This window comes from Nonomuraea ferruginea (genome assembly GCF_039540635.1).
In the GTDB taxonomy this organism is placed as follows: Bacteria; Actinomycetota; Actinomycetes; order Streptosporangiales; family Streptosporangiaceae; genus Nonomuraea; species Nonomuraea ferruginea.
Map to the genome: position 1 here is coordinate 167,990 of NZ_BAABFD010000017.1, position 55,004 is coordinate 222,993.

Annotated in this window: 57 protein-coding genes and 1 pseudogene (2 of these 58 running past the window's edge); 25 read left to right on the top strand and 33 right to left on the bottom strand. The window is 72.0% G+C overall.

What is annotated here, in order from left to right; all coding sequences use genetic code 11:
* Positions 1–123 carry the 3' portion of a hypothetical protein gene (locus tag ABD999_RS30000; RefSeq protein WP_219543003.1) on the top strand. The gene continues 87 nt to the left of window position 1, outside the view, so 123 of the gene's 210 nt are visible here — the last part of the coding sequence; the start codon falls outside the window, past its left edge; it ends in the stop codon at positions 121–123.
* A 54-nt stretch (positions 124–177) separates the two neighbouring features.
* Here ABD999_RS30000 and ABD999_RS30005 read toward each other — a convergent pair whose 3' ends face one another.
* Entirely contained in the window at positions 178–837 is a 660-nt protein-coding gene (locus tag ABD999_RS30005) for a response regulator (RefSeq protein WP_271277394.1), read from the bottom strand.
* A complete protein-coding gene (locus ABD999_RS30010; protein WP_271277393.1) occupies positions 834–1,997 on the bottom strand; it encodes a sensor histidine kinase in 1,164 nt (387 codons plus the stop codon). Before ABD999_RS30010 ends, ABD999_RS30005 begins: the two co-directional genes overlap by 4 nt.
* A 157-nt stretch (positions 1,998–2,154) precedes the next feature.
* On the opposite strand from ABD999_RS30010, the gene ABD999_RS30015 reads away from it, so the two are divergent.
* The gene (locus tag ABD999_RS30015) at positions 2,155–2,790 is read left to right on the top strand and encodes a hypothetical protein (RefSeq protein WP_271277392.1); all 636 of its coding nucleotides are present in this window, start codon (positions 2,155–2,157) and stop codon (positions 2,788–2,790) included.
* Positions 2,791–2,804: 14 nt separating this feature from the next.
* On the opposite strand, the gene ABD999_RS30020 is transcribed toward ABD999_RS30015, so the two are convergent.
* A complete protein-coding gene (locus tag ABD999_RS30020) occupies positions 2,805–3,338 on the bottom strand; it encodes a GNAT family N-acetyltransferase (RefSeq protein ID WP_271277391.1) in 534 nt (177 codons plus the stop codon).
* Positions 3,339–3,392: 54 nt separating this feature from the next.
* Positions 3,393–3,821 (bottom strand): DUF6223 family protein, encoded by a 429-nt coding sequence (locus ABD999_RS30025; protein ID WP_271277390.1) that lies wholly within the window; start codon positions 3,819–3,821, stop codon positions 3,393–3,395.
* A 175-nt stretch (positions 3,822–3,996) separates the two neighbouring features.
* Here ABD999_RS30025 and ABD999_RS30030 point away from each other — a divergent pair, with 175 nt between their 5' ends.
* Positions 3,997–5,205, top strand: coding sequence for an RNA polymerase sigma factor (locus ABD999_RS30030; RefSeq protein WP_271277389.1), 1,209 nt, complete (start codon positions 3,997–3,999; stop codon positions 5,203–5,205).
* A 15-nt stretch (positions 5,206–5,220) separates the two neighbouring features.
* Here the strand turns inward: ABD999_RS30030 and ABD999_RS30035 are convergent, their stop codons facing one another.
* From ABD999_RS30035 to ABD999_RS30060, 6 genes are all read right to left on the bottom strand, one after another.
* Positions 5,221–5,586 carry a YciI family protein gene (locus ABD999_RS30035; RefSeq protein WP_148035311.1) on the bottom strand — a complete coding sequence of 122 codons (366 nt, stop codon included), beginning with the start codon at positions 5,584–5,586 and terminating at the stop codon, positions 5,221–5,223.
* Between the two features lie 108 nt (positions 5,587–5,694).
* Positions 5,695–6,114 carry a S26 family signal peptidase gene (locus ABD999_RS30040; protein WP_222709224.1) on the bottom strand — a complete coding sequence of 140 codons (420 nt, stop codon included), beginning with the start codon at positions 6,112–6,114 and terminating at the stop codon, positions 5,695–5,697.
* Positions 6,115–6,224: 110 nt separating this feature from the next.
* Positions 6,225–6,431 carry a hypothetical protein gene (locus ABD999_RS30045; protein WP_148035312.1) on the bottom strand — a complete coding sequence of 69 codons (207 nt, stop codon included), beginning with the start codon at positions 6,429–6,431 and terminating at the stop codon, positions 6,225–6,227.
* A gap of 104 nt (positions 6,432–6,535) precedes the next feature.
* On the bottom strand, positions 6,536–8,338 hold the full coding sequence (locus ABD999_RS30050) for an ABC transporter ATP-binding protein (RefSeq protein ID WP_271277388.1): 1,803 nt from the start codon (positions 8,336–8,338) through the stop codon (positions 6,536–6,538).
* On the bottom strand, positions 8,335–8,886 hold the full coding sequence (locus ABD999_RS30055; RefSeq protein ID WP_187281486.1) for a redoxin domain-containing protein: 552 nt from the start codon (positions 8,884–8,886) through the stop codon (positions 8,335–8,337). Before ABD999_RS30055 ends, ABD999_RS30050 begins: the two co-directional genes overlap by 4 nt.
* 128 nt (positions 8,887–9,014) lie before the next feature.
* Positions 9,015–9,545, bottom strand: coding sequence for a MauE/DoxX family redox-associated membrane protein (locus ABD999_RS30060; protein WP_345483004.1), 531 nt, complete (start codon positions 9,543–9,545; stop codon positions 9,015–9,017).
* Positions 9,546–9,658: 113 nt separating this feature from the next.
* Here ABD999_RS30060 and ABD999_RS30065 point away from each other — a divergent pair, with 113 nt between their 5' ends.
* The 4 genes from ABD999_RS30065 (at position 9,659) to ABD999_RS30080 (ending at position 14,575) form a co-directional block, all read left to right on the top strand.
* Positions 9,659–10,144 (top strand): DinB family protein, encoded by a 486-nt coding sequence (locus tag ABD999_RS30065; RefSeq protein WP_271277386.1) that lies wholly within the window; start codon positions 9,659–9,661, stop codon positions 10,142–10,144.
* A 620-nt stretch (positions 10,145–10,764) separates the two neighbouring features.
* Positions 10,765–11,283 carry an NUDIX domain-containing protein gene (locus ABD999_RS30070; RefSeq protein WP_271277385.1) on the top strand — a complete coding sequence of 173 codons (519 nt, stop codon included), beginning with the start codon at positions 10,765–10,767 and terminating at the stop codon, positions 11,281–11,283.
* A 2-nt stretch (positions 11,284–11,285) separates the two neighbouring features.
* Positions 11,286–12,248, top strand: coding sequence for a carbohydrate kinase family protein (locus ABD999_RS30075; RefSeq protein WP_271277384.1), 963 nt, complete (start codon positions 11,286–11,288; stop codon positions 12,246–12,248).
* 1,085 nt (positions 12,249–13,333) lie between these two features.
* Entirely contained in the window at positions 13,334–14,575 is a 1,242-nt protein-coding gene (locus tag ABD999_RS30080; RefSeq protein ID WP_271277383.1) for a prenyltransferase/squalene oxidase repeat-containing protein, read from the top strand.
* Positions 14,576–14,615: 40 nt separating this feature from the next.
* Here the strand turns inward: ABD999_RS30080 and ABD999_RS30085 are convergent, their stop codons facing one another.
* Positions 14,616–15,956, bottom strand: coding sequence for an FAD-binding oxidoreductase (locus ABD999_RS30085; protein WP_271277382.1), 1,341 nt, complete (start codon positions 15,954–15,956; stop codon positions 14,616–14,618).
* A gap of 165 nt (positions 15,957–16,121) precedes the next feature.
* Here ABD999_RS30085 and ABD999_RS30090 point away from each other — a divergent pair, with 165 nt between their 5' ends.
* Positions 16,122–17,003 (top strand): RNA polymerase sigma-70 factor, encoded by an 882-nt coding sequence (locus ABD999_RS30090; protein ID WP_148035320.1) that lies wholly within the window; start codon positions 16,122–16,124, stop codon positions 17,001–17,003.
* 7 nt (positions 17,004–17,010) lie between these two features.
* On the opposite strand, the gene ABD999_RS30095 is transcribed toward ABD999_RS30090, so the two are convergent.
* Positions 17,011–17,466, bottom strand: coding sequence for a flavodoxin family protein (locus ABD999_RS30095; RefSeq protein ID WP_148035321.1), 456 nt, complete (start codon positions 17,464–17,466; stop codon positions 17,011–17,013).
* A 57-nt stretch (positions 17,467–17,523) separates the two neighbouring features.
* Between ABD999_RS30095 and ABD999_RS30100 the strand changes: the two genes are divergently transcribed.
* Complete coding sequence (locus ABD999_RS30100; RefSeq protein WP_261808938.1) at positions 17,524–18,177, top strand: HNH endonuclease family protein; 654 nt, start codon at positions 17,524–17,526, stop codon at positions 18,175–18,177.
* A 66-nt stretch (positions 18,178–18,243) separates the two neighbouring features.
* Positions 18,244–19,059, top strand: coding sequence for an ArsR/SmtB family transcription factor (locus tag ABD999_RS30105; protein ID WP_271277381.1), 816 nt, complete (start codon positions 18,244–18,246; stop codon positions 19,057–19,059).
* A 296-nt stretch (positions 19,060–19,355) separates the two neighbouring features.
* Here ABD999_RS30105 and ABD999_RS30110 read toward each other — a convergent pair whose 3' ends face one another.
* Complete coding sequence (locus ABD999_RS30110; protein WP_271277380.1) at positions 19,356–21,392, bottom strand: cellulose binding domain-containing protein; 2,037 nt, start codon at positions 21,390–21,392, stop codon at positions 19,356–19,358.
* A 256-nt stretch (positions 21,393–21,648) separates the two neighbouring features.
* On the opposite strand from ABD999_RS30110, the gene ABD999_RS30115 reads away from it, so the two are divergent.
* Genes ABD999_RS30115 through ABD999_RS30130 form a run of 4 tightly spaced genes read left to right on the top strand, consistent with a single transcriptional unit; the run spans position 21,649 to position 25,053 of the window.
* Positions 21,649–22,560: an ABC transporter ATP-binding protein gene (locus ABD999_RS30115; protein WP_271277379.1), complete on the top strand. Its 912-nt coding sequence runs from the start codon at positions 21,649–21,651 to the stop codon at positions 22,558–22,560.
* Between the two features lie 5 nt (positions 22,561–22,565).
* Entirely contained in the window at positions 22,566–23,261 is a 696-nt protein-coding gene (locus ABD999_RS30120; RefSeq protein WP_271277378.1) for an ABC transporter permease, read from the top strand.
* 3 nt (positions 23,262–23,264) lie between these two features.
* The gene (locus tag ABD999_RS30125) at positions 23,265–24,431 is read left to right on the top strand and encodes a sensor histidine kinase (RefSeq protein WP_271277377.1); all 1,167 of its coding nucleotides are present in this window, start codon (positions 23,265–23,267) and stop codon (positions 24,429–24,431) included.
* Positions 24,424–25,053 (top strand): response regulator, encoded by a 630-nt coding sequence (locus tag ABD999_RS30130; RefSeq protein WP_271277376.1) that lies wholly within the window; start codon positions 24,424–24,426, stop codon positions 25,051–25,053. Before ABD999_RS30125 ends, ABD999_RS30130 begins: the two co-directional genes overlap by 8 nt.
* 3 nt (positions 25,054–25,056) lie before the next feature.
* Here the strand turns inward: ABD999_RS30130 and ABD999_RS30135 are convergent, their stop codons facing one another.
* The gene (locus ABD999_RS30135) at positions 25,057–25,686 is read right to left on the bottom strand and encodes a response regulator (RefSeq protein ID WP_271277375.1); all 630 of its coding nucleotides are present in this window, start codon (positions 25,684–25,686) and stop codon (positions 25,057–25,059) included.
* Positions 25,687–25,719: 33 nt separating this feature from the next.
* A complete protein-coding gene (locus ABD999_RS30140) occupies positions 25,720–27,762 on the bottom strand; it encodes a sensor histidine kinase (RefSeq protein WP_271277374.1) in 2,043 nt (680 codons plus the stop codon).
* A 181-nt stretch (positions 27,763–27,943) separates the two neighbouring features.
* Between ABD999_RS30140 and ABD999_RS30145 the strand changes: the two genes are divergently transcribed.
* Positions 27,944–28,615: a hypothetical protein gene (locus ABD999_RS30145; RefSeq protein WP_271277373.1), complete on the top strand. Its 672-nt coding sequence runs from the start codon at positions 27,944–27,946 to the stop codon at positions 28,613–28,615.
* A 578-nt stretch (positions 28,616–29,193) separates the two neighbouring features.
* Positions 29,194–29,268, top strand: a pseudogene (locus ABD999_RS44010) (hypothetical protein); the annotation flags it as partial.
* Between the two features lie 81 nt (positions 29,269–29,349).
* On the opposite strand, the gene ABD999_RS30155 reads toward ABD999_RS44010, so the two are convergent.
* The 6 genes from ABD999_RS30155 to ABD999_RS30180 form a co-directional block, all read right to left on the bottom strand.
* Complete coding sequence (locus ABD999_RS30155) at positions 29,350–30,318, bottom strand: acyltransferase domain-containing protein (protein ID WP_271277371.1); 969 nt, start codon at positions 30,316–30,318, stop codon at positions 29,350–29,352.
* A 10-nt stretch (positions 30,319–30,328) separates the two neighbouring features.
* Positions 30,329–32,053 (bottom strand): glycoside hydrolase family 2 protein, encoded by a 1,725-nt coding sequence (locus tag ABD999_RS30160; RefSeq protein ID WP_271277370.1) that lies wholly within the window; start codon positions 32,051–32,053, stop codon positions 30,329–30,331.
* Positions 32,050–33,339: an MFS transporter gene (locus tag ABD999_RS30165; protein ID WP_271277369.1), complete on the bottom strand. Its 1,290-nt coding sequence runs from the start codon at positions 33,337–33,339 to the stop codon at positions 32,050–32,052. The genes ABD999_RS30160 and ABD999_RS30165 overlap by 4 nt, the downstream gene beginning before the upstream one ends.
* 99 nt (positions 33,340–33,438) lie before the next feature.
* A complete protein-coding gene (locus ABD999_RS30170) occupies positions 33,439–34,335 on the bottom strand; it encodes a sugar phosphate isomerase/epimerase family protein (RefSeq protein ID WP_345483007.1) in 897 nt (298 codons plus the stop codon).
* A gap of 9 nt (positions 34,336–34,344) precedes the next feature.
* Positions 34,345–36,441: a PQQ-dependent sugar dehydrogenase gene (locus tag ABD999_RS30175; RefSeq protein ID WP_271277948.1), complete on the bottom strand. Its 2,097-nt coding sequence runs from the start codon at positions 36,439–36,441 to the stop codon at positions 34,345–34,347.
* Between the two features lie 150 nt (positions 36,442–36,591).
* Entirely contained in the window at positions 36,592–36,894 is a 303-nt protein-coding gene (locus tag ABD999_RS30180) for an STAS domain-containing protein (RefSeq protein ID WP_271277949.1), read from the bottom strand.
* 278 nt (positions 36,895–37,172) lie between these two features.
* Here ABD999_RS30180 and ABD999_RS30185 point away from each other — a divergent pair, with 278 nt between their 5' ends.
* Both ABD999_RS30185 and ABD999_RS30190 read left to right on the top strand, forming a co-directional pair.
* Positions 37,173–38,231: a trypsin-like serine peptidase gene (locus ABD999_RS30185; protein ID WP_271277950.1), complete on the top strand. Its 1,059-nt coding sequence runs from the start codon at positions 37,173–37,175 to the stop codon at positions 38,229–38,231.
* Positions 38,232–38,309: 78 nt separating this feature from the next.
* On the top strand, positions 38,310–39,119 hold the full coding sequence (locus ABD999_RS30190) for an SAM-dependent methyltransferase (RefSeq protein WP_271277951.1): 810 nt from the start codon (positions 38,310–38,312) through the stop codon (positions 39,117–39,119).
* Positions 39,120–39,122: 3 nt separating this feature from the next.
* On the opposite strand, the gene ABD999_RS30195 is transcribed toward ABD999_RS30190, so the two are convergent.
* Positions 39,123–39,986: a helix-turn-helix domain-containing protein gene (locus tag ABD999_RS30195; RefSeq protein WP_345483009.1), complete on the bottom strand. Its 864-nt coding sequence runs from the start codon at positions 39,984–39,986 to the stop codon at positions 39,123–39,125.
* A 289-nt stretch (positions 39,987–40,275) separates the two neighbouring features.
* Here ABD999_RS30195 and ABD999_RS30200 point away from each other — a divergent pair, with 289 nt between their 5' ends.
* Positions 40,276–40,491, top strand: coding sequence for a hypothetical protein (locus tag ABD999_RS30200; RefSeq protein ID WP_148035339.1), 216 nt, complete (start codon positions 40,276–40,278; stop codon positions 40,489–40,491).
* A 30-nt stretch (positions 40,492–40,521) separates the two neighbouring features.
* On the opposite strand, the gene ABD999_RS30205 is transcribed toward ABD999_RS30200, so the two are convergent.
* From ABD999_RS30205 to ABD999_RS30220, 4 genes are all read right to left on the bottom strand, one after another.
* Positions 40,522–41,151, bottom strand: coding sequence for a response regulator transcription factor (locus ABD999_RS30205; RefSeq protein WP_333485723.1), 630 nt, complete (start codon positions 41,149–41,151; stop codon positions 40,522–40,524).
* Between the two features lie 785 nt (positions 41,152–41,936).
* Entirely contained in the window at positions 41,937–44,051 is a 2,115-nt protein-coding gene (locus ABD999_RS30210) for an ATP-binding protein (protein WP_345483010.1), read from the bottom strand.
* A gap of 8 nt (positions 44,052–44,059) precedes the next feature.
* The gene (locus ABD999_RS30215) at positions 44,060–44,293 is read right to left on the bottom strand and encodes a hypothetical protein (protein ID WP_148035343.1); all 234 of its coding nucleotides are present in this window, start codon (positions 44,291–44,293) and stop codon (positions 44,060–44,062) included.
* 56 nt (positions 44,294–44,349) lie between these two features.
* Positions 44,350–44,649, bottom strand: a complete 300-nt coding sequence (locus ABD999_RS30220; protein WP_271277955.1) for a hypothetical protein — start codon at positions 44,647–44,649, stop codon at positions 44,350–44,352.
* A 218-nt stretch (positions 44,650–44,867) separates the two neighbouring features.
* Between ABD999_RS30220 and ABD999_RS30225 the strand changes: the two genes are divergently transcribed.
* From ABD999_RS30225 to ABD999_RS30250, 6 genes are read left to right on the top strand one after another with little or no spacing between them, the layout of a single operon-like run.
* Positions 44,868–45,317: an RlpA-like double-psi beta-barrel domain-containing protein gene (locus tag ABD999_RS30225; RefSeq protein WP_148035344.1), complete on the top strand. Its 450-nt coding sequence runs from the start codon at positions 44,868–44,870 to the stop codon at positions 45,315–45,317.
* A gap of 10 nt (positions 45,318–45,327) precedes the next feature.
* Positions 45,328–45,924 carry a cell wall protein gene (locus ABD999_RS30230; protein WP_148035345.1) on the top strand — a complete coding sequence of 199 codons (597 nt, stop codon included), beginning with the start codon at positions 45,328–45,330 and terminating at the stop codon, positions 45,922–45,924.
* Between the two features lie 11 nt (positions 45,925–45,935).
* Positions 45,936–46,703, top strand: coding sequence for a MauE/DoxX family redox-associated membrane protein (locus ABD999_RS30235; protein ID WP_271277956.1), 768 nt, complete (start codon positions 45,936–45,938; stop codon positions 46,701–46,703).
* Positions 46,704–46,744: 41 nt separating this feature from the next.
* Positions 46,745–47,728, top strand: a complete 984-nt coding sequence (locus ABD999_RS30240) for an endonuclease/exonuclease/phosphatase family protein (protein WP_271277957.1) — start codon at positions 46,745–46,747, stop codon at positions 47,726–47,728.
* A gap of 59 nt (positions 47,729–47,787) precedes the next feature.
* Positions 47,788–48,084 (top strand): hypothetical protein, encoded by a 297-nt coding sequence (locus tag ABD999_RS30245; protein WP_219542974.1) that lies wholly within the window; start codon positions 47,788–47,790, stop codon positions 48,082–48,084.
* Complete coding sequence (locus ABD999_RS30250; protein WP_271277958.1) at positions 48,084–49,148, top strand: DUF6745 domain-containing protein; 1,065 nt, start codon at positions 48,084–48,086, stop codon at positions 49,146–49,148. The genes ABD999_RS30245 and ABD999_RS30250 overlap by 1 nt, the downstream gene beginning before the upstream one ends.
* On the opposite strand, the gene ABD999_RS30255 is transcribed toward ABD999_RS30250, so the two are convergent.
* The 7 genes from ABD999_RS30255 to ABD999_RS30285 all read right to left on the bottom strand — a co-directional run.
* Positions 49,124–49,975, bottom strand: a complete 852-nt coding sequence (locus ABD999_RS30255; RefSeq protein WP_271277959.1) for an STM4011 family radical SAM protein — start codon at positions 49,973–49,975, stop codon at positions 49,124–49,126. The genes ABD999_RS30250 and ABD999_RS30255 overlap by 25 nt on opposite strands.
* Positions 49,969–51,237, bottom strand: a complete 1,269-nt coding sequence (locus ABD999_RS30260; RefSeq protein WP_271277960.1) for an STM4012 family radical SAM protein — start codon at positions 51,235–51,237, stop codon at positions 49,969–49,971. The genes ABD999_RS30255 and ABD999_RS30260 overlap by 7 nt, the downstream gene beginning before the upstream one ends.
* A complete protein-coding gene (locus ABD999_RS30265; RefSeq protein WP_271277978.1) occupies positions 51,224–52,009 on the bottom strand; it encodes an STM4013/SEN3800 family hydrolase in 786 nt (261 codons plus the stop codon). Before ABD999_RS30265 ends, ABD999_RS30260 begins: the two co-directional genes overlap by 14 nt.
* Positions 52,006–53,052 carry an STM4014 family protein gene (locus ABD999_RS30270; RefSeq protein ID WP_271277961.1) on the bottom strand — a complete coding sequence of 349 codons (1,047 nt, stop codon included), beginning with the start codon at positions 53,050–53,052 and terminating at the stop codon, positions 52,006–52,008. The genes ABD999_RS30265 and ABD999_RS30270 overlap by 4 nt, the downstream gene beginning before the upstream one ends.
* Positions 53,049–54,002: an STM4015 family protein gene (locus tag ABD999_RS30275; RefSeq protein ID WP_271277962.1), complete on the bottom strand. Its 954-nt coding sequence runs from the start codon at positions 54,000–54,002 to the stop codon at positions 53,049–53,051. The genes ABD999_RS30270 and ABD999_RS30275 overlap by 4 nt, the downstream gene beginning before the upstream one ends.
* 201 nt (positions 54,003–54,203) lie before the next feature.
* Complete coding sequence (locus tag ABD999_RS30280) at positions 54,204–54,542, bottom strand: hypothetical protein (protein ID WP_271277963.1); 339 nt, start codon at positions 54,540–54,542, stop codon at positions 54,204–54,206.
* A 100-nt stretch (positions 54,543–54,642) separates the two neighbouring features.
* Positions 54,643–55,004, bottom strand: partial view of a pyridoxamine 5'-phosphate oxidase family protein gene (locus ABD999_RS30285; protein WP_271277964.1) — the 3' portion only. Its footprint extends 91 nt past the window's final position; the window shows 362 of its 453 coding nt (coding positions 92–453); its start codon lies off the right edge, out of view; it ends in the stop codon at positions 54,643–54,645.

Genomic DNA, 55,004 nt, shown 5'->3' on the forward strand with positions numbered 1-55,004 from the left:
GGCATCGGGAAAGACGCGAACATCGCTGAGCGGAAGGCCCGGCAGCGCGTGCGGCTGACCCTGCTACGGGGTGAGGAGCCGGAGCCGACCAGGCACCGCCGAAATGAGAAGTGGCAGTACTGAAAAGCGCTGCAGGAGTGCTTTCGCAGCGAGGTCCGATCACCGGCAGCGGGCTGATCAGCCGCCCTCGCCGGGGCGGACCAGCCCGGACTCGTAGCCGAGGACCACGGCGTGCACCCGGTCGCGCAGGCCGAGTTTGGCGAGTATGCGGGTGATATGCGTCCGGACGGTCGTGGCGGAGATCACCAGCCGGTCGGCGACCTCCTGGTTGTCCAAGCCCCGAGCCATCAGCGTGAACACCTCGAGCTCGCGCGCCGTCAGCCGGGAGAACGCGGCCGGCGGGCGGCCCGGAGGCGGGGTGGCGAGGAACCGTTCGATGAGCCTGCGGGTGATGGCCGGCGCGAGTAGCGCCTCGTCACGGACTACGGTACGGCAGGCATGGACGAGGTCGGGAGGGTCCACGTCCTTGAGGAGGAACCCGCTGGCGCCGGCGCGCAGCGCGTCGTGGACGAGGGCGTCGTCGTCGAAGGTGGTGAGTATCAGGACCTTGGCCGTGGCTCCGGCCCTCGCCAGCTCACGTGTCGCGCCGATCCCGTCGAGCACGGGCATCCGGATGTCCATGAGCACGAGGTCCGGTCGGAGCTCGCGGGCGGCGGCGACCGCCTGCCGGCCGTCGGCGGCCTCGCCCACGACTTCGAGATCTTCCTCGGTCTCCAGGATGAGCCGGAACCCGGCGCGTACGAGTGACTGGTCGTCGGCCAGCAGGATCCGGATCACGCCACGCTCACGGCCCGCACCAGGGGCAGCCGCGCGTGGACGCGGAAGCCTCCGCCCGGCCGGGGCCCGGCCTCGAGGTCGCCCTCGCACAGCCGGGCCCGCTCCGCCATCCCGATCAGGCCGTAACCGGCCCGCTCGGGTGTCCCTGGCCGGGTGGCGCCGTCGTCCTCGATCGTGAGACGCACGGCATGCTCGTCCACGACCACGAGGGTACGGGTGGGTGCGCCCGGGGCGTGGCGCATGACGTTCGTGAGGGACTCCTGGACGATGCGGTAGGCGGCCAGGTCGACCGCCGGCGGCAGCCCGCCGACCGGACCCGTGACCGTCAGCTCGACCGGCACGCCGGCGGCGCGCATGTCGTCGGCGAGATCGCCGAGCCGGGCCAGGGAAGGACGCGGCCCGGCCGCGGGAGCGCCGTCGAGGCCCAGCAGGAACCGCAGCTCGGAAAGCGCGGACTTCGCGGTGGCGCGCACCGAGGCGACCACTGAGCGGGCCTTGACCGGGTCGGACTCCACGATGCGCTCGACCGCGCCGAGCTGGACCACCACGACGCTGACCGTGTGGGCGAGCACGTCGTGCATCTCCCGGGCGATGCGGGAACGTTCCGCGTCCCTCGCCTCACGGGCCCGTTCCTCCCGCTCGTGCTCCAGTTCGCGGGCCAGGCGTCGCAGCTCGGTGATGCGCAGCTGCCGGTCCCGGATGGTGCGGCCCGCGAGCCAGGGCGCGAGCGTGATCAGCCCGGTGAACGCGAAGTCGGCCACCGTCTGTGACGCGGCGAACGGGATCGCGCCCCACACCAGGGCCAGGGCCGCGACCAGGCCGGCGAGCGCCTGGCGGAGCGGGGCGTGGGCGGCGACCGAGTAGACGGTGATGACGAGCGCGATCACCGCCGCGTACCCCTGGCTCGTGACGTCCGCGCCCAGGCCCTCCGCGACGAAGAGGGCCGACCACCCGATCAGGACGGCCGGCAGGGGCCGTCGCCGCCGCCACACGACGGGCGCCGTCATGGCGACCGAGAAGATCAGCGCCGTCGCGCCGCCGTCCCCGGCCATCACCTGCCCGGCGCCGAGCGCGACGAGGACGGCGGCCATCGTGAAGTCGACGAGCCGCGGCCGGGCCCGCAGCCACCGCGCCAGGGCGCCGGCGCCGTCGTCGGTCATGGCACGAACCATAGCGGCGCGCTGCCCGTGCGGCATCGCCCCGGGGAGGTAGGCGCGTACGAGCGGGCTCGTACGCGGTTCGGCGTGACCTCCGACGATTCCGGCGCCGGTCGTCCCTAGCGTCGGCGGCACCACCACTGCTCCCCCGGAGGTCCACATGTCACGCCGAAGCACCGCCGTCGCACTGCTCACCGCCGCCGTCGCCGGCCTGGCCGGCACGATCCTCCTGCCGTCGTCCGCCGACGCCGCCGCCCAGCTCGCCCTGATCGAGGCTCGGCCCGCCCTCTGGATGGGTGCGAACGTGCTGCTCGTCGTCTCGTTCCTGTGCTTCGCCGGTGCCCTGCTCGGGCTCACCGGGCTCTTCCGCGCCCGGGGTTCGCGGCTCGGCGTCACGGGGGCGGTCCTCGCGGCGCTGGGGTGGGCGCTCCACATCGGTCCCGTCGCGTACGTGATGGCCCAGTACCCGCTGGCCCACCACGCGGACCGGGCGGGTGCGGCCGAGATCGCCGGGGCGATGTTCGCGGCGCCGCCCTTCGCCGTGCTCATCGTCCCGGTGCTGCTGACGACCGTCGTGGGCACTCTCACCCTCGCCGTCGCCTTCTGGCGGACGCGGCTGGCACCGCGGTGGGCGGCGGCGACACTGGTGGTGGCGCTGGCAGCCGACTTCGCGGCGCCGGACGCCGTGTCCGGGATCATGATGTTCGCTCTGATGGGTGTCGCGCTGGCACCGTTGGCCGCACGGCTGTTCGTGCTGGAGACGACCGGCGGGGCTCCTGTGGCCGCGCGGGCGTGACGTACCGGCTCCGCTCAACCGGACCACACGCCGAACCACTGCTCGGCGTCGAACTCCTCGAACCGTGCCACCTCGGTGAACCCCAGCTTCGCCGCGAGGCGCATCGAGCGGTCGTTGGCGGTCTGGGTGGTGAGCACCACCGGCTCGCGGGGAAGCGCGCCGGCGACCCAGTCGAGTGCCGCCGCGCACGCCTCGGCGGCGTACCCGAATCCCCACGCCTCCGGCAGGAACATGTAGCCGAGCTCGACCTCACCGCCGTCCGGACGGACGCGACCCGGACGATCGGCCTCGCGCCGCTTGATGTCGACGACGCCGATCATCGACCCGTCGAGATCGACCACGAACAGGCCGGGGCGGCGCCGGGGCACGGCAGGCAACGCGCGCTCGAACTCCTCACGCGGTCGAGGGCCGCCGAGGTAGGCGCCCACCTCGGGCGAGGTGAACAGCTCGATGATCGCTGTACGGTCGCGGGCCTCGGGCTCACGGAGGACGAGCCGCTCGGTCCTGATGGGGGCGGGCGGCCAGGCGACGGGTCCGAGCTCGGTCATGCGGCCAATGTAATGGCGATCTCCGTGGCGGCGTGGCCCTGGGCGGTCGGCCGTTCACTTGCCGGCAGAAGCCCGCGGAGACGCGGGGTGTGGCTCAGCGCGGCGGGAGCGGGCCAGGGCCAGCCCGCCGAGGGCCGCGCCGGCCAGCCCCAGCGCCAGGGCCATGGCCGCCCCGAACACTCCGTTGCCGGTGCCGAGACCGCCGTCGGCGACGGCCAGTTTCACCGCGCCGTTGAGCCCGCCGACGAGCCCTGCCACCAGGGCCGCGATGGCTCTCCTCCTCCCGCCGCTGCCTGCCCGGCGGACGGAGCGCAACGCCAGCCAGCCGATGACCACGCCACCCAGCGCCACCAGTGCGGCCACGCTGGCCCAGACGCGTTCAGGGGTCCCGAGGAACGTGTCGACACCTTGACCCGCGCATTCTGCCGGTGTCGTACACACGGGCGACACCACCTGTGCGGCGAGGTCGAATAGGACGGACATGAGGCGCTCCTCCGCTTCCCGCGACTGGACGCCAAGAACTATGTCCGCTGGACCCGCCGCCGGTCATCCCGCTGACGGAGACATCTCTCCCTACCGCGGACGCCGCAGGAACCGCGAATCTACCGCGTCCGCGGTAGGTGATCGCGCCGTCCTGCGAGGACTGCAGACTGGTGCGGTGAGTGACGTGGCGGAACTGCTGGACCGGATCTGGCGGACGGACGCGGCCGGCATGCTCGGCGCGCTCAGCCGGCGGCTCGGCGACTTCGACCGGGCCGAGGAGGGGTTGTCGGACGCGCTGGCCGAGGCGCTCAGGCGCTGGCCCGACGAGGGCGTGCCGGACAGCCCCACCGGCTGGCTGGTCACCACGGGCTGGCGCAGGGCGCTGGACAGGCTGCGCCGAGACGCCGTCGGCCGGGAGAAGATGGCGCGGCTGGCGGCGGAAGCGCCGCCTGAACCGGGTGTGGACGATCGGCTGGCCATGGTGTTCGCGTGTTGCCACCCGGACCTCCCCGAGCCGGCCCGGGTCGCGCTGACGCTGTACGCCGCCGGTGGCCTGAGTACGGCCGAGATCGCGGCCGCGTTCCTGGTGCCGCTGCCGACGATGGCGCAGCGGCTCTCCCGGGCCAAGCGTCTGCTGCGGAAGCGGGGCATCCGGTTCGAGGTGCCCCAGCCGCATGAGTACGTCGACCGGCTGCCGACCGTGCTCGCGGTGATCTATCTCGTGTTCAACGAGGGCTATCTGTCCAGTGGCCGGTCCGCCCAGCGGCGCGAGCTGGCCCGCGAGGGGGTCGAGCTGGCGCGCCAGCTCGCCGGGCTGCTGCCCCGTGAGCCGGAGGCCGCGGGTCTGGCGGCGTTGCTGGAGCTGCACCAAGCCCGCGTCGACGCGCGGTTCGACTCGCGGGGCCGCATCGTGCTGCTCGGCCGGCAGGACCGGCGACTGTGGGACAGGGCGGCGATCGGACGGGCGGCGCTGCGGCTGCGGGCGGCGGTGCGCCAGGGCCGGCCCGGGCCGTACCAGGTGCAGGCGGGCATCGCCGCGCTCCACGCCCTGGCCGTCTCGTACGAGGCCACCGACTGGGCCGGCGTGCGGGGGTTGTACGACCGGCTGTACGCGTTGGACCCGTCTCCGGTGGTGCTGCTGAACCGGGCGGTGGCCACGCGGTTCGCGGTGGGCCCGGCTCCGGCGCTGGACGAGGTCGACGCGCTCGGGGCCCGGCTCGCCGGCTATCACCTGTGGCACGCCGCCCTGGCCGACCTGCTGGCCGCGCTCGACCGTACGGCCGAGGCGCTGACGGCGGCGGAGCGGGCTCTGGAGCTGGCGACCAACCCGGCAGAACGGGAGCTGATGTCGCGTCGAGTGGGTGAGCTGAGGCGCCGGCTGTGAGACCGGCGCCCAGCGTCAGAGCTGTTCGCGGCTCATCACGGGACGGACCTCCAGCGCGCTCATCCCGGCCGTGAGCGGCCAGGTGGCCGCGATCCGCGCGGCCTCGTCGATGTCGTCGCACTCCAGCATGACGACCGCGCCGATGACCTCCTTGAGTTCCAGGTACGGTCCGTCGCTGATCATCGGCTGACCGGTCCCGTCGGCGCGCACGGTCTTCGCCGTCTCCCGGGGCTGCAGCTCGGCGCCGCCGTCAGCGATCTTGCCGGTCGGCTGCCACCGCTCGTACCAGTCGTAGACCTGCTTCATCGCGTCCTGCTCCTCGGCCGGGGACAGCCCGCTCCACTCGCGGTCGTCGCCGAAGATCAGCATCGCGTACTTCATCGTCACTCCTCGTGGTCGACAGAACTGCGTCGTCCGGGTGACGAACGGGCGGCACCGATCCTCGACAGGTTCCGCGAGAATTCTCGCCGCAGAATCGGCGTCAGGGGTTCAGGTGCCGATGGCGCGTACGACGACGCCGACGAGCTGCTCCTGGGTGACCAGGCCGTAGTCCCGCGAGTCGCGGCTGGCGTCGGGGTTGTCGCCCAGGATCGCCATCCGGCCCGGTGGGATGCGTTCGTGCGCGGGCGACGGTACGTGATCCGGTACGGGGTCCCCCGGTACGGCGGCCAGCCGTTTGATCACGTACCCCGCGGGGTGGCGCGGGTCCGCCATCCGGGCGTCCGGCACGACCACCACGATGTCGCCCACGCTCAGGCGTGACAGGGGCGTGCGGCGTACGAGGAGACGATCGCCGGGGCGCAAGGTGGGCGCCATGCTGAAGCCCGCGACCGTGGCCAGCACGAACCTGCGCCGCAGCACCGCGGCGAAGGCCGCCACGCCGGCACCGGCCAGGAGCACTGCGATCACGACCTGCACGGAAGGCGCCTCACTCGTCGGCGGAACTGCGGGGTAGGGGGACACTGACGCGGAAGCGGCCACCGGCTCCGTGCCGGCGGCCACTCGCGCCTACGTGTCGGCTAGCAGCTGTACTTGGCCCCTCTCACGTTGCAGGGGCCGCAGGTCGTCTGGCTGCTGTCGCAACCGCGGTCGCACCACCGGGAAATGGAATAGACGCCGCTGCAGTAGCAGAATTCCTTCCAGGTCGTGCAGGCGGCTTGAGCGGTGACCTTGGGCACGAAAGCCGACAACATACGGTCGCCGAGGGTGTTGAAGAGTCGCAGCATGCTCTACTCCCTTGTGAGGTTCACGGGCCGTTTCCTTGACGCCGGTAGGCGTCGCCCGATCTTGACCCGTTTCGACCTACAGTAAAGATCCATTCAGGTCCGGGTCAATCCCGATATCCGGCGGCTTGGAGGGAGAACAGCTCGGCGTAGAGCCCTCCTGCCTCGACCAGTTCGTCGTGCCGCCCGGCTTGCGCCACGGTGCCGCCGTCGAGCACCAGGATCAGGTCCGCGTCCCGGATCGTGCCGAGCCGGTGCGACACCAGCAGGCTGGTGCCACCGTCGCGCAGCCGCCGGAAGCCCTGGTGGATCTCGTGCTCGGCCTCGGCGTCGAGGCGGGCGCTCGGCTCGTCGAGGATGAGCAGGTCACGGCCGCCGCGCAGGAAGCTGCGGGCGATGGCGACCCGTTGCCACTGCCCGCCGGAGAGCGTGGTGCCCGGGGTCGTCCCGTTGAGTTCGTCGCCGGCGAAGTAGATGCGGCTGAGCAGCGTGTCGTACCCGTGCGGGAGCCCGCTGAGGATGTCGTGCACCCCCGCGTCCCGCGCGGCGGCCTCGATGCGTGGGCGGTCCGTCAGGGCTTCCGCGTCACCGATGCCGATGTTCTCGGCGGCCGACAGCTCGTAGGAGACGAAGTCCTGGAAGACGCCCGCGATCCGGGCGCGCAGCTGCGCCGGGTCGAGGTCGCGCAGGTTGACGCCGTCCCAGAGGATCTCGCCGCGGTCCGGGTCGTAGAAGCGGCACAGGAGCTTGATGATCGTGCTCTTGCCGGCGCCGTTGTATCCGGCGAGGGCCACCGCCTGGCCCTTCGGGATCGTCACGGTGACGCCGCGCAGCACCCACGGGAGGTCCTCCCGGTAGCGGAACCAGACGTCACGCAGCTCGATGCCGTGCCGCAGCGGTTCCACCGGACGGGGGCGGGCCGGCACCGGCAGGTCCTGCTCCGCTTCCACGACGGCGAGGTAGTGACCGAACATCAGCAGCTGGGTGTGCGCTCCGGCCAGGTCGCGCACGACGCCGAGCAGCGCCGCCTGCACCGCGGCCACCGCGGCGACCAGCATGGCCACGTCGCCGACGGTGACCGTTCCGGCGGCCGCGGCGTTGACCACCCAGACCAGGCAGCCGCCCGCCACCCCGGTCGAGAGCATGGTGAGCAGCGCCTCCGTGCTCAGGGCCCGCCGGTCCATGGCCCGCTCCACCCGGTTCGCGGTACGGCGTTCGCCGAGCATCCGTCCCCGGAGGAAGGAGCCGACGCCGAACAGCCTCACCTCGGTGGCCGCCTCGACGTCGGACAGCAGCTGGCCGTAGAACAGCTCACGCCGTTCGTGCGGCCCCACGGTGTTCATGGTCTCGGCCCGCCGGCGGGCGAGCGCGAACTCGGCGCCGACCGCGGGCAGCGCGCCGACCAGGACGACGACCGCCAGAACGGGGCTGACGGTGACCAGTGAGACGACGAACCCGGCGGTCACCAGGACCTGCTGGAGCAGGTTCAGGCTCACGGCCACGATCTCTGCCGGTCCTGAGCCGCCGGCGTGACGGGCGAAGCGCAACCGGTCCGCGAACTGCGGGTCCTCGAACCGTCCCAGACCGACCAGCCGGTTGACCGCGGCGTAGAGCTGGTCGAGGGCGGCGAGTGCGACGATCCGTCCCTGTTCGGCCCGCAGGTAGCGCAGCACCTGCGCCAGCAGCGCCGTCAGGATGCCCGCGGCGACCAGGCCGGCGATCGGCCCCGTCAGGTCCGCGGGCCCGCCGGGGGCGCTCAGCTGATCGAAGACGATCTTCGTCAGCCAGGCGACGGCGACCGGCGCCCCCGCGCCCAGCACCGTGAGCACGAGCTGGGCGATGGTCGTACGCGCCGCGAACCGCCAGGCCAGCCGCCAGGCGGCGAGAGCCACCCGCCTGCCGGCCGTCACAGGGCCACGGAGTCGGGAAGGACGTCGACCTTGAAACCGGTCACCTGGAGGACGCCGTCCTGGCCCATGAGGCAGAAGGCCGGGTATCCGCGCAGGCCGAACGCCGCGGCCATGGCACCGTCGACGTCCCCTTCGATGACGATCTGCGCGATCCCGCCCAGTTCCTCGCGCAGTCCGCCGAGCTCCTCGGGCGAGCCGAGGAGCACCGCGATCACCTGGTCGCGCCCGCCCGGCAGGCCGGACGCGTACCGGATGAAGGCGGGTTTCTGCTCCTCGCAGGTCGGGCAGCGCGGCGAGAAGAAGGCCACGAGCATCCCCGGCCGCAGATCGTCACGGGTCACCGTCCGGTCGTCGCCCGTCACGGCGCTGAACTCGCCGACGCGGGCGCCGGCGGGCAGGGTGATCTCTTCCTGTCCGGGGGGATGCCCGCCCCCTCGGTTGATCAGCTCGGTGTGCTCGCGCAGGCGCCGGATCACCGCGACGGTGAGCACCAGGTTGAGCAGGCAGATGATGAAGACGATCGCTAACGCGGCCCACAAGACTGACACGGCGTAATCCTCCGAGTTGATCGTTTTCGGAGCGGCCAGGATAGTACAGGTCTAGTCAGGCGAAGCGGTCCATGATTATCGACAGGGCATTCTCTGCGCATAACACGACATAGGGATCAAACCGGCTGTTATCTCGCCGTCGGCTTGAACAACGCGACGAGGTCCTCGAACGCCGTGATCAGGATGCCGGCGACCAGTCCGGCGACACCGGCGAGCAGGGCGTACGGCACCTCGAACGCGCCCGGCGCGGAGGCGCCCGCCAGCCCGAGGACGGCGACGCAGACGAGGATCAGGTTGCGCACGATGTGGATCGGACCCAGGGGCGTGCTCGACGCTCCGAAGCACCGGCAGGGGGCGCGGTTGCCGCGCGACAGCGCCCGCCCGATCACCAGGGTGAAGGACAGCAGGAGGCAGCCTGCCAGGGCGAAGCCGATCCACCCCGCCACCCGCACGGGGACGAGCAGCAGCACGGCGACGACGATCTCGGTCGCGACCACGGCGAACGCCGCCGGCCGCAGGAGGGGGCCGGGCACCTGGTCCAGTTGGCGCAGCGAACCGACGAAGGCGGCCCAGCCGGCCTTCCCCGAGACCTTGGTCCAGGCCGCCGTGACGAAGACCGCCGCGAGCAGCAGCCGACAGGCCACGTCCAAATAGTGCACGGTGGGCCAACCTATCCACCGCGCCCAGCCACCACAACCGCGTAACCCGAGAACTGTCAGGGGCGGCCGCTAGCCTGCGGTGCGGCGGGCTGGTCGGCGAAGGGTGTGGGCCGGTGGGCAACAGCGAGAAGCAGGCCCTGTTGACGTTCCTGGAGGCGCAGCGCGCCGCCGTGCTGGCGATCATCGACGGTCTCGGCGACGACGCCCTGACGACCGCCGTCCTGCCCTCGGGGTGGACGCCGCTGGGTCTCGTCGAGCATCTCGGTCACGCCGAGCGGCACTGGTTCCAGGAGGTCGCCCTGGGTTCGGCCGACCCACTGCCCTGGCCGGCCGACGACCACGAGCCGCTCACGACCCCGCGCTCGCCGTCGACGGTGCTGGCCTTCTACCGCGCCCAGTGCGAGCGGTCCGACGCCGTCCTGGCCGCCATGCCGCTGTCGATGCGGCCCCGGGGGCGCCATCCTCATCCGCCGGGAGATCAGATCACCGACTTACGGCAGATCGCGCTGCACATGATCGAGGAGACCGCCCGTCATGCCGGACACCTCGACGTCGTGCGCGAGTTGATCGACGGGAAGACCGGGCTCGGGCCTCGCTAGCGCCCGCCCTTCGTGACGAGCCCGCTGAGCTGCGGTTATAGCGGAGAGGCGCGCCGGACGGCCTTTTTAGTGATCTCCGTAGCGGTTCCCAGGGCCTTCCCGTACCCTGTGGCCCGAGCGCAAACGATCTTCAAGAATCGGGAGGCTTCAGATGAAGAGGGCCCCGACAGCACCTGCAAGCTGCTCCGGCAGGGCGAGACGCGGCGGAGCGAGTCGACTCCCCCAGCGGTCTACGAGACCACGAAGATCTGCTGAAACCCGTAAGGGCATGAGCCCTTCATCCTCATGGCCGAGCGGCCGGCGATAGGTGAAAGGCTTCACGCTTGTCGGCGTCGAAGAGTTCCCGGATGCCGCGTGGAAAGGGCGTCTTAAACGGGGCTTCAGAGGGCAGGCAACATAAAGTCGCTTTCGGGCAACATTATTGCGGAGTCTGGATGTCGGCGATCCGAACTGCCACACTGAAAAAGCCGCACTTCGGATGATCCACCGCCGCCAAGGCGCTGTCGAACGCTTCACGACTGGTGGAAACTGCCTGACGGACGAGGTAGAAGCGCTAGTGTGGGGCGCCGGCCGTGTCGCGACCGGCGTTCAGGCGTTCCCGCTCGGCAAAGGTGAAGTCAATGGTGGACCGGCTCTTGGGCGGCCTGACAGAGGCTGATCTGGCGAATGAGGAAAAAGTGCGCATCGTCGTCGCGCAGAAAGCCTTCATGGCCGACCGGAACCGCCTGTTGCTCGTCCGCAAATCGCCATCCGACCCCTACAACCCCGGTTTGTGGGAGGTGCCCGGCGGGCGAATGCGGGGCGCGGACGAAGGGCTCGACGAGCACATCGTGCGCGAGGTCCGCGAGGAGGCGGGCATCGAGATCGAGCCCGGTCCTCCCTTTCACATGTGGGACTGGGCCATGCCGGCCGACGACGGCGGTTGTGTCCGGGTCATCGCCGTGGCCCGGCAGTGTCGGGCGTTGTCGCACGAGGTGACCACCTCCGGCCAGATCTCCGGCGACCACATCGACGAGGTGAGGTGGGTGCCGCTCGACGCCGTCGCCCGCTATCCGCTCATTCCCGGGATCGATGGGGCGGTCGAGCGGTTCCTGCGGCTGCGCGGCGCGCATCCGTCCGAAGCCGTCTGCCGCCGCTGACCATGATTCCCGCCGACGGAGAGCGCCGGTTCAGTCTGGTCGCGATCGGTGAGATCCGGATCGACGTCCGCGTGCGGGTCGACTCCCTTCGCTTTCGCGACGTGTGCGGCGACCAGTTCCATTACGCGCCGGTGCGCATCACTCCGGCGGGCGTCGCGCTGCAGATGGCCCGCCAGGCGATCGGCCTCTTCGCCACCGTCACGCTGGTGTCGAGGATCGGGCGTGACGAGTTCGCCGATCCGATACGGGCCCAGGTGACCGCGATGGGGGTGACGCCGCGGCTGACCGTGGTGGAAGGCGCCTCGACCGCGCGGGTGCTCGTCATGCGTGACACCTCGGAGGGGCACGGGGTCCGCCTGATGGTCGCCGAACCGCTGTCGGACCTCCAGATGCTGGGCGTGTCGGACGTGCGGGCGGCGATCCGGGAGATCGCCGCGGCGGACGCCCTCTTCCTGACGGGATACGAGCTGCTGCACGCCCGGTCGGCCGAAGCCGTGCTGGAAGCCGCGGCCGTCGCCCGGTCGCACTCCACGGTGATCTGCCTCGACCTGGTGCCGCACGACATCCACCGCAGGATCCCCCCGGCCCGGCTGCTGCCGCTCCTGGAGGCGGCGGACGTCGTGGTGGGCGAGCTGGAAACGCTGCGTGGCGTGGTGGACGCCCCTGACGGCGGCCCCGAACTTCTGTTTCCCCTGCTCGACGCGGTGCACAAGGCCGCACCGGTGTGGATGATCCGCTCGGGGGCCGGTGGCGCGAGCCGGTCGACGATCTACCAACAGGACCGCCTGCACGTCGACTACCCCACCGGCTACGAGCGCGTCTCCGATCCCATGGGCTTCGGCGACCTGCTCACCGCGCGTGAGCTGCGCTGGCTGCTGTCAACGGGGCTCGCCCCGGCCTCCGCGGACGGGAGCAGCTTCCGGAGCGTCGCCATGAACCGCTCGCGCGTCTCCGGCAGCCCGTAGATGTCCTGCCAGCGCCACCGCTCGCCGGGCGGCGCGGCGCACATCCTGAGGAACTGCGTGGGCAACGATCCCGGGCAGGGGTAGGTGGTCGTTCCCTCGGCGTCCTCCAGGTAGAGGTAGGAGACGCCGCTCCGGAACAGCTCCGCCGGGCCGGCGGAGGTGCCGGACAGGGCCTCGCGCTCGATCCCGGCGCGGACCGGGCCGGCCCCGGGCAGGAAGTGCAGGTGCGCGTGGTCGATGCAGGAGCCCGCGCCGTGCGGGCCGGCCGGGCCGTGTTCGAAGACCGTCACGGGGCGGCCGTAGACCGCCTCCAGCCACCGGGTGACCTCCCGCTTCCGCCGGGCGACCTCCCGCGCCAGGCCGGGCGGGCACGCGCCGAAGCACGGGAAGTGGCGGGTGGAGACCAGCAGGAGATGGCCCTCGGTGAGAGGAGCCAGATCCGGCGCGCACCACAGGAACTCGTCACCCCACAGCAGGGCGGCCGCACCGGGAACACCGGCGTCCTGGTTCATCCGAAACCGGAAACGACCGCAAAATACACAATCCTCCTCTTGGCCGGTTTTTGACACGTTTTCAGAAAGCATGACGGCGCCGTCTCGATTTTCGGGCGTGCCGTACCGTGGAATGAGGACTCCGCCGGGCGGGAGAAGTTCGAAGGCTTCCGGCAGCAGATGACCGGCCGTCTCCATGTCGCAGTGAATGCGCCGGTAGAAACCCGCTGGATACGGCAGGGCACCCGGGATCGGGCGGGTAACAATGCCCTCCTCCGCGGCCCAGGTCCCGGTGGCGGTGGTGAGATGGGCCAGGGAAGCCCGCCGGGGAAGGGATCGGGCCCACTCGGTCGTGCCGCCGATCGCGAGGATATCGCCGTCCTCAATATGAAAGCCAGAAACCACCGATCTGCACCGTCCCGAATGAGGTATGGCGACCGGACACTTCGGCTATATCAAAGCGTGACGTTAGTTGCAATGGGGGGAACGGTACGCTCCGGGAAAAGCGGCGACGGGGGAACGGCCTTGTTGCACGAGATCGATCTGTCACAGTCCGAGAGCGCGTTGAACAAGTCGATGGACTTGTTGCGCCACATGTACAACGAAAGTCCCGCGGGTGGGGGCGGCTGGTACCACCTGCTCGACACCGTCCCGCCGGGGGCGACCGCGACCGCCGTGGCGTTGCTGACCTTCCACGTCGCGGGTGAGTCTCCGCCCCACCTGGAGGACGCGCTCAACTTCCTCAGGGTCCGCCAGATCAAGGACGAGGACCCGAAGGTCGACGGCGGCTGGTGGACCAACACCAGCAAGGACAAGCCGGTGGTCGAGGCGACCGCCTGGGTGGTGCGGTGCCTGGCCGCGCTGCGGTGCGACGACCAGCCGACGACTCCCGACCTCTCACGGGCGGTGTCCTGGTTGCGCAACAACCAGGACAGGTCCGGCGGCTGGGGCTCCTTCCACGGCTGCCCGCCCCGCGTCTGGCTGACGTGCCTGGCCCTGCGGGCCCTGCTGGAGGCGGCGCCCCAGGACCCGGCGGTCGACAAGGGGGTGGCGTGGCTGATCGAGCAGCAGCTGCCCTCCGGCGGCTGGGCCCCGGAGCCCCGCCAGAACCAGGCACGCGTCGCCCACACCGCGTCGGCGCTCACCACGCTGGTGAAGGCCGGCGTCGACCCGGCGTCCGAGAAGGTGGCCAAGGGCTTCGACTGGCTCCTCGCCAACCTGGACACCTCCTCCCTGGTGGAGATCGGCAACCGGGAGGAACGGTCCAACGTCCTCTTCCTGCGTACGGACAAGGGCGAGGAATACTGGCTCCCGCCGTCGCTGACGCACTACGCGCTGCCGGTGGCGACCACGGCGCTGATGCACCATCCGCGGTTCCAGAGCATCGACGTGGCGGGGAAGCTGGCGCAGTCCTTCGACACGATCGTCACCGAGCAGTGTCAGGACGGGTCCTGGCCCAACAGCATGAGCACGCACATCACTCTGTGGGGGGTGTGGCCCTGCGTGGAGGCTCTGGCGTCGCTCAGGAGCGTCAGGCTCGCTCGTGCCGGGGATCAGATCGTCTGGATGGAAGGCGCGATCGTGATCCGGCAGAAGGACGGGAAGAACCTGCCGATCGAGAAGGTCCTGCGTCCTCTGCTGCCGCGGCGCCGGTGGGCCGGGTCCCTGCGGTGGTTGCGGAGGCACTGGGCCTGGGTGTCGCTGGCGCTCTTCGTGGCGGGAGGAGCCGTGGGGCTGGCGACGCGGCTGATCCAGCTGACGGAGTTCGCCTTCGGGCTGATCTTGCCGATCGTCCTCCTGGTGCTCCAGCGCTTCATCGATCGCAAACGCCAGTGACGCGGCCGGCCGGCCACTGACATGGCCGGCCGGTTCCTGTCTACCGGGGCCGGATGTTGTGGTTGCCGGTGAACAGGTTGCCGGGGTCGTACTGACGCTTGACCGCGGCGAGCCGCTCGTAGGTCGGCGCCGGGTAGACGGCGGCGACGTCCTCCTCGGTGGCGGTTGCGAGGAAGTTGGCGTAGGCGCCGCCGGCGTGCGGCGCGAGTTTCGCCCAGAGCGCTTCCAGGGCGGGACGCGCGGCCTCGACGACCGGCTCGGGGCCCGCGACGGTGGTCGTGAACATCAGCTCCGCCTGGCGGTGCGCGTAGGCGGTGGCGTCGGGGGCCACGCGGGACACGGCGCCGCCGACGCTGCGGACGGCGATGAACGGCGGCCTTTCCGACGCCCCGGCCTCGGCCAGCACCTTGAGCGCGGCGGGCGCCGCGTCACCGCCGGTGAAGGCGCTCCGGGTGAACACGCGGAAACCCGGCGGCGGGGTGGCGCCCTCCACGAGCGTGTCCGCGAAAGGCCGCGGTGCGACGTCGTCGTCGATGACCGTGCCGAGGCGGCGGATCGGGTCGATGGCTCCGGCCGCGCGCTCCGGGTCGTCGCCGTCGAAGGCGACGCGGATCTCGACGGGCGCTTCGGGGCCGCCCGCGAAGGGGTTGGCGAACTCCGCGACGGAGGTGAGCTCTTCAGGGGCGGTGCGGAGGAGGTCCGCCCAGCCCTGGAGCACGGCCGCCGCCTCCCGCGCGGGGAAGGCGATCCGGCCGAAGAAGACGTCCGTCGTCGGGTGTGCCGCGAACGCGAAGGCGGTCACGATCCCGAAGTTGCCGCCGCCGCCGCGGATCGCCCAGAACAGCTCCGGGTTCTCCCGCGCGGAGGCCCGCACGGTCTCCCCATCGGCGGTGACCAGCTCCGCGGCGACCAGGTTGTCCAGGGCCAGGCCGTGCTTCCTGACCTTCCAGCCGATGCCCCCGCTCAAGGTCAGCCCGCCGACCCCGACTCCCTTGGTGTCACCCGAGGAGATCGCCAGGCCGTGCGGGGCCAGCGCGGTCGCGACCTGGCCCCAGGTGGCGCCGCCGCCGATCCGTACGAGGTGACGCTCCTTGTCGGTGACCTCCACGCTCGCGAGCGCGCCGAGGTCGATCACCACGCCGCCGTCGTTGGTGCCGAAGCCCGCGAAGGCGTGGCCGCCTCCTCGTACGGACAGCCGGAGGCCGGCGCCGGCGGCGAATCTCACACCCGCCCGCACGTCCCCGACGCTCCTGGGCCGCAGGACCCAGGCAGGACTGCCCGTCACCAGCACGGAACGACTGGCCGACGCGTACTCGGCCGATCCCGGTTCGACGATGTCGCCGCCGAAGTCGCGGCGCAGGGTTTCCAGTGCTGAACTCATGATGTTCCTTCCGTACGCGGTCTGACGAGCAAGAGATCCCGGCGGCGCGACGCTTGTGACAGCACGGCGGGTGTGACGTATGTCACCGAGTCCGGGTGTCACACGGCGGCGGCGGCCGGGATCGTATGCGTGGCACGGTCGGGAACGGACAGGCGAGGAGCAGTGATGGGCGAAGGCAGCGAGCATCCGGCGACCGAGGCGTTCCTCGCCCACCGCAACCTGCTGTTCACGGTCGCCTACGAGATGCTGGGCTCGGCCGCCGACGCGGAGGACGTCCTGCAAGAAACCTGGCTGCGGTGGGCGGGCGTCGATCTCGGTACGGTGCGGGATCAGCGTGCTTATCTGGTACGGATCGTCACGCGGCAGGCGCTGAAACGGCTGCGCACGCTCGGCCGGCGCAAGGAGTCCTACGTCGGCCCGTGGCTGCCCGAGCCGCTGCTGACCGCGCCCGACGTGGCCGAGGACGTCGAGCTGGCCGAGAGCGTCTCGATGGCGATGCTGCTGGTGCTGGAGACGCTGACGCCGACCGAGCGGGCGGTGTTCGTGCTGCGTGAGGTGTTCGACCTGGCCTACGACGAGATCGCGGAAGCCGTCGGCAAGAGCGCGGCCGCGGTCCGCCAGATCGCCCACCGGGCGCGGTCCCACGTCGCCGCCCGCCGGCCGCGCGGGGCCGCCTCACCGGCCGAGACCCGCGACGTGCTGGAGGCGTTCCGGCGGGCGGTCGAGACGGGCGACCTGCGGCGGCTCCTCGACGTCCTCGCGCCCGACGTCGTCCTGCTGGCGGACGGCGGCGGGCTCGTGCCGGCCGCGCCCGCGCCCGTCGTGGGAGCCGGTCAGGTGGCCGCGCTGCTGAAAAGGGTCGCCCGCACGGCGTCGCCGCAGCCGGCGCTGGTCAACGGCTGCCCCGCGCTGGTCATCCGTGCCGATGGCGAGGTCGAGACCGTCATGGCGGTGCGCGTCGAGGACGGCCTCATCACCGGGCTCTACGCCGTGCGCAATCCCGAGAAGTTGTCGCGCATGGAGCGGGAGACCGCGGTGAGCCGCTGAGCCGCCGTCAGCCGGGGCTGATCGTGGCGGCGACCGTGGCGCCGAGCTCCCAGCAGGCTTCCAGGTCGTCCTTGCCGGGGGCGCCCGTCACCGACGCCGGGCGCCGGACCCGCTCCCAGCCGAGTCCGGTGGCAATCGACTCCACCGCGCGGACGGCGCCGGTCGTGTCGTTGTTGCCGTGCACGTACAGGGCGTACGGCAGGCGGCGGGTCTCCTCCAGGCAGGGGTAGTAGATCGTGTCGAAGAAGTGCTTGAGCGCGCCGCTCATGTAGCCGATGTTGGCCGGGGTGCCCAGGATGAGGCCGTCGGCCGCGAACACGTCGACGGCGGTGGCGGCCAGCGCCGGGCGGGTGACGACCTCCACGCCCTCGACCTCGTCGGTGGTGGCGCCCTCCCGGACGGCCTCGAAGAGCTCGCGGAGCGTGGGCGAGGTGGTGTGGTGCACGATCAGCAGGCGCGTCACGTCATCGATCCTTTCACGGCGAGGTTAGCCGCGCCGCGAGCGGGGATGCCGCTCGTCATGGGTGAAACCATGATCTTCCTGCGGCGGGCGACCAACGTCGCCGTGCTCACTCTCCTCGTCCTCCCGATCACCGCCGTTCTCACTGCCCCGCCCGCGGCGGCCGAATCCCGCAAGCAGGCCGCCGCCCGGGCCCGGAGCATGCTGGCGCAGCTCAAGGTCGCCAGGCCGTTGTCCATCCGCGGTTACAGCCGCGAGAAGTTCCGCCCCCACTGGGCGGACCGCAAGGGGAGGTGCAGTACGCGGGAGCTCGTCCTGGCCCGCGACGGGCGGCGCGTCCGCCGGAACGCGGCCTGCCACCCGGTCAAGGGAGTCTGGTTCAGCCCGTACGACGGCAAGAAGCTGAAGAGCGAGAGGTACGTGGACGTCGACCACGTGGTGCCGCTCGCGTACGCCTGGCGGTCGGGCGCCAAGCGGTGGAGCCCGGCCAAGCGGCGCGCGTTCGCCAACGACATCAGGCGGCCCGAACTGCTCACCGTGAGCCATTCCGCCAACATCGCCAAGGGGGCCAAGGGCCCGCAAAGCTGGCGTCCGCCGCGCCGCGCCCACTGGTGCCGGTACGCGACGTCATGGATCACCGTGAAGCGTCACTACCGGCTCTTCGTCACCCGCAAGGAGAAGACGGCCCTGCTCAACATGCTGCGCACCTGTTGACATGCAGCCGTTTGGCTGCCTATCGTTCATAGGCAGCCAAACGGCTGCGCATTCGAGGTGGTAGCTGTGGACGACGTGTTCAAGGCGCTGGCCGACGCCAGCCGCCGCATGCTCCTGGACAGTCTCAACGCCCGTGACGGCCAGACCCTGAGCGAGCTCTGCGACGGGCTGGACATGGCCCGCCAGTCGGTCAGCAAGCACCTGGCCGTCCTGGAGGCCGCCGAGCTGATCACCACGGTCAGGCACGGCAGGGAGAAGCTCCACTACCTCAACGCCGCCCCGATCAACGACATCGCCGAGCGCTGGATCCGCCGCTACGACCGGCGGCGCGTCCAGTCGCTGTCGGCGCTGAAGCGAGCCCTTGAGGAGACGGCTGTGTCCAAGCCCGAGTTCGTCTACACGTCCTACATCGTCACCACGCCGGAGCGCCTGTGGCGCGCGCTGACCGAGCCGGAGTTCACCCGGGCCTACTGGGGTCTCACCCTGGAGTCGGCCTGGACCAAGGGCGCCCCCGTCACATGGCGTACCGAGGGCTCGGTCGTCGACGACGGCGGCAGCGTGGTCCTGGAGTCCGACCCCTACCGGCGGCTCTCGTACAGCTGGCACACCTTCACCCGGGAGTGGGCCGATGACGCCGGCGTCGCCCCGGACGTCCTCGCCGAGATCGCCGCCGAGCCCCGCTCTCGCGTGACCTTCGATCTCGAACCGGCCGGGGACCGGGTCAAGCTCACCGTCGTCCACGACGGGTTCGAGCCGGGCAGCACCGTTCTGGAGATGATCAAGGGGGGATGGCCTGACCTGCTGTCCGAACTCAAAACCCTGCTCGAACGGCAGCCGGCCGGTGTTGAGGACGGATCACGGCGACCTAACGCCGAGCGTTGACCGTCGCGATCCGTCAGGTCAGGACCTTGGTCACCACCAGTAGTCCCAGTCGTCCCAGTGGTCCCAGTCGTTCCAGTAGCCCCACCACCTTCTGCGGCGGCAGCGACGGTACCGACGGCGGCGGCAGCCGCCATATCCGCTACTCACGACGTCTCCCCCTTTTCGATTGATCCTTCAATTAGGACGCTAGCACCCAAATGGGGATCAATCACTACAAATCCACCGGTTTCAAAAAGACTTGAAGGGCATCGAAGGCCGTCGATCGAATGGCGGCCTTCGATGCCCTTCATGACGTGTCAGCCGGTGCCGCAGACCCTTCCGTTGAAGGTGAAGACCGACGGCAGGACGTTCGGGCCGGTGTAGTTGCCGACGAAGCCGATCGTGGTGGTAGCGCCCGTGCCCAGCGCGCCGTTCCCGGGCTCGCTGACGGCCTTGACGTCCTGGCCGTTCTGGGTCCAGGTCGCGCTCCAGCCGCTGCCGAGGCTCTGCCAGGCTCTCGGCCAGGCGAAGTTCAGCGTCCAGCCGTTGACCGGGGCGCCGATGTTGGTGATCTCGATGCTGCCGACGTAGCCGCTGGCCCAGTCCGACTGGACGGTCAGCTTCGCCGTGCAGGAACTCGTGGCGGGGGCCTTGGTGGTGAAGGTCAGCGGCGGGGAGGACCAGGAGAGGCCGCCGCCGCTGTCGCGGGCGATCACGTTGACGGTGTAGCGGGTGCCGGGCCTGAGGTTGGCGGCCGTGAACGAGGTGCCGCCGGTCTCGCCGAGTTGCTCGGTGACGGCGCCGTGCTGGCGGTGGATCTCGTACTTGGCGACCGGGCGGGCGCCGGGGGTGGCGCGCGGCCAGGTGATGGTGGCGGTGGTGTCGGTCACGGCGGTGGCGGTGGGCTGACCGGGGGCGCCGGGGCCGGCCGGCGGGGCGGCGGGACGCAGGACGATCGTGGTGAGCGACAGCGGCGGCAGGAGCCGGCCGGCGGGAGTGCCCGCGGTCTCGGTGGTGATCGCGGTGGCGCCGTTGGTGTGGGTGAGCACGGTGGGCGCGCCCGCGGCGGGGGTGTAGCCCTCGTAGTCGAGGGCGGCCGCGTACGAGGTGTCGCGCGAGGTGTTGATCAGCATGACCGCCAGCTCGCCGTTGGGGCGGCGGGCGGCGTGCGCGGAGACCGCGGGCTGGTCGGCCGCCGCCCGGACGAACTGGTCGCCGGGACGGGCGAACCGGCTGACCATCTGGAGCGCGTAGTAGGGCGCGAAGGGGGTGTTCAGCGCGGGCTCGCAGACCGAGCCGTCGGACGTGCAGGCCGCGCTCGACAGCAGGCCGAAGTCGCCGTAGTCGGTGTGCCCCTCGACCTCGGTGACGGCGCCGATGCCGTTGCGCACGTTCCACCAGTCGATCGTGAACACGCCGTTGGCCAGCAGCGTCGCGTACGCGTCGGCGGCGGCCAGGGCGCCCGGCTGGGTGTTGGTGCCGTTGCTGCTCGAGCCGGTGTTGAACTCCGTCATCGCGATGCCGATCCGCTCGGCGCCGGGACCGGCGTACCGGGCGATCTGCTCGCGGGCGAGCTGGACCATGTCGGGTACGTGTCCCGTACGGTCGAGGGCCCCCGGATACCAGTGCAGGACCACGAAGTCGATCTTGGATCCGGCGGCCGACAGGACGACCTGGTTCCAGCTTCCCGCGTCGCCCTCGGCCACGATCGCGTCGGGCCAGTTGGCGGGGGTGGTGAGCACGGCGCCGATCTTGATGGTGGGGTCGACGGCCTTCATGGCGTCCGCGTAGGCGACGACGTGGCGGGCGTACTCGGCCGGGCTCTTGTCGGGGTGGTCGTCGGCCTCCCAGGCGGCGCCGTAGTGACCGTTGCCGTAGTTCTCGTTGCCGATCTCCCAGTACTTCACGCCGTAGCCCTTGGTGACGTTGGCGTACCTGACCCAGGCGGCGGCCTCCTCGGCCGTGCCGGTGCCGTAGTTGGCGGTCACCATCGCCTTGGCCCCGGTGCGGCGCACGCCGGCCATGTAGGTGTCGAAGTCGGTGTTCGGCGCGACGTAGCCGCCGGGGGCGGTGTGGTCGGCCCAGTGGTAGATGTCGGAGTACGAGCCGCCGGGGTAGCGCAGCAGCTTCACGCCCGCCTCCTTGAGAAGGTCGGCGGTCTGGTCCGAGCCCAGGTGGGTGTCCCAGATGGCATGGTTGGTGCCGATGCCTGTCTCGGGTACGGCCGCGAGGGCGGCACGGGTGTTGACGGTCACCTCGACAGGGGCGGCGTCCTGGGCATGGGCGGCAGGGATGTTCAGGGCGGCCAGCGTCAGCACGATCGCGGACGCGGCCCGGAGCAGGGTTCTCGGCATCGGTGCACCTCGCCGTGGCAGTGGTCATCACTGGACGGTCATCACTGGACGGTCATCACTCGACGCCTCCTCCTGACCAGGAGACAAGCGTGATCATGTGCGGCTGGCGGTGCGTTCGTCAACCGCCGGTGAAACTTTCAGCTCCGGATTCGGCCGCGCATCAACCGATCGGTTGATTTCCGCGCCAGCCGGATCCGCGGCGGATCATGGCCGGCGGGTCGATTCGCCGGAGCCGCCGGCGGACGACGCTTGAGCCATGGCAGTCATCGAAGTCAACGGCCTCCGCAAGTCGTACGGGGAGCTGACGGTTCTGGACGGGGTGTCGTTCTCCGTGGAAGAGGGCGAGATCTTCGGCATCCTCGGCCCCAACGGCACCGGCAAGACCACCACCGTGGAGTGCGTGGAAGGGCTGCGGCAGCCCGACGACGGGTCGATCAGCGTGCTGGGGCTCGACCCGGCCAAAGACGGCAGGCGGCTGCGCGAGCGGATCGGCGTGCAGCTCCAGCACACGCAGCTGCCGGAGAACATCAAGGTGTGGGAGGCCCTGGACCTCTACGCCTCCTTCTACGCCCAGCCGCGCGACTGGCGCGAGCTGATGGCCGAGTGGGGGCTGGACGAGAAGCGCGACGCCCGGTTCGGGAAGCTGTCGGGCGGCCAGAAGCAGCGCCTGTTCATCGCCCTGGCGCTGGTCGGCAACCCGCGGGTGGCCTTCCTCGACGAGCTGACCACCGGGCTCGACCCGCAGGCCCGGCGCACCACGTGGGAGCTGATCAAGCGGGTCCGGGCGAGCGGCGTGACGGTGGTGCTGGTCAGCCACTTCATGGACGAGGTCGAGGAGCTCTGCGACCGGGTCGCCGTCTTCGACCGCGGCCGCGTCGTCGCCCTCGACACCCCGGCGGGCCTGATCGACGGGATCGACGCCGAGCACCGGATGAGCTTCACGCTGATGGACGGCGAGCCCGCCGGGCTGGCGGACCTGCCGGGGGTGACCGGGGTGAGCAGGACCGGAGACCGGGTGGTCGTCAGCGGGCGGGCCGACTTCGCCACCGCGGTCACCGCCCACCTCGCCAGGCACCACGTCCTCGTGAGCGACCTGCGCATCGACAAGCGCACCCTCGACGACGCCTTCATCGCCCTGACCGGCCGTTCCTTCGGCACCAAGGAGTAGGACCCGTGACCAAGCTGACCTTCGTCGAACTGAAGCTGCTCACCAGGGAGCCCGGGGCGATCTTCGCCCTGCTCATCCCGCTGTTCATCCTCGTGGTCTTCGGCAGCTCGATCGAGCCCGGCGACACCGTGCTGGTGCCGATGGCGCTGGCCATCGCGGTGGGGCTCGTCGGCCTCTACATGCTGCCCACCACCCTGGCCACCTACCGTGAGCGGGGCATCCTGCGCCGGCTCTCGGCCACGCCGGTGCGCCCGGTGCGGATGCTGGTGGTGCAGCTGATCCTGCAGCTCGTGCTCGCGGTGGCCGCCTGCGGCCTGCTGCTGGGCGTGGCGGGCGGCGTCCTGGGGGCTCACCTGCCCTCCCGGTGGCCGCTGGTCGCGCTGGTCTTCCTGCTCGGGGCGGGTTCCCTGTTCGCCATCGGGCTGCTCATCGCGGCGCTGGCCCCGAACGGGCGGTCCGCCAACGGGATCGGCGTCCTGCTGTACTTCCCGATGGCCTTCCTGGCCGGGCTGATGCAGCCGACGCACCAGATGCCCGATATTTTGGTGCGCGTCGGTGAATACACCCCTCTGGGGGCTTTCCGGCAGAGTCTGCAGGACATCTGGGCGGGCGGCCCGGCCGATCCGCTGCCGCTGCTGGTGATGGCCGGGTACGCGCTGGTCGTCAGTATGATCGCGGCCAGGTTCTTTCGCTGGGAGTAAGGCATGACGGCGCAGCTCGACCGATGGGAGCGCCTGCTGGAGCGCCAGCTGACGGCCGCACCGTACGTCCTGCTGGCAGCCAGCACGATGCTCGCGCTCCTCACGGAGGACGGCCCGCCATGGCGGGTCGTGGCGCTGGCGGCGCTGGCCGCCTTGTGGCTCCGGCTGGTCCCGCGGGGCGTCGTCTACGTGATCGGGCTGATCGTCCTGATCGGCGTGCTGTGCACGCAGGCGGTGTGGTTCGCCGGCTTCTTCGGCTTCATCGGCTATCTGCACTCATGGGAGTACCTGAAAGGGATGTGGCGCTTCGCCGGGGTCACCGCCACGGCGGCGATCAGCGTCACGGCCTTCTTCGGCGGGCCGCCGGACCCCGTCCCGTCCAAGATCCTCTCGTACCTGCTGCTCACCGCCGCCATCGTGGCCGCGGTCGGGCTGTTCAGCTTCGTCGGCGAGATCACGGCCGCGCGCAGCGCCGAGCGGAAGCAGATGGTGACGCGGCTGGAGGAGACGCTGCGGGAGAACGCCGGCCTGCATGCGCAGCTGCTGATCCAGGCCCGGGAGGCGGGCGTGATGGACGAGCGGCAGCGGATGGCGGCGGAGATCCACGACACCCTCGCCCAGGGCCTGACCGGCATCATCACCCAGCTCCAGGCGGCACACCAGGCCGGCGACTGGCGCCGCAACGTGGACAACGCCCTGCGGCTGGCGCGGGAGAGCCTCGCCGAGGCCCGGCGCTCCGTCCAGGCGGTCGGCCCCGGCCAGTTGGACGCCGCCCCGCTGCCCGAGGCGCTGCGCGAGGTGGTGGCCCGGTGGAGCGAGCTCAACGGGGTGCGCGCCGACTTCACCACCACCGGCACCGTGCGTCCCATGCACCCGGAGGTGGAGGAGACCCTGCTCCGCACCGCGCAGGAGGCCCTGGCCAACGCGGCCCGGCATGCGGGCGCGTCCCGGGTGGGGCTGACGCTTTCCTACATGGAGGACATGGTGACGCTGGACGTGCGCGACGACGGCGCGGGCTTCGACCTCGAACGCGTACGGGACGGCGGCGGTTTCGGCCTGACCTCGATGCGCGGGCGCGTCAGCCGCCTGGCCGGAACCCTGGAGATCGAGACCGAGCCCGGCGGCGGCACCGCGATCTCCGCGAGCGTCCCGGCGGTGGCGCGTGGCTGACGACCCGATCCGGCTGCTGATCGCCGACGACCATCCCATCGTGCGCGACGGCATCCGCGGCATGTTCGCCGGCGACCCGGACTTCGAGGTGCTCGCCGAGGCCGAGAACGGCGCCCGGGCGGTCGAGCTGGCGCGGGCGCTGAGCCCTGACGTGATCCTCATGGACCTGCGCATGCCGGGGATGGACGGCGTCGCCGCCATCAAGGAGCTCACCAGGCTCGGCATCGGGGCCCGGGTGCTCGTCCTGACCACGTACGACACCGACAGGGACGTCCTGCCCGCCATCGAGGCCGGCGCGACCGGCTATCTCCTCAAGGACACCCGGCGCGACGACCTCATCAGGGCGGTGCGCACGGCGGCGCGGGGCGAGTCGGTGCTGTCCCCGTCCGTCGCCACCCGCCTGGTGGGGCAGGTGCGCACGCCGGCCGACCCGCTGAGCGCCCGCGAGCTGGAGGTCCTGGACCTGATCGCGCAGGGCACGACCAACCGCGAGGTGGCCGCGCGCCTGTTCATCAGCGAGGCCACGGTCAAGAGCCACCTGCTGCACATCTACGCCAAGCTCGGCGTGAACGACCGCGCGGCGGCCGTCGCCGTCGCCTTCCGGCGCGGCCTGATCGGCTGAGCGTCAGAGGCCCGCCTCCCGGGCGCGCATGATCGCCTGTGCGCGGTCGGCCACCTGGAGCTTGGTGAAGACGGCCGAGACGTGGTTGCGCACGGTCTTCTGGCTCAGCCCCAACCGGGCGGCGATCTGCGGGTTGGTGAGGTGGCCGGCGATCAGGGCGAGGATCTCCCGCTCGCGCGGGGTCAGGCCGGGCAGGGCGGGCTCGGCGCGCTCGCCCGCGGAGAAGTAGCCGACGAGGCGGGAGGCGAGGGCGGGGCCGAACACGGCGCCGCCCTCGGCCACGGTCTGCACCGACCGGACGAGCTCGGCCCGGCGCGCGCCCTTGACGACGTAACCGCGGGCCCCGGCGCGGACGGCGGCGAACACCGAGTCGTCGTCGTCGGACATGCTGAGCACGAGGACCCTGATGTGCGGGTGGTCGCGGGTCAGCCGCTCGATCGCCGCGATGCCTCCCATGCCGGGCATGTCCAGGTCCATCAGGACCACGTCCGGCTGGATCCGCCCGGCCAGCGCGAGCGCCTGCTCCCCGCTGCCCGCCTCGTCCGCGACGTCGATCCCCTCGGCCATCGCCAGCAGAGTCCGCAGCCCGGCGCGGAACCCCGCATGGTCGTCCACCACCAAGACCCTGATCATCGCCCTCCCCTTCCCTGCCCGCACGGTCGTCGGCTACCAGGATCCTGGGTCATCGCCGGTCCCTTCCGCGGCCGCGGGGAGTTCGACCCGGACGCGGGTGCCGCCTCCGGGGCGTTCCTCGATCGTGCATGATCCGCCGAGTTCCGTGGCCCGTTCGCGCATGGACGCGAGCCCGACTCCGGATCCGTCCCGGTCCTCCGGACCGATGCCGCGGCCGTCGTCGGAGATCTCCAGCCTGAGCGTCCCTTCCGCGATCTCGACGCGCAGCCACGAGCGGGTCGCGCCCGCGTGGCGGCGGGTGTTGGCCAGGGCCTCGGTCGCGATCCGGTAGGCAGCGGCCTCGGTGGCGGCGGGCAGCGCGGGCAGGTCCTGCGGCGCGTGCACGTCCACCCGCAGGCCGGCCGGCTGCCTAATGGCGTGCGCGCGCAGCGCCCCGGCCAGGCCGAGGGAGTCGAGCGCGGGCGGGCGCAGCCCGTCGACCAGGGTCCGCACGTCGGCCAGCGCCGTCTCGGCGTCGTCCACGATCTCGGCGAGCAGCCGCCGCGCCCGCTCGTCGGCGACCAGGTCGTGCGCCGCCTCGGCCCGCATGGTCAGCGCGGCCAGGGTGGGGCCGAGCCCGTCGTGCAGGTCGCGCCGGAGCCGCCGCCGCTCCTCCTCCCTGGCCATGACCAGCCGTTCGCGGGAGCGCCGCAGGTCGGCGGAGAGCCGCACGGCGTGCACGGCCACCGCGACCTGCCGGGCCAGGTCCTGGAGCACGCGCAGGTCGCGGGGGCCGAACCCGCTGTCGCCCGGCCGCGGCGAGAGCACCAGGCCGCCGACCCGCTCGCCGTTGTGCGTCAGCGGCAGCCGCACCGGATCGGCGGCCCTGGCCGGCTCGCCGTGTTCGTGGCGGACGCCCTGGCTGGTCTCCACCGCCACGTACGGCAGGCGCAGCGCCTCGGCGATGGACCGGGCGATCCCCGGCAGCACGGTGCCGGGGTCGGCGGTGCTCTCCAGCCTGCGGCCCAGCCGGGTGAGCGCGGCGTACGGGTCGTTCCGCTCGCCGTAGGTCAGCAGGTTGACCCAGCTCTGCAGCCGTTCGCGCAGCGGCGCGAAGGCGAGCGCCACCAGCCCGGCCGCCAGCACGGAGATCTGCAGGTCACCGGCCGGGAAGAGCGCGCCGAGGTAGCCGACCACGAGGATGTAGCCGCCGGTCACGCAGCCCGACAGCAGCACGTACACCAGGGTGCGGTTGATGACCAGGTCGATGTCGAAGAGCCGGTGGCGCAGGATGGCCACGCAGATGGCGACCGGGATGAGGGTGGCGCCCGCGATGCCGACCAGCTCCCACAGGACGCTGGTCGACGGCCACACCGAGGCGGGGTCGTCGTCGGTCAGTCCGGCGACCAGCCGCGCCCCGATCACCACCGTCTCCAGCGCGACCACGTACACGAGCCACGCGATCTGGCGGCGCTCGGCGTCCTCGCTGCGCCGGGCCCGTACGGCCAGGTTCGCGGCGCCCAGCACGAACACGGCCGCCAGCAGGACGGTCAGCACCGCCTCGGCCGCCGACGCGGGGGCGGCCAGGGCGGGGACGCCGAGCGGGTTGGGCACCGCCGCGCCCATCCCCACCTGGAGGTTGTCGCCCGGGCGGAGCGCGCTCGGCACGGCGGCGAGCGCGGCGGCGGACACCACTCCCCTGACCGGCGGGCGCAGGCGCGGGGAGGGCAGCCGCCCGCTGGGGAAGTACAGCGGGATCAGGGTGGCCGCCAGGTTGGCCGGTATCCACAGCCAGGTCTGCGGCCAGGCGAGCGCCGCCGCGAGCGGCAGGCCCGGGTGGGTGAGGCCGAGGATCGCGTAGTGGCCGCAGGCCTCCATCAGCGCGAAGCAGAACGCGCTCAGCGCGAGCAGCCGGCCCACCATGTGACCGGGGCGGTGGGCGCCGATGAGCCCGCCCGCCACCGCGCACGCCGCCACGAACAGCAGGTGGACCACCGGGAGCGGGGCGGCGCCGTTGGCGAAGGCCAGGGTGGCGGCCGTCGCCGCCAGGACCAGGGTCAGCGCACACCACGCCCACGCGACACGCGCCGTCGCCATCCGTCCCTCCCGTCCAGGACGCCTGCCGCAGCCCTGGTCAAACCATATTTCGGGACAAACGGTATACGTCCTGTGTCCCGGTTCACCGGGACGGTGTCCCGGGAGTTCCGTGGCATTTCTCCCGGATGGACGGGGACGAGTGCCCGGGCGTGGCGGGACGGGGTTCGGATTCGCTGGGCGAGTGTTGAAAAATCCTGATTCGTTCCGCCGGATCGTCGCCGGCATCGCCCTCCTCGCCTGGCCCGTCTTCGAGTTCCTGGCCTTCCTGACCTCGCCTCCCGGGGCCGAGCACGCGCCCGAGGTCTTCCGTACGCACGAGACGGCCGTGCAGGTCAGCGCGCTGCTCTACGTGTGGGCGGCGCTCGCCCTCATCCCCGTCGTGCTGGCCCTGGCCCACCTCCTGCGCGAGCGCGCCCCCCGGGCGAGCGGGATCGGGGCGGCGCTCGGGCTGGTCGGCGCCGGTCACGGGCTGACGCTCTTCACCACCGACTTCTACGACCTCGCCCTGGCCCAGGTCCTGCCCGACGCGCAGGCCGAGGCGGTCACCCAGCGGGCCGGCGAGCTGCCGGGATTCGTGTTCGGGATGCTGCTGCCGGGGTTCCTGCTGCACGTCGGCCTGATCACGCTGCTCGTGACCCTGGCCGTGGTCAAGGTCGCGCCCTGGTGGGTGCCGGTCGCCGCGCTGGCGGGCACGATCGTGCCGTTCGTCACCATGGACCAGGCGCCGGTCGTGCAGTCCACCGGCGCCCTGCTGCACCTGGCCGCCTACGGCTGGATCGCGCTGCGCGTGCTGCGCATGCCGGACGCCGAGTGGCGCGGCGGGGTCGGCAGCCCGATCTCCACGCGGGTGTGACGGACCGGCTGGCGCCCGCGGCCATCGCCGGCGCCCTCTACGTCGGCATCAGCGGCCTGGTCGCCGGATACGACCTGGCGGCGGTGCTCCTCGCGGGCACGCTCTGCCTGCCGTTGCGCAAGGGCCTGGCCCGGCTGCCGGTCCTCCCCTGGATGTCTGTCCGGGAACTGACCGATCGGCTGGACCGGTGTCTGCGGCACAGCGCCCCGGAGGAGGCGCTGGCCTCGGTGGTGGCGGTGTCGCGTGACGCGCTGGCCGTCCGAGGGGTCGCGGTGGAGGTGGCGGACGGCGAAACCTCCGTGGAGAGCGGGCGGGTCGGCGCCGAGGCCCGCGAGGTGCCGCTGATGTGGCACGGCGAACGGGTCGGACGGCTGCTCGTCGGTCCCCGGCGCCTGCCCTGGGCGCGCCGGGACCGGGCGCTGGCCGCGCTCGTGCCGTACGCCGCCCGCCTCGCCCACACCCTGTGGACGGCCGGCGAGCTGAAGCGCGCCGAGGAGCTCGACGTGGCCGCCCGGGAAGAGGAGCGTCGCCGGTTGAGCCGCAGCCTGCACGACGGGCTCGGCCGGACGCTCGTCGCGATGGCCAGGACGATCGACCTGACCCGGGGCGGGCCGGCGGACTGCCCGCACGCCACCGACACGCTGCTACGCGACCTGCGGCGCGGCATGGACGACGCCACGGACCACGTCCGCGTGCTCCTGTACGGCCTGCCGACGGGGGGATTCCGGACCCCGTCAGAGCGGGAACCAGCCGTTGCCCTCGTACCAGTGGCCGCCGGCGCGCAGGTGGGCGACGATCGCGTGCTCCAGCGTGGTGCGCGGGGAGAGCTGGTCGGGCGGCAGGTCGGGGTCGCCGAAGACGAACTCGATCGGGCCCCCGTCGTTGGGCTGCTCGGCCGGGTAGCCGGGGCGGAAGCGGCGCTGGAAGGCGACGATGTTGGAACTTTCCGGCAGGTGGTCGGCGAGCTGGGGGTCGAGGAGCCAGGAGTAGCAGGTGGCGACGGTGGGCTCTTCGTCGGGGAAGTGGCGGGGGAAGAAGGCGCGGGCGCGGGCCAGCGAGTCGTCGCAGGCGGCGGGCGTCAACGGCCCGGAGAAGTCGGGAATGTGCAGATTCAGTGAGGGGGCGCCGGGCATGACGCCCTCGATGAGGGTCCCCATGCGGGTGCCGAGGGTGGCGCGCTGGTACTGGAGCCGGCCCAGCTGGTAGATCTCGCCCCGGTAGTGCATCTTGATCCAGGAGGGCTGGATCACGCCGCCGACGCCGTGCCGCCTGCGGTGGACGGCGACGTTGCGGCCGAGGTCGGCGAGCGTGTGCCGGGAGACGTCCGCCGGGACGCCGCGCTCACGGTGGTAGGCGCGCACGTGCGGGAGCGCCGCGACGAAGACGAACAGGTGGAAGTAGCGCCCGGCCGCGCCCAGCCCGGCGGGCAGGTACGGCAGGTCGAAGGGGTGGTCGATCAGCCCGATGCCGCGCACCAGCCGCCGGGCGCAGCGTTCCAGCAGCCACCACAGCCCGGGGTCGGTCCTGATCGTCCGGGCCAGCGCGAGGATCTCGTTGACGTCCTCGTGCGGCACGGCCAGGTCGAGCAGGGTGAAGGCGTCCGGCAGGACGACCTCGACGTCCGGTGAGTCGTCGGCCTCCAGCCCGGCGAGCCAGGCGGCCGTCCGGTCGTCGGCGCGGAGCAGGTCCAGGGGGTTGTCCACAGAGCTCTCCTCAGGGGGTCCGGTCGAGCGTGAGTCGCAGGTTGACCGCGCGGACCAGGTCCTCGGGGAGTTTGAGCACCTCGCGGTCGTAGGTGAGCAGCCCGTTCAGCTCGTCCTCCACGTCGGACAACTGGGTGTAGACCGTGGCGCTCAGGCCGCGCGGGATGGCCGGGACGATCTGCTCGGCGTGCAGCCGGGCGAAGGCCGCGCCCAGCCGGTCGGGGGTGTCGTAGCGCCGGTAGCCGAAGTTGCGGTCGTTGAAGGTGTGGCCGTCGACCCGCAGACCGTATCCGCCGTACTCCGACAGCACGAGGACCCGCCGGTCGCGGCGGCGCGGCACGCGGAAGCGGCGGAAGTAGACGTGCAGGCTCCGCAGGTCGCCCGCGCCCTGGTCGTGCCAGCCGCTGGCGTGGTCGACGGTGCGGGTGGGGTCGAGCCTGGCCACCTCCGCCGCGACGCGGGCGGCGTCGAACTGGCCCCAGCCCTCGTTGAACGGCACCCAGACGGCGATGCTCACCACGTTGCGCAGGTGCTCCACCGTCTCGCGGAGCTCGGCGAGGAACCGCTCCCGGTGCGCCCGCCCGAAGAACCGGTCGGGCAGATGGAACGGCACGACCGCCGGGGCGGTGACCACCAGCGGATGGTAGCGTCCGCCCGCGTTGACCATGTCCTGCCAGACGATCATGCCGAGCCGGTCGCAGTGGTGGTACCAGCGCAGCGGCTCGATCTTGATGTGCTTGCGCAGCATGGTGAAGCCGAGCCGCTTCATGGTGGCGATGTCGTGGATCATCGCCTCGTCGGACGGCGCCGTGTACATGCCGTCGGACCAGTAGCCCTGGTCGAGGATCCCGGCGTGGAAGTACGGGCGGCCGTTGAGCAGCAGCCGGGGCACCCCGTCGGCGTCGGTCCCCACCCCGTACGAGCGCATGCCCACGTAGCTCCGCACCCGGTCGGCGCCCAGTTCCACCGTGACGTCGTACAGGAAGGGGTCCTCCGGGCTCCACGGCCGGACGTCCGGGATCGGGACCCGCACCGGCTGACCGGCGGGGGCGGTGGCGCGGGCGACGACGGTCCCGGCGGCGAGGATCTCGACGTCCGCCTCCCCCTCGGCGGCGTGCACGGTCACCTCGACGCACGACTCGTCCAGGTGCGGGACGAGGGTGAGCCGCTCGACGTGCGTGGCGGGCACGCGCTCGGCCCACACGGTCTGCCAGATGCCCGACTGCGGCGTGTACCAGATGCCGCCCCGCTCCAGCTTCTGCTTGCCGCGGGCGTGCTGCCCGGTGTCGGTGTCGTCGCGCACCGCGACGGTCAGGACGTTCTCGCCGTCGCGCAGGAGGTCGGTGACGTCGAAGCCGAACGGGAGGTAGCCGCCGGTGTGGCGGCCCGCCTCGACGCCGTTGAGCAGCACCCGGCAGGTCTGGTCGACCGCGCCGAAGTGCAGCAGCACCCTGCCGCCGGTGCCGAAGCCGTCGGGCAGGGTGAGGCCGCGCCGGTACCAGAGGGTCTGGCCGGGCATCAGCCGCCGGTCGACGCCGGACAGCGCCGACTCGGGCGAGAACGGCACCACGATCGGCCCGTCGTAGGTCACCGGCTCCTCGCCGTCGCCGGTGATGGCGTACTCCCACCGGCCGTTGAGGTTGAGGTAGCTGTCGCGGACGAGCTGGGGGCGCGGGTACTCGGGCAGGACCGCGTCGGGGTCGAGGTCCCGGCCCCAGCGGGTGAGCGTGCTCATGCGATCTCTCTCTTGCGCAGGATCCGGACGGGGACGGCGATCAGCAGCAGCACCGCGGCGGCGGCCAGGAAGATCGCGGGAGTGGGCACCTGTCTGAGCACCCCCAGATCCTCGTAGTACGCGTCCGCGCCCCGGATGACGAGGGCCCCGACGTACGGTCCGATCAGCATGGGGATGAGGATCGCGAACACCATCCGGAGCCCCTGCACGTGCCCGGCGCGCTCCGGCGGCGTGTGGTCGCGCACCAGCGCGCCGATGGTCGCGGCGACCAGCATGAACCCGGACATCATCACCAGCCCGGCCGCGATGACCGGCACCATCCCGCGCGCCGCCCACATCGCCAGCAGCCCGGCCGCGTAGACGGCCACGGCGGGCAGCAGGAAGCGCGCCTTGCCGACGCGGTCGATCAGCCGGCCGAACCCGACGGTGACCGCCGACGCGCCGGTCAGCACCACGCCGAGGACGACCGCGTACGCCTCGATCTGCAGGTAGCGCTGCACGTAGATGATCAGGTACGGGAGGAAGACCTGCGTCGAGACGCCCCAGACCGCCCACGCCGACAGCAGCAGGTAGAGGCCGGGGTTGGCGCGCATGGCGCTCGGGCGCAGGCCGTGGAAGACGGCGCCCAGGGCCCCGTCGCGAGCCCGGGGCACGGACGGCCGGTCACGGACCAGGAACCAGGCCGCCACCCCGACCACCGTGATGACCGCGCCGATCAGCACGAAGAACTCCCGCCACTGCCCGGCCCTGGTGAGCGGGTCGAGGGCGCCGAAGACGGCCAGCATCGACACCAGCGGCATGATCGCCAGGACGGACTCCACCCGGCCCCGGTTGGCCGGCCGCGTCACGTCGGTCACCCACGCCTGGAAGGCGGCGTCGTTCGCGCCGGAGCCCAGGAACGACATGACGCAGTCCAGCACGATGACCGCGACCATGGCGACCAGCACGGCGTTCGCGGCCGGCGCGAGGTTCGCCACGGTGTCCACGGTGACCAGCCCGAACGCCGCCGTGGACAGCCCCCACAGCACGTAACCGGCGGCGATGAACACCCGGCGGCGGCCCGTGCGGTCGGACAACGAGCCGATCAGCAGCGTCGCGACCGTCGCGGTGACCGCGCTGGCGGCGACCATGGTGGCGATGGCCGTGGGGTCGTCGCTGATCGTGTCGTACAGGAACACGTTGAGATACATGTTCTCGACGGTCCAGGCGAGCTGGCCGACGAAGCCGAGCACGATCACCGCCGTCCAGCGGCGGGAGCCCAGCTGGGCGGGTACGGCGATGGTCACGCGCGACAGCGTATAGCTACCAACCGGTACTAAACCGGGTCAAACGCGCGGCAGGTCGTGGACCGGGCGGGCCCGCGGGGGGCCGCCCGGTCGCCGTCCCTAGTAACGGAGCTTCCTCAGGTAGCGGTAGCCGACCTCGGACGTCTGCCTCGGCGTCACGTCCGGGGTGTCGTTCTCCACGATGTACTCGTTGACGCGGTGCGCGTCGAACACCCTCCGGAAGTCGATCGTGCCCGTCCCCAGGTCGGCCATGTCGCCGTCCAGGTGACGGTCCTTCACGTGGTACTGCAGCACGCGCTGCGGCGCCCGTTTGATGACGTCGATCGCGAACCGCTCCGGGTCACGGACACCGCGGCCGACGCCGCCGGTCACCGCCCAGTAGATGTCGATCTCCAGGTGGACCAGGCGCGGGTCGAGTTCGGCGGTGAGCACGTCCCACGGCGTCCGGCCGCCGCCGAGGTCGATGGTGAACTCGTGGGCGTGGTTGTGGTAGCCGTACTTCAGCCCGGCCTTGCGGGCGGCCCGCGCCTCGACGTTCATCCGCTCGGCCCAGGCCTTCCACTGGTCCAGGCTGTCGGAGTTCAGGTACGGCACGACCATGTAGGTCTGGCCGAGGGTCAGCGCGTTCTGGATCTTGGTATCCAGGGCGGCGTCGTCGGGGCTGATGCCGTCGTGGCTGGAGGTGGCCCGGATGCCGAGCCCGTCCAGGAACTCGCGGAGCTGCTTCGCCGTACGCCCGAAGTAGCCGAGCGCGACCTCGATCCGCGGGTAGCCGATCTCGGCGAGGTAGGCGAGGGTGGCGTCGTAGTTCTGCGCGAGGTCGTCGCGTACGGTCCAGAGCTGCATGCTGATCTGGCCCGGGGGGACGCGGTGCCTGTGGTGCGGCCGGTGCGGCGACGCCGCGGCGGCCGGGGAGGCGGCGGCGAGCGCGCCCGCGCCGAGGCCGAGCCCGGCGGCGAGCAGCGACCGCCGGCTGGGGCCGTAGCCGTAGCACATGGGGTTCTCCTAACGGGTGGGCTGGAGGACGACCTGGTCGGTGCCGGTCAGCTCGGGGAGGCCACCGGTGCCCGGGTCGGTGTAGCCCGCGACGAAGACGCCGGTGAGGTCGTCGTTCTCCGGGTCGTGGCCGCCTGGCTCGGTGGTCTGGATGGAGCCGGTGCAGCCGCGGGCCGTGGTCTGCGGGTGGCCGTGGTCGTCGTGGCCGAGGATGTAGTCCACGGTCACGCGGGCGCAGTCGACCGGCTGGTCGTCGGTGACCCGCACCTCGAACTCGACCACGTCGCCGAACGCGAACGCGTCGCCCTCGGCCGGGCGGAGGATCTCGACGACCGGGGTGTCGTTGCCGACCACGATCCGCACCGACGTCGAGGCCGACCTGCCGCTCGGGTCGCTGACCCGGAGCGTGGCGTTGTACAGGCCGTTCTCGGTGAACGTGAACGCGGCCTCGGGGCTGCGGGAGTCCACCCTGCCGTCGGCGTCGAAGTCCCAGGCGTACCGGAGCCTGTCGCCGTCGGCGTCGGTGGTGCCCGCGCCGGTGAACTGGACGGTGAGCGGCGCCTGCCCGGCGGTCACCGACGCCGCGGCGGCCGGGACGGGGGTGTGGTTGCCGGTGTTGCCGATGTAGTCGATGCGGGCGAGCTGGGCGTCCGGGTTCTCCTGGAAGAAGCCGTCGCCGTACTCCAGCACGTAGAGCGCCCCGTCGGGGCCGAACTCCATGTCCATCGGGTTGTCGAAGACGAACGAGGGGAGCACGTCCTCGATCCGCCCGCCCCGGTGGAACGCCTTGACGTAGTCGCGGGTCCACTCGTAGAACAGCGGGACGCCGTCGTAGTGACGCGGCCAGCCCACGGCGTCGCGGCCGCGCGTGTCCCTCGCGTCGAAGGCGTAGGCGGGGCCGGCCATCGGCCCGATGCCGCCGGTGCCCAATTGGGGGAACTCCGCCGACTGGCCGTAGGAGTACCACACGTCCGGCTGGACGACGGGAGGCAGCTCGCGCCGCCCGGTGTTGTGCGGCGACTCGTTGACGGGCGCGGCGCAGTCGAACGCCGCGCCGGACGTCCCGGTCGCGAAGTCGTAGTCGGTGTACGGGAGCCGCGCGGTCGCGCAGTAGGGCCAGCCGTAGTTGCCGGCCTTGCGGATGACCGTCCACTTCCCGGTGCCGGCCGGGCCGCGCGCGGGATCGGCGTTGCGGGCGTCGGGCGAGTAGTCGGCGACGTAGAGGTCACCGTTGGACCGGTTCAGCTCGATGCGGAACGGGTTGCGCAGGCCCATCGCGTAGATCTCGGGCCGGGTCCCGGGGGTGCCGCGCCGGAAGAGGTTGCCTGACGGGATCGCGTAGGACCCGTCGTCGCGCGGGCTGATGCGCAGGATCTTGCCGCGCAGGTCGTCGGTGTTGCCGGAGCTGCGCTGGGCGTCGAACGCCGGGTTCCGGTCGGCGCGCTCGTCGATCGGGGTGTAGCCGTCGGAGAAGAACGGGTTGGTGTCGTCGCCGGTCGACAGGTAGAGGTCGCCCTTGGCGTCGAAGACGATGTCGCCGCCGACGTGGCAGCAGATGCCGCGGTCCACCGGCACGTCCAGGATGCGCTGCTCGGTGCGCAGGTCGACGGTGGCGCCGGTGAAGCGGAACCGCGACAGCCGGATCAGGCCCTCGAACGGCTCGAAGTCCTCGGGGGCGCCGGTGAACGGGGCGTCGCCCTCGTTCACGCCGGGCGTCGAGGGGTCGTCGATCGGGGTGTCGAGCGGCGGCGAGTAGTAGAGGTAGACCCAGTCGTCCTTCTTGGATCCCTTCCCGAAGCCGGGGCTGAGGGCGATGCTCTGCAGGCCCTCCTCGTCATGCTGGTAGACGTCGAGGTCGGCGGCCAGCGTGTTGAGCCCGGTCTTCGGGTCGTGTAACCAGACTTCGCCTTTCCTGGTCGTGTGGAGCACCCTGGAGTCGGGTAACACCGCCAGGTCCATCGGCTCGCCGGGGTTGTCGTTCAGCGTCACCTTCTGGAACCGGTCATCCGGGGGCGGGGCGCTGGTGGTCTCCGCGCCCTGGGCGGCCGCGGCCGGCATGAGGATCGCCGCAGCAGTCATGGCCGCGATCGCGGTTCTCGCTCTCATGCCTCTCCCTTCGGTCAACGTGAGGGATAAGTGAGGGCAGATCAACGTGAATGTAACCCGGGTTACGCCGATAGAGGAGGACCCAATCGGCGGCAGGATGACCGACTTTCGCGTCCGATTGGACAAAGTGCCGCCGCCGCGGGGTCGTGGTCAGGCGGCCTCGACGAGGCCGCCGTCCAGGCCGGTGATGCGCAGCAGCCGGGACATGAACGGGCTCGGCCCGGTCAGCTGGACGGTGACGCCCCTGGCCCGGGCCCGGTTGCGGAGCTCGACCAGGACGGACAGCCCGGAGGCGTCGCAGAAGGTGACCCGCGACAGGTCGAGGACGAGCGTGCCCGTGGCGTGGCACAGCGCGTTCAGCAGCTGACGGCGCAGCTTCGCGCCCGTATGAAGGTCGATCTCACCGGACAACTGGACGGTGGTCGGAACCGGCGGGCCGGTACGGATGGTCATGCGGTTCTCCGATCGGAGACTTGAACAGAAAAAACGTCAGGGCGCGCAACCGGGTCGGGCCGGAGACTGGCGCGATGGCGGCCACCCGAAGCCGGTCACCTGAGCTGGGGCTCCAAGGTGAGCGGAACGGCTTGCGCGGTGACCCCACTCTACCTCACGGCCGAAGGACCGCCCCGTCCCCGAGCGTCCCGCCATACCCATCTGTGATCGGCTTGAGAAAGACGGGCGGGTTCGTGCGTACCTCCTGATGGCAGATTCCGGTCTTCGGGAGGTACTTCATGCACCGCAGAGTCGCCCTGCTCTCCGTCGCCGCGCTCGCCTTAGCGGGCGCGCTCGTCCCCGCACAGGCACAGGCGACCGGTACGGCCGATCACCGGCCCGTCCGGTGGTCCGGCGCGGACTCGTCATCGGAGCGCAGGACCGTCCTGCAGTACTGGACCACGCAGCGGATGATGGCCGCGCAGCCGATGGACACCATGGCGGCGCCCCGGCGCGCCACCCGGTCGGGCGGGCCCACCAGGGGTGAGCCGTGGGCGGCCAGGGGCGACGCGGCGCGGACGGGGCAGCGGGCCACACAACGGACGCCGTGGCGCACCCAGGGCTCCGGGAACCAGGCCCGCGGCGCCCAGACCCAGCAGGCCGTGCCCAACAGCCCCGGCCTGCGGTGGACCGACGGCGGGGCCGTCGTGCGCACCAGCGGGCGGCTGTTCTTCACCACCGCCGAGGGCGCCAACGCCTCCTGCTCGGGAACGGCCGTGACCAGCGCGAACGAGAGCGTGGTGATGACCGCGGGACACTGCGTCAAGCTGAACGGCGCCGCGCACCGCAACGTGGCCTTCGTGCCGGCCTTCGACAACGGCCGCCGCCCCTTCGGCACCTGGGTGGCGACCAGGCTGTTCACCACGCAGCAGTGGAACGCCCGCGAGGACATCAACTTCGACATCGCCGCCGCCGTGGTCGCGCCGCTGCAGGGACGGACGCTGACCGACGTCGTGGGCGGGCAGGGGGTGGCGTTCAACCAGGCGCGGCAGCGGCAGATGTTCGCGTTCGGCTATCCGGCGGCGGCGCCGTTCGACGGCTCGACCCTGATCTACTGCAGCGGGCGGGCGTTCAACGACCCGGTCGCGACCAGGGGCCAGGGGGTGCGCTGCAACATGACGGGCGGGTCGAGCGGCGGCGGCTGGTTCCTCGGGTTCAACGAGTCGACCGGGCTGGGCATGCTCAACTCGGTCAACAGCTTCACGTACGACTTCGCGCCCGGCTTCATGTTCGGCCCCTTCTTCGGGGACGAGGCGATGGAGGTCTACCAGGCCGCGCAGAACTCCGGAGCCCTCTGACACCGGCCGCTGGAAAAGGGAGGGGTGCGGCGGCTACGTTGAAGATCGGCGCATCCCGACAAAAGAGGAGTAACTCACATGACGGGTGAAACCCCTCCCCCCGGCTCCCGAATCGACACCACCGTTCCCCATGCCGCGCGGATGTGGAATTACTGGCTCGGCGGCAAGGACCACTACGACGTCGATCGCGTGGCGGGTGACCAGTTCAGCCAAGCATTTCCAGACATTGTGCATATCGCTCGGCTATCTCGTCACTTGCTCGCCCGTATCGTGCGTTATCTGGTCAATGAGGCAGGTGTCCGCCAATTTCTCGATGTGGGGACCGGACTGCCGACGGTCGACAACACCCACGAGGTCGCGCAGCGGGCCGACCCCACCTGCCGCGTGGTCTACGTGGACAACGACCCGCTGGTTCTGACCCACGCCCGCGCGCTCCTGGTCGGCACGCCGGAAGGCGCCACCGACTACGTCGAGGCAGACCTGCGCGACCCCGAGGCGATCCTCGCCGCCGCGGCCAAGACGCTGGACCTCACCCAGCCCGTCGCGCTGATGCTGATGGGCATCGTGGGCTTCGTGACCGACGAGGAGGGCGCGCACGCGATCGTGGCCAGGCTGATGGACGGGCTGGCGCCCGGCAGCTACCTGGCCCTGTGGGACGGCGTCAACCTCGTCACCGGGGAGGCCCTCGACCAGGCCCAGGAGGACTACAACGAGGGCGACGCGGTGCCCTACAACCTCCGCTCCAGGGAGGAGTTCGGCGCGTTCTTCGACGGCCTGGAGCTGGTGGAGCCCGGGGTGGCGTCCGTCCCCTTCTGGCGGCCCGACCCGGACCCGCTGGCCGAGCTCAAGGAGGTGGACGCCCTGGTCGGCGTCGCCCGCAAGCCGTAGGCCCTACAGCTCCTCCATGATCCGGCGCAGGATGCCCGGCGTGGCCTTCGGCGGGGGCGCGTGCACGCTGAGCTCGTTCAGCAGATGCCGGTACGGGTGCGCCTCCGCGTCCTTCGTGAGGTACTGGGCGCTGGCGAGCTGTTCGAGGTAGACGATGTCGTCCAGCTCGGCCTGGGGGAAGCGCAGCAGGGTGACGGGGCCGACGCCGCCGACCGCGACCTCGACGCTGAACGGCAGCACCTGCAGGGTGACGTGCGCCAGCCCGGCCATCTCGACGAGGTGGCCGAGCTGGGCGCGCATGACGTCGCGGCCACCGACCAGCCGGCGCAGCGCGCCCTCGTCCACGATGGCCCAGAGCCTGCGGCCGGAGGAATCCAGCAGCTCCCGGCGGCGCATCCGAAGCTGGACCCGCGACTCGACCCGCTCACGGCTCTCGCCGCCGTGGCCCCTGGCGATCACCGCGCGGGCATAGTCCTCCGTCTGCAGCAGGCCGGGGACGTACTGGATCTCGTGCGTACGGATCAGCTCCGCGTCCTGCTCCAGCCCGAGATACTCCTCGAACCAGTCGGGCACCACGTCGCGGTAGTCGTGCCACCAGCCGTGCTGGTTGGCCTGCTCGGCCAGGAGCAGCAGCGTCGCGCGCTCGGCCCGCTCGACGACGCCGTACAGGGTGAGCAGGTCCTCCACGTCGCGGATCTTGAACCCGCAGCGCCCGCCCTCCATCCGGCTGATCTTGGAATGCGATCCGCGAATGGCGTAACCGGCACGCTCGCGGGTGATGTTCCGCTCCTCCCGCAGCCTGCGCAGCTGCGAGCCCACCAATATGCGCAACGCGGTCGGCCCGGTCCGCTGGAAATCCCCGCCCACGATTTCGGTCAGACCTCTCATATTGCGATAAGTCGGCATAAGCGCTCCTCTATGCCTCCGTCGCCCCACCCCTTCACCGACAATCCTGCCACGCCAAATACCGTAATCACTCTGAATTGCGGCAGCTCGTGAACGCACCGTCACAACACTGGTACGAAAAAGGGTGTATCAGAACCCGGGAACGGACAGGTCAGGTGACCCATGCGCCCGGGAACGGGGGCGGGCGAAGCTTCGGATGTCCGGAAGAGCCGGTGACCACCGGCCCCGACATCCAGAAGGGAACATCACCATGAAGCAGCTGCTCGCCATCGCCGGATTCGTCGTCACGATGGCCGCCGCCCCTCTCGCCGCCTCCGCGGCCGCCGACCACCTGCCGATCCACCGGGGCAAGTTCCTCTTCCACAGCGACTGCATCACCGCCGGCCAGCAGGGCATCGACCGCGGCCACTGGTCGCGGTACCAGTGCGCGGAGGGCTGGCTGTGGAACCTGTGGACCGACCGGTGACCCGGCGGGCCCGGGATGGCGGCCCTCCGGTCATCCCGAGCCCAGCCCCGCGTCCCTCGCCCGGGCGATCGCCGCCGCCCTGTCGTGGACCTGGAGCTTGGCGAAGATCGAGCCCACGTGGTTGCGCACGGTCTTGTCGGTGACGAACAGCCGCTGGGCGATCTGCCCGTAGCCGAGCCCGCGGGCCAGCAGGTCGAGGACCTCGCGCTCGCGTCCGGTCAGGGTCGGGAACGCCTCCCTGACCGGCGCGGCGGAGTGGGCGGCGAACAACCCGGCCAGCCGGCCGGCCATGTGCGGGCTGAACACCGCGCCCCCCAACCCGACCGTGCGCAGGGCGAGCAGGATCTCCTCGCGTACGGCGCCCTTGAGCAGGTATCCGCGGGCGCCGGCGCGCATGGCGGCGAGCAGGCTGTCGTCGTCCTCCGACATCGTCATCACCAGCACCCTGACCTCCGGCCGCGCCCTGAGCAACTGGCGGGTGGTCTCGATGCCGGACTGTCCCGGCAGGCCCAGGTCCATCACCACGAGATCCGGGCCCGTCCGCTCGGCCTCCACCAGCGCCTGCTCCCCGGTGGCGGCCTGCGCCACCACCACGAACTCACCGTCCAGACCCAGCGCCGCCGCCAGCCCTTCCCTGAACAGCGGATGATCGTCAACCACCAACACCCGCCACGGCCCCGCACCATCCATCGACCCACCCTCACTCATCCACACCCTCCCCCGAACCAAGAACCCCGGCACACCAACGGAACCAAAAAGCCCAGCGCCCCCGCCGCCGGGGGCGGTCCAGAGGACCGAGAAAGCGGCGCTCACAATCCCACCGCTGGCGGCGGGGCGAAGGCTCAGGAGCGGGACAATCACCCTCCGGACGCCGAGGGCGGTCCGGAGGATCGAGAGGGCAGCGCTCACAATCCCACCGCCGAAGTCAGGGAGGTGCGGGAGGTGACGGTCACGATCCCGCCGCCGGAGGCGAGGCCTAGGTCCGGGATCGGGACAATCACGATCCGGACACCGAGGGCGGTCCGGAGGACCGGGAGTGCAACGGCCACAATCCCGCCACCGAGGACGGTCCGAAAGACCGAGAGAGCGGCGCCCACGACCCCACCGCCGAGGTCAGTTCGAAGGAGCCGGAAGGTGACGCCGGGGGCGGTCCGGAGGACCGGGAGGGCTGCGCTCACGATCCCACCGCCGAGGTCAGTCCGGAGGAGCAGGGGGTGAGGGTCACGACCCCACCGCCGGAGGCGGGGTGGAGGTCCGGGAGGGCTGCGCTCACGATCCCACCGCCGAGGTCAGTCCGGAGGAGCCGGAAGGTGACGCCGAGGACGGGGCGAAGGTCCGGAAGGGTGACGGTCACAATCCGGACGCCGAGGTCGGTCCGGAGCACCGGGAGGGCTGCGCTCACGATCCCACCGCCGAGGTCAGTCCGGAGGTGCAGGGGGTGACGGTCACGACCCCACCGCCGGAGGCGGGGTGGTCCGGGGGACGACCACGATCCCACTGCTGGGGGCGGGGGGATGACCACGGTCCGGACGTCCGGGGTGGTCTGGAAGGGCCGGTGGGGGTGGGGTGGGGAGGGTGGCGGTGATGGTGGTGCCGGTGGGGGTGGGGTGGAGGTCGGCGTGGCCGCCGACCTCCTCGGCGCGTTCGGTGACCGAGAGGAGGCCGGTGCCAGGGATCGTGTCCGCGCCGAAGCCGGTCCCGTCGTCGGTGACGGTGACGGTGAGGGTGCCGGGGGCGGTGGTGAAGGCCACCTCGACGTGGCGGGCGCGGGCGTGCCGCACCGCGTTGGTCACGGCCTCGGCGGCGATGCGGTACGCGGCCGTCTCCACCGCCGGGGCCATCGCGGGGAGCGGCCCGGCCGTGACCGTGACCCGTACGGCGTCCGTGGTGAGGCGGTGCGCCAGGATGCGGGTGGCGTCCAGCAGGCCGCGCTCGACCAGCGTGGCGGGAGCCAGCCCCGCCGTGATGCGACGGATCTCGGCCAGCGCCTCGACGAGCACTTCCGCCGCCGTGCCCAGATGGGCCCGCGCGGCAGGGGACGCCTGCCCGCACGCCTGCGCGACGCCGAGCCGGAGCTGCACCGCGGCGAGCTGAGGGCCGAGACCGTCGTGGATCTCGCGCCGCAGGCGGCGGCGTTCCTCCTCACGCGCCAGCACGAGCCGCTCACGGGCCGCCTGCGCCTCCTCGCCGAACCGCAGCGCGGCCAGCGCCGGCCCGGCCTGGTCGGCCAGCAGCGCCAGCAGCTCGCTGTCGCGCTCGGCAGGGGTGCTCGCCCCGTCGCGGGCCACCTCCAGCCTGCCCACCACCTCCCCGTGGTGGCGCAGCGGGAAGACCTGGGCCGGACCGTCGACCGGGCCCCCGGCGGCGGCCAGCAGGCGGGCGCCGGCGCGGGTCTCGAGCGCGATCCGCGCGCCCGACAACCCCAGATCCTCGACGACGCCGCGGCAGATCTGTTCGGGCACGTCGCCGGGGTGCGGGGCCTGCTGCAACCGGACGGCCAGCGCCCGCACCGCCTCGTGCGGCCGGGCGCGCGGCCCGTAGAAGGCGCGTTCGACGGCCAGGACGGCGTGCCGGACGAGCGGCCGGGCGGCCCATCCGGTCACCAGCGCGCAGCCCGCGACCACGGCCGTGACGGTGGTGCGCCCGGTGAGCAGGGCCGCCCAGGCCGCCATGGCGGCGCAGGTGACGGCGATGACCAGCACCGCCAGGACGAACGCGCGGGCCATGCGGTGGCTGGTCACCCGCTCCAGGCGCCACAGCCCGCCGTGCGAGGCGGCCAGCCCGATCATCGCGACCCACAGCACCACCCCGGCCGACCGGGCCACCATCGTCCAGCTCTCACCCCACAGGTCGGAAAGCAGGAGGCAGGCGTAGAGCGGGCAGGCCGCGGCGATCACCCACCGGGCCGCGCTCCCCCGCCCCGCCTTCGACGCCGCGCGGGCCAGCTCGGCGGTCACCGCCGCCGTCACGACCGGCGCCAGCCAGTCGAGCGCGACCTGGCTGTCGTGCAGCAGGCCGGCGGCCCACGTGGCGGGCGCGGTGCCGGCCCACGGGCTGGCGAACCGGGCCGAGCCGGGGGTGCCCAGCCCCCAGACGACCGCGTACTGGATGCTCGCGGCGGCGGCGGTCACGATCACGGCCGTCCTCGGCCACCGCACGGCCGGGCGGGGCAGCAGGCACAGCGGGAAGAGCAGCACCGTCAGCGGCTGGCAGGCGGTGCCGGCCGCGGCGAGCAGGATCGCGGCGGCGGCGACGGGCGTCCCCGGGTGTTCCACGGCGGCGAGCACGTCGGACATCGCGGGCGGAACGATCCACACCACTCCGGCGGCCAGCACGAGCGCGCCCCTGCGCCGGGCGTAGCGGTCGGCCAGGAGCAGCACCCCGACGACGCACACCGGCAGGCCCACCACCAGCCGGGTCACCTCGGCCGTCATCAGCGCCGCGCCGGAGGAGAGCCGCCCCCATTCCGGCAGCGTCACCGCGGCCCTGGTCACCAGCACCGCCAGCAGCAGCGCGGCGGCCATCCCGGCGAGGTGGGGGCCGCGCGCCTGCCACCGCACGGCGGGCGCTAGCCCACCCAAAGGTCCCAGGTGCCCAGCGCGTAGAAGGACCTGATGCACTGGGGCTTGGTCCACTGCCGCTTGCGCACGCCCTCCTGCCCCGCTTTGAGGCAGCCCGCCTCGGAGTGGTAGGAGGCGATGTAGCGCTTGCCGAGAAGGTCGGCCGCGGCGGGCGTCACCGGGGTGACGGCGACGCAGAGGGCCGTCAGGAGGACGGCGAGCGAGCGAGGGGACCTACGCATGCGAACTCCCGAGGTCACTGAGAGAGATGGATCGCCCACTCAGTGTAACGGTCGCCTCACCCGCGCGGCCAGCGCGACAGCGGCTCGGGCGCGCGCTCGACGGCGGCGAACGGGCTGACGTCCAGCCAGGCGGGCAGCGCCCGGCAGGAGGCGCTGTCGCCGGTCAGCCGGAGCGCCTCGGCCCGCAGCGCCGCCGCCCACGTCGTCTCCCCCAGCCAGACCCGGGTGAGCACCGGCACCTCGGTCTCCAGCCAGACGCCGATGGGGAAGCCGGGGTCGCTGTCGCACACGTCGACGCCGCGCGACCGGGACAGCACGAGCCACCACCGCCGGTGGGCGGCCTCGGCGTCCTTCAAGTCCGCCGAGCTGGGAGGGCACGGTGCCGATGTGGCGCTGGATCGGGGACGGGGCGACGACGTTCAGCTACTGACACGCCGTCGATCACGCGCCCGGGTGGCGACCCCGGGCGCGTTGTGTTTTCAGGAACGGGGCATTGACGAAAAATTCTTACATGTTATTCATGGATCAAGTCAGAAACCTTCAGCAGCGAGCGCACCCGTAGAGAGGAACTCGCATGGCTCGAAGCAAGTCCCCCGACCCGCCCGCCGACTTACTCGGCCCCGTCACAGGCGAAGTCTCCTGGTTCTGCTGCGGCACCGCGTGGGGGCCGTGCAGCAGCACCGGCAAGGGAGCGTGCGGCACCTGCAACTCCGGCAGCCTCCAGCACGCCTGGCCCAACACCTCCGACGCCTGCTGGTCGATCACCCGGCCCGACCGGTGCGGCGTCGGGCTGTCGCGCCGGACCTGCGGCTTCCGCCACCGAACCACGGCGTTGTGCGGCGGCGCCAGCGTCGTCACCACGATCGCCGACTGCGGGCCGCAGACCGACCTGTTCTGCGGCGAGCGCAGCTGCTGCGGCGCCACCTGCGCCGACAACCGGCTGATCGACCTCACCCCGGCGGCCTTCAGCCGCATCGCCAGCCTCTCCGCCGGCCTGCGGCCGTGCGAGATCGCGACCGGCTGAGGAGACGGCGATGACCAGCAGAAGAGACCTGCTCAAGTCCGCCGTGCTCGGCGGCGGCGCCACCGTCGTGGCCGCGACCGCGCTCGGCTCGCTCGGGCCGGAGGCGGCCTTCGCGGAGACCGCGTACGACGCCGAACCCGGCGCCCCCGACCCCGATTTCGCCGAGGGCAGGATCCGTACGATCAAGGACGACACGCTGCTCGTCCTGGGCTCGAACATGGTGTTCCACACCATCCGGATCGTGAACGGGACCAGCCTGTGGAAGCTCGGCCCGGTCCCGTTCGAGGCGGCGAAGCCGGGTGACGGCCTCTACGCCCGCGGGGTGCGGATGCCCGACGGGATGCTCGCCGCCGAGTCGGTCTGGCTCAACATCGTGAACATCAAGGGCCACATCAAGAACATCACCGACGGCAAGCTCCACCTGGACCACCACGGCAAAGAAGTGCTGTGCCACGTCGTGCCCGGCAAGTCCGTCGCGATCCAGGCGCAGGCGCCGCCGACCGCCGACCTGTCGATGCTCAAGGTGAGCCAGCACGTGCAGATCCTCGGCGCCTGGCGGCCCGACACGAACGAGGTCGACATCGCCACCGTCTTCTCCCCCCACTAAGGAGGCACCGCATGCACGGGATCGCCGCGTCGCAGCCGTACGTCCTGGCCTTCTTCCTCGGCTGGGCGGGCCTGCTGAAGCTGTTCAGCCGCCGGACGCGGGCCCAGGCCGGGCAGACCGCACTGGCCCGGCTCGTCGGCGCGGCGCGCGCGGTCCCGGCGCTCGTCGCCGTGGGGCTGGTGGAGGTGGCGGTGGCCGCGGCGCTGGTGCTGCCGCCGTACTCCGCCGCCGAGGGCGCGGCCGCCGCCGTGCTCGCCGCCGGGTTCCTGGCGTATCTCGGCTACGCCCACGTCGCCGCGCCCACCTCGTCGTGCGGCTGCCTGGGCGCCCACTCCCGCCCTGCCGACCGGCGCGGATTCGGCAGGGCGGGGCTCCTTCTCGCCGCGGGACTCCTGTCGACGACGGCGGGGCCGCACCCGCCGGTCGCGGCGCTCGTGGTGGTGGAGGTGGTGATCCTGCTGGCGCTCTCGGCGGAGCTGGACCGATACTGGCTCACGCCGTCGCGGCGCTTCCTCGTACGGATGCGCGGGCCGCTCTCCGTGCCGCCGCCGGGCGACGTGCCGCTGGAGACCTCGCTGCGGCTGCTCTACCTCAGCCCCGCGTACTGCTCGGCGTCCTCGCGGCTCTCCTCGGACATCCGGGAGACGTGGGACGAGGACGGGACCCGGTTCGTGGTCTACGGCGCGGGCGCCCGGACGGCGGTGTTCGCGGTGCCCCTCACCGGGGACGACCCGTCGGCCGTCCGCGTCGCGCTGGTCGAGGAGCCCGCACCCGCCTGACGCTCATGGGAGTTTAAGAATGGCCGCCTAGATTCGTGGCCGTGCTCAAGCAAGAGGTTGTGGAGGGGCCGGTGCGGGCCCGGCCGCGGCGGGCTCGGACGGCGCGGCTGACCGTCGTGGTGGCGGTGGTGTTCGCGGGCGGGACGGCGATGCGGCTGGGCGGGCTGGAGACCGGGTTCCTCCTGGTGCCGCTGGTGTCGTTCACTCCGTACTTCGGGGTGGCGGCGCTCGTGGCGCTGGCGTGCGCGCTGTGGGCCAGGAGCCGGGCGGCCGTGGCGGTGCTGCTGGCGGTCTGCGTCTGCCTGGCCTGGCTGGTGGTGCCGCGCGCCGTCGCGGGCGAGGCGCCCGCCGGGGGACGGCCGCTGCGGCTGCTGACCGCGAACCTCAACGGCGGCCGGGGTGACGCCCAGGTGATCGTCGACCTCGTACGGAAGCTCGACGTGGACGTGTTCAGCGTGCAGGAGCTGACCTGGGCGGCGCGGGAGCGCCTGACGGCGGCGGGGCTGAAGGAGTTGCTGCCGTACGAGGTCACCCAGCCGATGCCGCGCGGGCCGGAAGGCAGCGGCATCTACGCGCGTCACCCGCTGCGCGAGCGTTCGGGGCTGTTCCGGCGGGTGGGGCACCACATGCCGGTGGCGCAGGTGGCGCTGCCCGGCGGCCCGGCCGTGGAAGTAGTGGTCGTGCACCCGGTCGCGCCGGTGCCGTGGACCGTGGACGAGTGGGAGGCGGGGCTCTCGAACCTGCCGCCCGCCCAGGCCGAGGGTCCGCCGCGCGTCCTCGCCGGCGACTTCAACGCGACGCTCGACCATGTCGTGTTCCGGCGGCTGCTCGGCACCGGTTACACCGACGCGGCGGCGGCCACCGGGAACGGGCTGGCGCCGACCTGGCCGAATCGGGTGCTGCCGCCGCTGGTGGCCATCTCCCACGTGCTGACCGACGGCCGCGGCGGGGCGGTCGCGACGCAGGTCCACGACGTGCCCGGCTCCGACCACCGCGCGCTCTTCGCCGACCTGCGCGTACGGTAGCGGAACTGTCAGTGGGCGCCGGTACTTTGCGATCATCCCCCAACCACGGAGGCTGGTCCATGTACCGTCAGGGCGACATCCTGATCATCCCGGTGCCCGAGGAGTCGGCGCCGGCCACGCTCCGGCCCGAGCCGCGTGACGCGCGCGGCCGCCTGGTCCTGGCCCTGGGCGAGGCCACCGGCCACTGCCACGCCATCCCCGGGCCCGGCACGCTGTCCGGCGGGTTCCTCCACTTGCCCGACGGCGGCCGGCTCGTGCACGAGGAGCACGATCCGATCTCCCTGCCGAAGGGGTGGTATCGGGTGGTTCGCCAGCGCGAGTACGTTCCGGGCTCCTACCGGGTGGTGGCCGACTGATGGAGACCCTGACGTTCGAGCGGGTGGCGTCGTGGGAGCGGGTCGCGTTCGCGACGGGGCCCGGGGGCGACCCGGAGTCCGCGGTGCGGCAGGCCTACCGCGAGGCCGGGCTGGCCGAGCCGGAGCGGGTGATCACGCTCGGCTCGCCGGCGGCGGGAGCGCTCGCCGCCGCCTGGCTCACCGGCGACGCGTCCGTACGCCGGACACTGGCAGAGACCGGCCTGGTGGCGGACGTGCTGCTCCGGATGGGTGAGAGCAACGGGCTGGAGGCCGGGCGGTCGGTGCGGGAGGAGATCCGCACCCGGCCGTGGGCGGCGGCCAGGGCCGCGGCCTGTGAGGCGCTGGGGCATGACGGGTGGTCCGCGCGGTGGGCGGAGACGGGCGGGCGGATCTGGCCCCGGGTCGAGCGGATCGTCGGCGACATCCGCCGCGCCGTGGGCGACCTGGGCGGTGAGTCCCTGCGTCACCACACGCTGGACGCCGTGCTCGGCCAGCACGACGCCCCGTGGCTCTCAGCTTTCGACGGGCTCGACGGGCTCGGGCGGGTGGCCGGGTGCGCCGGGTGGTGGTGGCCGTTCGAGCGGGTGGCGATCGTCACCGGGCGGCCCGCCGAGATCCATCTCGACGAGCTGGGGCGGCTCCACCGCGCCGACGGCCCCGCCCTCGCGTACCCCGACGGGTTCGCCCTGCACGCCTGGCACGGCATGCCGGTCCCGGCCGATTTCGGCGCCGCGATGACCGGCCTGACCGCCGAGCGCATCCGCGAGGAGCAGAACGCTGAGCTGCGCCGGGTCATGCTGGAGCATTTCGGGTTCGAGCGCTACCTCGCCGACTCCGGCGCCCGGCCGGTGCAGCGCGACGAGACCGGGCGGCTGTGGCGCATCGACCTGGCCGACGACGAGCCGATCGCCATGGTCGAGGTGGTCAACTCCACTCCCGAGCCCGACGGCACCAGCCGCACCTACTTCCTGCGGGTGCCGCCGTGGGTGAGCCGGGCACGCCAGGGCGTCGCGTGGACGTTCGGCCTGACGGAGGAGGGCTACCACCCCGAGCGCGAGACGTGAGGCCATGAGGCGGGGATCCGCTCCAGGATCCCCCCGGCGAAGACGTCGTACAGACCGACCGGCTCCAGGTGGACGTACCCGATGTGGCAGTCGCACGAGCCGGCGGGGCAGCCGCGGGGGCGCAACGCCGGCCGGTACGACCCGTCGTAGAGGTTGCCCAGCACCTCGGGGACGAAGTGGCAGCGCCGCACGGTCCCCTCGCCGTCCACCGAGATCACGCTCTCCCCGGTCCGGCACGGCAGGTCCCGGCTGGCGTGCGGGAAGCGGCTGTAGGAGAAGAGCGGGTCGATCTCGGCCCAGGCGCCGGCCTCGTCGTCGGTGTAGAGCCGCCCTTCTTCGGCGTTCACCCACAGGTACGTCTCCGCGGGCAGGTCGGCCCTGAGCCGGCGGGCGTGCTCCAGGTGCGCCGGGTCGCCGACGATGCCGACGCTGTGCCGTACCGGCAGCGAGCGGATCTTGGCCACCATGCGCTCGTAGGGCACCTGCGTGGGGTGGTAGGTCACCCAGAGCGCGGCCCGGTCCGATGCCTCGGCGAGCCAGCCGGTGCGGCAGCTCAGGTTGGTCTGGATGGCGACCCTGCGCACGTTCGGCAGCCATGACAGCGCCACCAGCGCCCGCCGGTACCACGACCTGACCAGGCCCTCGCCCCACGGGGTGAACAGGATCGAGAGCTCGAAGTCCTGCGCGGCGGCCCAGGCGGCGAACCGCTCCAGCGCGGCCCGGTCGGCGCGCAGTCGCTCGGGCGTGTCGCGGCGCTTGGCGAACGGGCAGTAGGCGCAGTCGTAGTCGCAGCTCGACAGCGGCCCCCGGTAGAGGATCGTCAGCACGGCCGGTAGCCCTCCATGAGCGCCTTGACCTCGGGCGAGAACAACGCCGGCCCGATCCCGTCCGAGTAGGCCAGCCCTTCGGCGGTGAGCCGCACGACGGACGGTTCGACCACCAGGCGGTCGCCGAACCGGTCCAGCGGGAAGTCGTCGAGCACGTCGGTGCCGAACCGGGCGCGGTAGAAGCCCCGGTCCAGCCCTTCGACCTGGAGCAGCGACTGGATGAGGTGCCGCCGCCCGCGTTCGGCGGCGGAGAGGGCGAAGCCGACGTTGGCGACGCCGAAGTCGTCCCGGCTCACGTAGTCGTCGATGATGGCGCGCACCTGCCGCGCGCCGACCGCGTACTCGAAGGAGTAGTGGAGCCGGCTGGTGTACGAGCGGGCGCCGCAGCCCAGGCCGACCATGCCGTCGGTCTGGCAGCAGTAGGCCGGGCCGGCATCGCCGCCCGGCAGCCGGAACATGCGCATCGACACCTGCTCGTAGCCCTCGGCCAGCAGCCGGTCGCGGCCGATCCGGTACAGCTCCAGCCGCTGGTCGTCCCAGGCCCGGCCCAGCTTGCCGAGCCCGGTCAGCGGCCGGACGTACAGCGGGTACAGGTAGAGCTCCTCGGGCCGCCAGGCGAGCGCCGCCTCCAGGGAGTGGAGCCACGAGGCGGGGGTCTGGCCGTCGATCCCGTAGATCAGGTCGATGTTGAGCACCGGGACGCCCGCCGCGCGGATGGCGTCGAGCGCCGCCTCCACCTCGGCGCGTTTCTGCGGGCGCACGGCCGCGCGCGCCTCGGCGTCGACGAAGCTCTGCACGCCGATCGAGATCCGCGCCGTCCCCCGCTCGGCCAGGACGGCGAGGCGGTCGGGGGTGGCGGTGGCCGGGGAGGTCTCGACGGACAGCGGGATCGCCGTCAGGTCGACCCCCATGGCCCGTTCGGTCAGGTCGAACAGCCTCGTCAGCTCCCCGGGGGTGAGGTAGGTGGGGGTACCGCCGCCGAACGCGGCCGTGGTGAACGCCGGTGGCTCCGGCAACGCGTCCCTGACCTGCGCGGCCTGCCGTTCCAGGGTGTCGAGGTAGGCGCCGGTCAGCTCTTCGGGCGCGCCGGTGCGGGTGAACAGGTTGCAGAACCCGCAGCGCATCTCGCAGAACGGGATGTGCATGTACAGCGCGCCGGGCCGCTCCCCCGCCCACACCTCGCGCAGCGGGGGGCGCGGGTCGAGCGGGCGGTAGGCGGTCTTGTGGGGATAGGCGTAGACGTATCCCTCATAGGGGCGCATGGGGCTCCAGGATGAAGTGGGTGTACGGGACGGTCCACACGACCTCGTGGCCGATCCGGTGTCCGGCGTGGCCTTCCTCGCCGTACGCGGTGCCGTGGTCGGAGCAGACGATCACGAGGCAGGGGCGGCGCATGAGGGCGTAGAGCCGGCCGATGTGCCGGTCGACGTACTCCAGGGCGGCCGCGTGGCTCTCCCTGGAGTCCTCGGCGGCGCCGGGCAGGTAGCAGCGGTTCGGCTGGTGCAGCGCGGACACGTTGACGAACAGGAACAGCCGCCCCCGCGTCCGGCGCATGACCTCGGCCGCGCGGTCGATCTGGTGCTCCAGCGAGTGCGGGTCGGTCACCCCGAAGGCGGGCTCCCAGTGGCTCTCGGCGAACAACTCCGGCAGCGCCGAGCCGAGCGGGGTCAGCTTGTTGAAGAAGCCGACGCCTCCGACGCACACCGTGTGGTAGCCGGCTCGGGCCAGCCCCGCGGGCAGGTCGGGCGCGTCGAACACCCAGGTGTCTGGCGCGGTGGTCTCGCTGCCGGGGAAGGTCGCGGCGACCAGCCGTGGATGCGGGCCGGGTGTCACGGGCGTGGGCAGGAATCCGGCGAACATGGCGGCGTGTGAGGCGTAGGTGAAGCTGCCGGGGCTGTGCCGCCGCTCCCAGCGCACCCCTGGCGGAAGAAGGTTCCGCAGCCGCCCGGCCTCGGCCAGCTCGGCCGCCACGTCGTAGCGGAGCGTGTCGAGCGTGACGAACAGGATGTCGTGGCTGCCCACCACCGCGTTCATGTCCACCGGGCCAGCACCGCCTCCACCTGCTCCTCGTACGTCGACCGGCCCTTGCCGGAGAAGTCGGTCAGGCCGGGCAGGAGGTCGCCGAACGCGTTCACCTCGGCCACGGCGACGGACTGCCGGCCGGACCCGATCATGACGTCGACCCCGGTCATGAGGCTGCCGGGGAAGCAGGCGGCGGCCCGCGCGGCCGCGTCGAGCACCGACTCCCAGAGCCGCGGCCGGGACCGGACGGTTTCCAGGTCGCCGCGCCGGCCGCCCAGATGGAGGTTCGTCATGGGCGCGTTCCCCACCCGCACCACGGCGTGCGTCGGCGCTCCGCCGACCGTCACCACCCGCAGGTCGTACGGCGCGCCGCCGGTCGACGCCTTCGGGAACCACCGCTCGACGTGCAGCCCGTCGGGCGCGAGGTGGTCGACCAGGCACCGCACGTCGGCCTCGTCCCGGTAATCGCGCACCCGCAGCGAGTTGTGGAACCCCGTCCCCGTCCGGGCGGCCGAGGTGATCGCCCGGACCCGGCCGGCCGCCGCCTCGAACGCGATCACCCCGGACGCCGACGAGCCGTGGGCCGGCTTGACGAACACCCGGGTCCAGCCCCGCCCGGCCATCGAATCGCGCAGCTCCTCGTACGAGCGGGCCTCGAAGGCGGGCGGGACGGGCACGCCCGCGCGCTCCAGCACGGCGTGGCAGCGCCGCTTGTCGAACATCACCCCGATCTCGTCCACGTCGGCGAGCAGCGTGACCCCGGGGATGGCGGCGACCGTGCCGAGCCCCGCCAGGAACGCGCGGTACCAGGCGGCGCCTCCGCCGACCCGGCTCGGGTCGCCGGGCCCGCGCAGCAGCGCGTCGGTCCCCGCGTCCTCCCCCGGCGACTCGACGCGGAGCAGCGCGCCGGCGGGCGCGCTCACCTCCCGGCCCGCGAGCACGTCGCGCCAGGAGATCACGTGCGGTTCGGCGAGCCCGTACGCGAGCGCGGCGTCGCGGAAGAGCGAGACACGGCGGTCACCGGGCGTGCCGACCACGGCGAGCCGCACGGTCACTCGCTCACCGCGATGTAGCGCCAGTCCTCTTCCGGGGTCTCCTGCTCGCTGAGGTCCACCCGCACGCCGGGAAGCGCGTCCGCGACGCGGCGCATCATCGATGCGGTGAGGTAGTGGTGGTGCAGGTCGAGCGCGCGCAGGTGGGTCAGGGGCTGTCCGGTGAGCAGCGACTCCGCGCCGGCGTCGGTGAGCGCGCCCATGGACAGGCCGAGCGACTCCAGGCGGGCGACGACGGGCGCGGTGGCGACGGCGGCGGCGATCTCGTCCTGGATCTCGCTGTCCTGCAGGCCCAGGTGGCGCAGCGCGGGCAGGCGCTCACCGGACAGGATCGGGGCGAGGTCGGAGACCGCGGTGTCGCCGCCGTAGTTCTCCTCGCCGAGCCAGAGCTCCAGGTGTTCCAGGGCGGGCAGGTCGCTGGCGGCGATCGCGCGGGTCATCTCGCCGGGCAGCCCGCCGGTCTCGACGCGAAGGATGCGCAGGGCCTGGTGGCGCACGGGGCTCAGCCCCAGTCCGCTGCCGCCGCGGACCTCCAGCCGCGTCAGCCGGGGGTACGCCTCCAGCAGCGGGGTGATGTCGGACTGCCGGATCCAGGAGATCTCGGCCTCCTGCGACGTGATCGCCCCCAGGAACAGCGAGCGGAGCTCAGGGAGGCGGGAAGCGTTGTCGGCGAGCCTGCTGACGATGTGTGCGGAGTTCTTCGTGTAGCACTCCTCCCAGGCGCCGATGACGACCGCCTTCACCCGGCTGGTGTCGACGTGCTCGAAGAACCAGTCGAACCCCTCGTCCATGGTGTCGGGACCGTCGCCCCAGTCGTTCGCCTGGAACCGCCAGGCGGCGGCATCGGCGGCGGGCAGGTCGTCGTCGTCCGCGAGCACATGCACCACGGGCAGACCGGCGTAGGTGTCGTTATGGGGCTGCTGGTAGCCGAAGACGTGGTCGTATTCGATCATCGAAGGTTCCTCTGCTGGGGGTCCGGCGCGTCCTGTCCTACCAGAGCGGGGCGACATAAAAGGACTTGTCATGGACGACAGGACTTTCGCCGTTAGAGCAGAGACGACAGAGAGTGCGGACGCCTCGACAGCACCTGAAGAGGGTTCGCACTCTCCGCGTATCACCAGAAAGCGTTACGCGCTTTCAGCGGAGTCGCGTGTTCAGCGACATCCTGGGGCGTTGCGCTCGATGTCGCAGATGTCCCACGGGGGCGGCCCATCGGGGTATCTGTCGCCGCCACCTGACCCGCCGTCGGGGGTCCCGCCGTCGGAGGGCAGTTGCGGCGTACCACCACCGCCGCCACCACCGCCGCCACCACCGCCTCCGCCTCCGCCTCCGCCGGGGGTGCCGCCGCCGCCTCCGCCGCCGCCCTGCCCCTCGCACACATAGAAGTCGCAGTTCGGCGGCATGGCCGCGGCGGGACCGGCGCTGATCAGGGTCGCGGCGCCCACCGAGAAGAACATGGCCATGACCATGACGGCCTTGCGCTTTCTGTTCATTCGGTCATCTCCTTTCGTGAGTAAGACACACGAAAGGATCTCCGGCCGGCCTTGGAAGCAGGTTGTGGATCAATGAGAGCCTGACTGGACGCGACAGGTCCTAACCGTCGAGCGCCGTTCCGTACAACCGGTCCGCCTTCAAGCGGATGACCACCCGGCGCTCGGCGACCAACTGCTCCAGGAACGCGTCTCCGTCCTCGGGCCTCGCGTCCTCCGGGATCATCGCGAGCAGTTCCCGCCCCACCGCGTCGCCCGGAACCGTCGTGATCTCGGAGACCTCGGCCTCGCCGTCGGCGGCGGCGAACGACCACACGTCGCCGCCCTGCACGTGCAGTGCCGCACGCGGGTTGTGCCGCAGATGCCGGACCTTGATCCGGTCGGCCGTCGTCGAGAAGCGCACTATGCGGGCTTCGGGATCCCAGCTGTAGAGCATGGTCGTCAGATGGGGGTGGCCACTGCGCT

Coding starts and splice junctions, on each gene's coding strand:
- ABD999_RS30010 (WP_271277393.1), bottom strand. CDS start 1,997: ATGACCGACGACGGCGCCGGCGCCCTGGCGCGGTGGCTGCGGGCCCGG.
- ABD999_RS30015 (WP_271277392.1), top strand. CDS start 2,155: ATGTCACGCCGAAGCACCGCCGTCGCACTGCTCACCGCCGCCGTCGCC.
- ABD999_RS30020 (WP_271277391.1), bottom strand. CDS start 3,338: ATGACCGAGCTCGGACCCGTCGCCTGGCCGCCCGCCCCCATCAGGACC.
- ABD999_RS30025 (WP_271277390.1), bottom strand. CDS start 3,821: ATGTCCGTCCTATTCGACCTCGCCGCACAGGTGGTGTCGCCCGTGTGT.
- ABD999_RS30035 (WP_148035311.1), bottom strand. CDS start 5,586: ATGAAGTACGCGATGCTGATCTTCGGCGACGACCGCGAGTGGAGCGGG.
- ABD999_RS30045 (WP_148035312.1), bottom strand. CDS start 6,431: ATGCTGCGACTCTTCAACACCCTCGGCGACCGTATGTTGTCGGCTTTC.
- ABD999_RS30070 (WP_271277385.1), top strand. CDS start 10,765: ATGGTGGACCGGCTCTTGGGCGGCCTGACAGAGGCTGATCTGGCGAAT.
- ABD999_RS30075 (WP_271277384.1), top strand. CDS start 11,286: ATGATTCCCGCCGACGGAGAGCGCCGGTTCAGTCTGGTCGCGATCGGT.
- ABD999_RS30080 (WP_271277383.1), top strand. CDS start 13,334: ATGTACAACGAAAGTCCCGCGGGTGGGGGCGGCTGGTACCACCTGCTC.
- ABD999_RS30085 (WP_271277382.1), bottom strand. CDS start 15,956: ATGAGTTCAGCACTGGAAACCCTGCGCCGCGACTTCGGCGGCGACATC.
- ABD999_RS30090 (WP_148035320.1), top strand. CDS start 16,122: ATGGGCGAAGGCAGCGAGCATCCGGCGACCGAGGCGTTCCTCGCCCAC.
- ABD999_RS30100 (WP_261808938.1), top strand. CDS start 17,524: ATGGGTGAAACCATGATCTTCCTGCGGCGGGCGACCAACGTCGCCGTG.
- ABD999_RS30110 (WP_271277380.1), bottom strand. CDS start 21,392: ATGCCGAGAACCCTGCTCCGGGCCGCGTCCGCGATCGTGCTGACGCTG.
- ABD999_RS30115 (WP_271277379.1), top strand. CDS start 21,649: ATGGCAGTCATCGAAGTCAACGGCCTCCGCAAGTCGTACGGGGAGCTG.
- ABD999_RS30125 (WP_271277377.1), top strand. CDS start 23,265: ATGACGGCGCAGCTCGACCGATGGGAGCGCCTGCTGGAGCGCCAGCTG.
- ABD999_RS30135 (WP_271277375.1), bottom strand. CDS start 25,686: ATGATCAGGGTCTTGGTGGTGGACGACCATGCGGGGTTCCGCGCCGGG.
- ABD999_RS30140 (WP_271277374.1), bottom strand. CDS start 27,762: ATGGCGACGGCGCGTGTCGCGTGGGCGTGGTGTGCGCTGACCCTGGTC.
- ABD999_RS30160 (WP_271277370.1), bottom strand. CDS start 32,053: ATGAGCACGCTCACCCGCTGGGGCCGGGACCTCGACCCCGACGCGGTC.
- ABD999_RS30170 (WP_345483007.1), bottom strand. CDS start 34,335: ATGTGCTACGGCTACGGCCCCAGCCGGCGGTCGCTGCTCGCCGCCGGG.
- ABD999_RS30175 (WP_271277948.1), bottom strand. CDS start 36,441: ATGAGAGCGAGAACCGCGATCGCGGCCATGACTGCTGCGGCGATCCTC.
- ABD999_RS30180 (WP_271277949.1), bottom strand. CDS start 36,894: ATGACCATCCGTACCGGCCCGCCGGTTCCGACCACCGTCCAGTTGTCC.
- ABD999_RS30185 (WP_271277950.1), top strand. CDS start 37,173: ATGCACCGCAGAGTCGCCCTGCTCTCCGTCGCCGCGCTCGCCTTAGCG.
- ABD999_RS30190 (WP_271277951.1), top strand. CDS start 38,310: ATGACGGGTGAAACCCCTCCCCCCGGCTCCCGAATCGACACCACCGTT.
- ABD999_RS30200 (WP_148035339.1), top strand. CDS start 40,276: ATGAAGCAGCTGCTCGCCATCGCCGGATTCGTCGTCACGATGGCCGCC.
- ABD999_RS30215 (WP_148035343.1), bottom strand. CDS start 44,293: ATGCGTAGGTCCCCTCGCTCGCTCGCCGTCCTCCTGACGGCCCTCTGC.
- ABD999_RS30225 (WP_148035344.1), top strand. CDS start 44,868: ATGGCTCGAAGCAAGTCCCCCGACCCGCCCGCCGACTTACTCGGCCCC.
- ABD999_RS30230 (WP_148035345.1), top strand. CDS start 45,328: ATGACCAGCAGAAGAGACCTGCTCAAGTCCGCCGTGCTCGGCGGCGGC.
- ABD999_RS30235 (WP_271277956.1), top strand. CDS start 45,936: ATGCACGGGATCGCCGCGTCGCAGCCGTACGTCCTGGCCTTCTTCCTC.
- ABD999_RS30245 (WP_219542974.1), top strand. CDS start 47,788: ATGTACCGTCAGGGCGACATCCTGATCATCCCGGTGCCCGAGGAGTCG.
- ABD999_RS30250 (WP_271277958.1), top strand. CDS start 48,084: ATGGAGACCCTGACGTTCGAGCGGGTGGCGTCGTGGGAGCGGGTCGCG.
- ABD999_RS30260 (WP_271277960.1), bottom strand. CDS start 51,237: ATGCGCCCCTATGAGGGATACGTCTACGCCTATCCCCACAAGACCGCC.
- ABD999_RS30265 (WP_271277978.1), bottom strand. CDS start 52,009: ATGAACGCGGTGGTGGGCAGCCACGACATCCTGTTCGTCACGCTCGAC.
- ABD999_RS30275 (WP_271277962.1), bottom strand. CDS start 54,002: ATGATCGAATACGACCACGTCTTCGGCTACCAGCAGCCCCATAACGAC.
- ABD999_RS30280 (WP_271277963.1), bottom strand. CDS start 54,542: ATGAACAGAAAGCGCAAGGCCGTCATGGTCATGGCCATGTTCTTCTCG.